Consider the following 57,671-nt stretch of genomic DNA (forward strand, 5'->3'; position numbering starts at 1 on the left):
AAGAGAATGTTACTTTCATAATAATAATAATTTAAAAAGTGAATTACAAAAATACAAATCAAAAACCAATAAAAAGAAAGTACAAACCCATTTACAATTAAATAACAGACGAATCTTTGGTATTTAAGTACAGATTATATATGTCTATTCAAAATAATAGACAAAGCCATTTCCTAGAGGGTTCCCCGCAGATATACTTTTCCATTCCTGTATATTACTCTGCGCAATCTACGGGAAGGCTATTTGATGGATTTTATAGATAAGTATACTTGTGTGTATTCTCCCGCTGATAGATTGAGTATGCTCGCATGGTTACTTTCACGCAGATAGATTGAGTATGCTTACGTGAATTATTCTCCCGCAGATGGCGCAGATCACGCAGAGGAATGCAGCAAAGCTACATTATAACGCAGAGAAAGACAGGTTGAAATGATGGTGAGATTATTGCAGTTTTGTTGTTTTGGGTTTTGTCTGCGTAAATCAGCGGGATCTGCGAGAGACATTAGGGTTTCGTTATGCGGATTGATTGAGCACTCTTACGTGAATATTCTCCCGCAGATAGCGCAGATCACGCAGAGGAATGCAGCCAAGCTGCATTATAACGCAGAGAAAGACAGTTTGTAGTTAGTATAGTTGGGGGGCTGCGTGAATCTGCGGGAAATGCTGCTGTTCATGTTGATACAATAAATCTGCGGGAGAATATAATAGTATTTTTAATTATGAAACGTCAATAATCATATTTATATCATCAAAAGATGATAATATTTTTAATTTTGCAATAAATTAAAAAAGATAAAAATAGGACATTTAATTTAAATAGATGGCACTATATGGTATAAAATTATTACTTTTACAATCCTATACATTTAGTCAAACTAAAAAAACAATAATTATGAGTATTAAAATTGTGCAATTTCTGCATTCTGGCCAAGAATATAAGCGATCAGAGTTTATAAAAACGAGAGAGAAAACAATTAAGCCTTGGAATACAGGAGACCACAAAAGAAAATTTCTTCATGCTAAAGGTGCTTATATTAAGGGTGGGAAAGAAACAAAAGAGAATGATATTTATTTCTGGGGCGAGTGGGAACCAGATTCAGAAGTCACTAAGATTCAGACTAAAGTTAAAGGTCATTGCCCACAATATATTCATAAGCCATTTCTAAGGCTTAATGAATCAGAACAGCACATCAAAGGAGACAAAAATTCAACACCTACCAATACAGACCCATTTGTTTTCGGCGATAAAGGATTTTTTTATAGCTGTTGCATGCAATCACGCTATAAAAAGTTGCAGCAATTGGAACCAGGTAGTATTATTTTATTTGGTTCAAATATTAATCATAATAAAGATAACGCATACTTTGCTTTAGATACAGTTTTTGTTGTGGGAGACGATAAGAATAAGAAGAATCAATATAAGTTAAAGTATAAAATAAATTCTGATTTAAAGGATTTGCACGACTTTGCACCAGATTATTACTGTGACATTATGAACTTTAAAGGATGGAAGGACAGTTTAAATTCTCCTTGCAATAGTAATGAAAAGAACGACCGTAAAGGATCAGATTGCACTAGCATTAAAAGTAAATCAGAAGGTTGTGAAAATGGATCTGATTTTACTTGTTATCGCGGTGCTAGTTATGACAACCCCATAACTTGTGAAAATGATTCTACAAAAAAAATGTATAGTTTTGTGCCATGTAAGATTGGATCAAAAGGTGAAAATGGATTCGAGAGAGTAAAACTAACAATGGATTCCTTTCAGAAAATCCGTGGGAAAGAAATTATCAGTAATAATCTAAATCAAGGAGTAAAATACACAGAAGTTACTCTTAAAGAGAGTTTTGCCATCTGGAATAAATTGCGTGAGATTATTCATGAGGATAAAGAACAAGGATTTAAAGAAGCTGTAAGACTTGATTATAAATAAAAAAATAATGTAGATATGTAGGTACTTCTTGTATGAGAAGTATCTGCATATTAACTTCAATATATGGCTGATATTGAATACCCCCTAAAGGTATTTAGGTTATAGAAAAGACCATTCATTGAGAACCTTTGTTTTATGACACTAAAGATTCAGGTAGCAAATCAGTTACCTGTTTTCAAGCTACTCTTTTTATCTTTGCCACTTTAAGCCCAATCAGAGATAGATATATTGATAGTTCTCGCAGATAGATTGACTAAGCTTACATGATTATTCTCTCGCAGATAACGCAGAGGAATGCAGCAGGCTGCATTACATCGCAGAGAAAGACAGATTGGTATGGTTCATGTTGTTTTGGGTTTCGTCTGCGTAAATCAGCGAGATCTGCGGGATACATTGGGGTTTCGTCTGTGCGGATTGATTGAGTACGCTTGCGTGAAAATTCTCACGCAGACGAATGCAGCAAGCTGTTATTCGCTCTTGTAAGTTGTTGGCGATGAACCATACTGACGGGTGAAACAGCGAGTGAAATATTTAGGGTCATTAAAACCTACCTTGTAAGCTATTTCTGTGATGTTTCTGTTGCCAGGATTCTTTATTAATATATCTTTGGCTATTCCTAGACGATAATTACGAATAAACTGACTCGTAGGAAGTCCGGTATCAGCACACAGCTTGCGACTAAGCACAGCCCTACTCATGCCTATTTCATCAGCGAGTTCACCTACACCAAATTCAGAATTCATATAGTTCTTTTCCAAAATAGCAATCACATCATCAATGAACGGTTTATTGTTCTGTTTCAACTCTTCTTTATCAGCTTCAAAACTCTTAATCTTGCTTTCACTAAATTTGCGCTGATTGTTAAGGATGTCCTCTATGCGCGACTGCAACTTATTAGGTTCGTCACTCTCCCGTATGGCTTCCTCTATCGGGCGCATAAGCTTTTCTGCCTCACGTCTACGCAACTCAGTGATGCGCCATTCATAAAGATACTTGCCAAGCACAGTCAATACCAAAAGTAATATAGAAACAAACCACCAGCTCTTCCAAAAATAAGGAGCCACATTCACATCTATTGAGATAATGTCTCCCGTTCCATTAGTAACAGCTGAAGAATATTTCACTTCAAACTGATAACTTCCTGAATGAAGACTTGTGTATCTGACGCTATGTTCTCCAGGTTTCAAAGGAATCCAATCATCCTCAAATCCCTTCATGCGGTAATAGTAACCTCCACGATTCTCATTACCATAGTTGAGCGAAGAAAAATCAATTGACAATGACTTATCACCCTCTCTAATATTTATTTCATGAGCAATGGATATATCTTCATCCAAGAACCGACTTCCTGCATATATCTCCTCATTGTCAACCATGAGTCTGGTAAACCTTAAATGCCCCTTATAAAGAGCATCAGAATTGTCACCCTTCAATATCGTTAGTCCTTTGTCACTTCCAAGATAAATTATTCCATCAGCCGATTTCACAGCAGAATTCCAATAAAACTGTGAAGACAATAATCCGTCATTGGCAGAATAGTTTGTAAACGTTTCTGTTTTAGGATTAAACTGCGAAAGACCGTTTTCTGTTGTTATCCATAACATGCCATTATTATCTTCAACAATGCCCTTAACAGAATTGTTTGCCAATCCATCCCTTAGCGTATATGCCTTGAAAGTTTCATGTTTATTCTTGCCGATGATGCGCTTGTATAGTCCGTATCCATTACTGCCTAACCATAACGTGCCGTTTCGAGTCTGACAAAAAGCACATAGCTTATCTATTATTCCACTCTTTGGATTATCAAGTTTATTCGTGATATGAACATAGTTAAATCTATGGCTACGCCTTCCAGGTGAGTTCAAATTGATTTTAACAACACCAGTAACACATCCTATCCAAAGATAGCCATATCTGTCAACAATAGAGCCTATAGCACCTCGTATATCACGGTTACCATTAAAAGGATCAAACACAGTATTCGTGTTAAGGTCATAAGCGAATATACCATCATTACTGCCTATCCACATGATGTTATTGTACTTATCGTAAGCCAAAGCCCCGATAAAGTTAAGCAGTGATTTATATTTCTGCGGCACGTTAAGACGTGAAACAGTACGATGAGTTTTTAGATCAATGAGATTAAGACCACCAGCCCAAGTACCAACCCACAGTCTAGACTTTCCGTCAACAGCAAGAGTTGACACACTGTTGTGGGATAATGCAGAATTAGAAGTTGTGAAATGCGTAAAAGAGCTTTTTCCTCTTTCCATTCTGTTCAAACCGCCTTCAACAGTTCCAGCCCAGAGTGTACCATTTGGCTCAACATACATTGCGTTTAAAGCATTTGGAGAAATACTCGTTGGATCATCAGAATGCATAAAGTTTTCTAGTCTCAACTGTCTTGGAGCAAGTTGCGCTATGCCACCAGTCTCCGTTCCAATCCATAAGAATCCATTTAGAGAATAAACACAATTAATAAAATTGCTGCTCAATGGATTAATCTTGCTTGACATGTTCCAATGAGAGAAATCATCAGTATCTGGATTATACATATCAACACCACAAAGCGTTCCAATAACTAAACGGTTATCTGGTGACAGAGCTAATGCGGATATGTAAGAATGAGAAAGGGAATTCTTGGCTATCGTGTTTTTATAGATCTTAACTTGTCTGTTGAGCATGTTATATCTCATCAGTCCAACATTTGTACCTATCCATGTGCAGCCTTGATAATTCAAAATAGAGGTAACAAAAACTCCAGGAAGATCTTTGAATGTCTGCGAAATATCCATGCGCACAATCTCATGATTAGAAACAAGGAGTCGGTATACCCCTCCGTCAACAGCAGCCCATACAGAACCATCATTATTTATATCGACAATGGCTATATCAGGAGTATTGTTAGTATATCCAAATTTTAAAATATCTTTTACATCTCCTGATTCATCAAATTCTACCCTGCATATATCATTTCTATCTACAATCCAAATATATCCTTTGCTGTCACAATACACCCTGACTGACATTTGGCTCATAATACGCTTGAGTTCATCATTTTTACTCTTAGGCATAACAGAATGCATTGTTTTAAGGTCTAGCACTTCTGTGCATTCTTCGAAACTTATCCAAAGACGATGGAACCTGTCTTCAACAACATTATGACAAGTGTTGCTCTTCAATGCCATTCCATCACTGCCAACTCCAAAATAACGATATGAGAATCCATCATATCTAACGAGTCCACCACCATGAGTGGAAATCCATATAAAGCCGAAACTATCACTGTATATATCGTCAACAAAATTACTTGGAAGTCCGCTCAACATATTTAGATAAGACATATTGCATTTATCAACGAAAGCAGGCTGTGCAAACGTAGATATAAAAGCAGACATTGAAATAAGAAAGATAAATAAGCGTTTCATTGGTATAATAATCTTTACCTATGCAAAGATAATATTTTATTTTGAAATAAAACAATAAGCGTTTTATATTTCTTATCTCATCTATGCCAAATGTTCTCCCGGCTTTGTTCCGAATTGCTTTTGAAAACACTTCGTGAAATAGCTAGGACTATTGAATCCCACCATGTAACACACTTCGTTTATACGATACTTGTTTTGCTGCAAAAGCACAGCTGCACGGCGGAGTCTTATCACCTGTATCATTTCATTCGGCGTAACATCAGCCAAAGCCTTTATCTTTGCAAACAGTCCGCTTCGGCTTATTCCGAGTTCAGAAGCAAGAAAAGCCACGTTGAGTTCTGTATTAGAAATATTCTCCTCAATAATGGTATTCATATGCGTAAGAAATTCATCGTCAACCGTTGTATTTGCTATTCTCGAAATTGGTTCAGATGGCAGACTTGAGAACTTCTGCATAAGCAAATGTCGCATTTCTATCATGTTGCGTATGCACGCTTCAAGATATTTCATTGAGAAAGGCTTTTCAATATATGCATCAGCACCACAATCCATACTTTCTGCTTTAGAATCGTTATCCGTCTTTGCAGTAAGCATGATAAAAGGAATATGACTTATTGTATAATCTTTACGTATTCTGCGGCACAATTCAGCACCATCCATTTCTGGCATCATCCAGTCACTGACAATAAGCGAAACTGTTTTATTATGTAATATTTCCAAAGCCTCAACGCCGTTCTGTGCGGTAAACAATGTATATGACTTGGCAAAATTAGATGATATGAATGTCAACATATCAGGATCATCATCAACGATAAGCATCGTTGGAACAGATTCACTTATACTCGACTGCGTATTATTGTCTAGCTCATCACTTTGATGGCTATCTGCATGAATATTTTCTTGTGAGATACTTTCACTAGCTACTGCTTGTTTATCAGTTTTTTCGTTTATTACATCAGACAAAGTAATGATAAACTTAGCTCCTTTTCCTTTTTCAGATACAACATTCACCGTACCATGATGCTGTTCTACTATCTGCTTAACAATACTCAATCCAATACCTGTTCCTGGCTTATTGTCGCTAGCCTGAAAGAAAGGATTAAAGATGCGTTTCAAGTCAGTCTTACTTATTCCGTCGCCATTATCTTCTACCACAATAGTAAACGTATTGTCGATAGGATTTACACTGCAATCAAGTTTTACAAGTGAACGAGAATATTTAAGAGCGTTTGACATCAAATTGCTTACAACCTTAGTTATTCCCTCACGGTCTATTACAGCTACAAAATCTTTAGGTGGATATGTTGCAGAAAAAGAAATGCCCTTTTGATGAAAAGACGGAGCAAACCTCTCTGCGACAGAGCTCAACAGTTCGGCTATATTACACGAATCATAATTAACAAGCAGACCTTGTTGTTGAACCTTACTGAAATCCAACAATTGATTTACAAGTTCGAGCAGACGGTGTGCATTACGATCAATAATAGATAATTGTGAACTAAAAGCAGAGTGTTTTTCGCATAATTCATTTTTTATACTCTCAAGCGGACCGATAATAAGAGTCACAGGAGTACGAATCTCATGTGCTATCATCGTAAAGAAGTTAAGCCTTGCCTTACGTGTATCCTCTTCTTGTTTAATATTTAACTTGCGTATTTCCTCCTTATGCTTGTTTTCTGCACCTTTCAGTTTATACTGCATGCTGAAATATATTGCCGCTAATATCAATATAATGTATATAAGCTTTGCAGGCAGAGTCCACCAGAATGGTGGATGAATAACAATAAGAAGCGTTGCCTCTTTTGAACTCCACAATCCGTCATTATTGGTAGCCTTAACCCTGAAAGTGTATGTTCCAGCAGGTATATTTGTATATGTTGCTTTATGCTGATTGCCAACATAATTCCATTCCTTGTCAAATCCATCAAGCATATAGGCATATTGATTTTTTTCAGGACTGCAATAACTTAAACTTGCAAACGATAAACTGAACATGTGGTCCTTATACGACAAATTTAATTTCTTTATACTGTTGAGCGATTCAGGCAATCTTTCATCGCCCACAGCAACAGGTTTATTAAAGAGTTCTAATCCTGTAATATATACAGCTGGCGAAATATTGTTTGCCTTTATCTGGTATGGATAGAAACCAACAAAGCCACTTGTTGTTCCAAAATATATACATCCATCTGATGTCTTAATACCGGCATTAGGTTGAAAAATTTCTGAATAAAGACCATCATAGCGATTAAACAACTGCTGTGCCTCTCCCCCTACGTATCTTATTATTCCATGTGTGGTTGATATCCACAGTACGCCCTGATCTTCTATGATGCTTCCGATATCGGTTCTATCAGTATTAATAGGTATGAGCTTGAATTTATCAGTCTTAGGTTCATAGCTGCACATGCCGTTAGAAGTACCTATAATCATCTGAGAGTTTTCTCCTATATGGATGCAGTTCACCTGATCTGAAGGTATTGAACCTTGCATTTTACTATAGCGATATGTCTTATATTTTTTTGTTACAACATTGTATTTTATGAGTCCCCCACCTTCAGTGGCAAACCATATAAATCCGTTTTTGTCCTCTTTAATATCGATGGTAAGTCCTGCTGTGAGACATATCTTATGAAACGAATCAGTTGCGGAATCATACAGATTTATACCTTCCATTGTAGCAGCCCATATCTTTCCTCTATGGTCTTTGTATATTGCATAACTACTGCTGCCGTAAAGTCCCTGTTGCTGTGTATACTTCTTCATTGCGCCAGTAGACTTATCCAAACGAATTATTCCGTTTGTATATGTTCCTATCCATAAATATCTACCATCATTGCACAATGCATGAACATTATATTTAGAAAGTGTGGCACTCCCCGGATAAGAAACAAATTTATGACTAGAAACAGACATACGATTAAGTCCTCCGTCATCACTGGCTATCCAAAGGTTACCATTATTATCTTCACAAAAGCGCGATATAACGTTTCCGCAGAAGCCGTTTACTTTGTCGTGACATGTATAGTTTGAAAAACGCTCTCCCACTGGCGAAAGATAATTTGCGCCACCATAAAAGGTACCAAACCATAATCCTCCTTCATTGTCACGCATAATAGAGTAAATGAACTTATCACTTAGCGAGGCTCTTGCTTCAGCATGTTCATTCACTACATGCCACTCACTAGTTTGCGGATTAAAAGAAATCAACCCGTCGTCACAACCTATAAGTACCGTTTGTGATGACTGCGCTAAAAGAGTATGTATATGGTGTGCTGTTCCTGATATTGAAGGACTCAATAATGTTTCGATACTTCCGTCATCATTTATTCTGCATAAGCCATTTTCCCATGTTCCTAACAGAATACTGCCATCATAAGCTTTAGTTATTGCCAAAGATCCATAATTGCCACCGTGGGTGTTTAAAGGAACAAAATAGTTTGTAGCTTTGTTTAGTTTATAAATAGAATATTTACCCCAATTTGTTATGGCAAAAATTTGATTGCGACTATCTACAAACACCTCTGATACATTACCTTTATTAGCTGTGAAGTGATATAAACGAGAAGACTTTGTCTTAGGATTGTATCTAACTACCCCCTGTCCCATTGTAGCCATCCATATATTACCATCTGCATCAGTAGAGAAATGATTTATCTGTTTTCTTATTACTTTTGCAAACGGTATAAATGTTTCCGACTTATAATCAAATAAATATGCTCCATGAGCCGTACCGACTAGCAGTCCGTTATCGGTGTTCTGCAATGCAGATATAAATTGGTCTGCACCCTGCTGTAAAATTGTATAGTAATGAACGTTTATTCCGTCATATCGACACAGTCCATTATCAGTTCCAAGCCAGATGAAACCAAATTTATCCTGAACGATATTTCGTACTGCATTTGAACGCAGACCATCCTGCATGGATATATTATGGTATCGAATGTCTTGTTGCTGAATACTTCCAAAAGAAAGCAATGATATGAGTAAAGCAAAAATAAACGACATTATTCTTTTCATTGGCATCTTTGTATGTGTATTAGTATATACTGCAAAGATACTTTTTTTTTATTTTATTTCAAAATATTAGTACACTTAACTGTTATTTGATATTCAATAACAGCTGGTTTTGCATTTAAATTATTATCATATTCATCGGGACGCTGCAACATCACGTGTTTGCGTGGTGCATTCATCACAAGCAGATAATAACATTCTGGCTCTTCCACCAGTGAATATTTCAAGTCGCATCCATTATCCTTTGACAATCTTTTCACCTTTATTTTAATATTGTTTGTCTTTAGTGGTTTTGCCAGTTTTATTGCATTGAATCCATATTCCTCTGGAGCTATGTTATTAGGAATACGATAAGTGTTTATGCTGACAGAATCCATCGGCGTGGAAAAGGTGCATGCATAAGGACGAGTCTCTTTATATGCATGTCGGAAATCGAAGTTCAACAAGCGTGTATAACAATCAAACATTTCGTTATTAAACTGTTTTTGATTTAACTTGCAGAGGTGCATATATGTCAAGACAGGGTCTTCTCCTGTTTTTCCATCACGATATAGTTTGGCAATGAAATTCAATCCATGTTTTTCTGTCCAGTATTGCAACACATAAGGAGAATGATAGATATTGTCTATTGAGAGGAAAGCCTTGTGAGTGAGTTTGCGGAAAGCTTGGAAATGATAATTCTCATCAGATACCCAATTAGGATTTACCTGCCACAGCATCCACTGGCTGGTCATCTCCAGAAATCCGTTTCCTCCCCATATATCACTGATGCTGTCTGCGGGTATCTGAAGTTGGAAAGAATGCCCCAGTTCATGTGCCAGACAATTCAACTTTTTATCTTGTATTCTATTTGGAGCCACCCATAGCGCACCTATGAAATTATCATAAGTGCCGCCATAGGCAGTTCCGTCTAGCGAATAGTTTATCATGACCATCATCTTGTATTTGTCGGCCTTACTTCCAGGTGAAGAAAAGCGCAATGAATCACGAAAGAATTGATAGAAACATTCTACTCGATTCTTAAGGTTCTCCATATCCACTTTCATTGGATGTCCATCAAGGTCTGGCGGATAAAGAGGATTGTCTCCGAATCCTTTCTCCCAGAAAAACACTAGATTGTCTGTCTGCACAGAATGCTTCCAGCACCATCTTTCATTTGGATTATCCAGATTGTATGCTTTCAGAGAATCTGGTATATATACAAGTTTTTGTGCTTGTATGCCAATACATGACATGAACAAGACAACAATACAGATGATGATTTTTCTCATTATCAGAAGTTCATTTGCAAGTCTATTACAGCCTTATACAGTTTACCATCTTTCATATACACCATGGTAGGACGTATTGTATAAGACTTACCCTTTATTGATGCTCCAGGCTTGTGACCATAAGCAAGACTATATCCTGTGAAATTGTATTCAAAATATACAGGACTCTCACCCCATTTACCAGCTGTTCCGTCTGCCATTATCCAGAAGCCAGTTCCATTAGCAGAATAAGCATAACTTATTGATCCATCAGGATTGGTATTGGCAATGGCTATCTTGCCCTCAGTAGGTCCGTCTGCCGTAACCTTTCCAGCAGCTAGAGTTGCAGCAGCTATTTCAGCAGGCTGAAGTTTGAATGCTTTTGCAATCTTACCCATATCACCATTGTTCAAAAGATTCATTGTGCCCAATACATAATCGGGTGATGAAGAATCAAGACTTGCAGAATGAGACAATGTGATGCTTTCAGGTGAACCAGTTGGTATGGTAACGTTGCCCAACAAATCAGTATTGCTGAAGCTAACTTGATAAGGCCATTGTTCATCATTCGTCTCATCATCGTCCCAACCCTCTCTGTTGTAAGTAGAAGGAGCACCAAGTACAACAAGATAGAGTTTCTTTGTTCCTGTAGGTATACTGAAAGTAGCATCACCAGAAGTAGCACTAAACATTTTTCCGTAATGGCTATTGTCGCTACCGTCTATTGCCACAAAACCATAACGATATCCAGCATTTGTGTTAGACTGCTTATTATAGGTAGTTACATTTCCTTTAGACTTTCCGTCAGCATCAACAATCTCTCCAGCATCGCCAGAAGCAAGTGTAGAACCAATAGCAAGAGCATTGAAATGAGCCGTTACTTCCGTTCCTGCATCAGGAATGTTCAAAGGAATTAGATTGAAACCTGTTGTACCAGGGCAATTATCATAAGAAACCTGATAATATCCATTGCTGTTCTTAAATAATTTTGTACCATAATTAAGAGCTGCGTCAGTGACATATTTATGTACTGCATCGAAATCATAGTTTGCACAATGAGCAGCATAGTCATACATATCACTATAAAGAGTGTTCAGATTTCCACCACAATACAATCTGGTATATGTCTCAACAGGATCTTCTGGATATTTACTTTCTTTCCATATACGTGAGTATGCCTGTATGCCATATTTCTGAGTGTAATAATACTGGAACCAGTAGCTTGCATAGCGTTGCCACTCGTGATTGAAACGACGATTATGATTCTTCAGCCAAACCTGTACGTTTGCATCCTGAGTGAAAGCTTCCTGCGGATAATCCTGGAAAGACTGCCATTGGGCGCATTGCTCCCAGAAAGCACATCCACCAGAACCGTCTTGCCCGAATCCATAACGGAATCCAACAGGAACAATTCCATTACTCATGGCTTGAGCCTCACCAGTGAAGAGCTTGTCGGCTGAAACTTGGAATTGGAAACTGTGTCCAATCTCGTGACCGATTGTAGAACCTACCGGTTTACATGTAGATGGATTTACCCACAATGCACCTATAGTATTATCATATCCAGATCCAGTAGCAAGCCATTCTGTCTGATAAAGCAAGTAGATTTCCATTTTATATTTATCAAGCACAGATTTACCTTGACCTGTTGTTGTCATACCAAGCTTCTCTACATTTGTTTTATAGAAGTTCTCTGCCTTAGCCAACAAGTCGTCTACGTCTACACGCAGAGCTTCTGGTACAGTTTCGGCATTAGGATTGTCACCAAATTCAGGAGCCCAGAATACAAAGAAGTGTTCACTTGACTTGTGTCGCCACCATGACCATTTTGCATCAGAACGCAACATGCCTTCAGGTCCTTTTTCAAAGCCCTCGTTCCATGTTCCCGGACAATAGTATTTTGCATAATCAGGGATCTTTGATATATCCATTATATGTACTGCATCAGGATTGGCATTCTGATGAATTGTGATCTGTGAAAGTTTATCACCACATTTTATGGTTATTGTTGCTTCACGATATGTATCATTATCATTCTTCGTTAAGAGTATAGGCATTTTATTGTCTCCTGCACTACCAGAAGGACAAGTCAGTTTTATCCAACTTATCTGAGTGTTTGCAGCCCTGCTTGTAACATCATCAACAGTTGCAGTCCAACTGCTGTTGGCATTGAAAGAAACAGAAGACTCCACTTCATCCCAATCAACGGTCTTTGGCATTTCGTTTTCGCTTATTGCTATATTACCTATAACAACATCGTTACTATCAGTACATGCCGATATGAATCCCGTAATCAAGAGCAGGAGAACCCTTAGGGCACTCCTGCTTATTATTGAATAATTATTATTATCCATTGTAGATAGGGTTATTCAGCTGTAACATTACAAACGAATTCTATAAATTTGCTATTATCTGTCTTACTTACATAGACAAAATGTAGCTTAATCTTTGTTCCTGCTGCAACACCTGGTGCTCTACCTATTCCTACAGTACCATCATGAGTCTCTACGAAATAACTAAATCCGGTTTTACCCCATGATGTAACCTTTCCTGATCCATCAAGCCAATAGCCAATTCCATTTGCAGTATAGGTAGATGTAGTATCCCATTTGCCTTCATCGTCGGCCATATACATTGCTATGTCACCTTTTGAATCTTGCACAACAGAATTAAAGTCAGATGCAGTCATACCAAGACATTTTTGAATCGCATCTGAATAATCGGCAAACTTAACTTCATAAGAACTATAATCACCAGTAGGAATCGTTATTGTAGGCATAATAAGTCCAGGGTCTGTAACAGATATCAGAACGCTCAGCCTCACATATTGGTCATAGTCTTTGCCATTGTTTATAGCAAAACCTACATTGTCAGAAAAAGACACACCTGCTGAAGAGTTTTCAGGCACTCCAACTATTATAGACTTTGATGCTTTATCAAGTTCTATATATCCGGCTGCGTCAGATTCTTTACTCACAATCTGTCCCGACTTGTTATAGTACCAACCAGTTGTACCTTTAGTGGTAGCGGTCTTATCCCATATTCCACGAGAAGTATTGATATTGTAGAATACAACTTTGCCAGTTTCAAGTCCTGCAATCATATCGTCTACAGTCATACCTAACTTTGTCTGGATAGTTTCGGCATAATCTTTAAGATTTATTGTTTTAAGAGCTACATGCCCCTTGCGAAATTCAGCAGTAGTGCTGATATTGGCACTTGCGTCAGTTCGCAGATAAGGAGCCTCATTCTCTGTATATACATGCTTTTCTACAGCATCTTCAGGGTCTGTGCTACAAGCGCTTAATCCTAACGCCATGCAAACCGCCGCTATATATAATATATTCTTTTTCATAAGAAATTATAAGTTTAAAGGTTTTATTATTCTACCTATTTATTTACCTGTAGTAGATCCATAGCCAGGATTCTGCTTTAGTTTTGGATTGCCGTCCATAGCACTCTTTGGTATTGGGAACAGGTCACCATTTCTATCTGTTACAGCATCCTTACAGAACCATGATTTGCCATTGTAGACATTCATGTTAGTACCCTTGATATTAAAGCGAATAAGTTCATCGCGGCGATGTGCCTCACAAACAAACTCCTTAGCATATTCATCAAGTAGTCCACCAAATTCTATATCAGCACCACCTTCATTTGTTATAATCCATTTATCTTCACCCCCAAGAGTTCCTTGGTTCTCTCTGTGACCGTAGTTGTAGTTACTGCCACCTTTGAGTTGTGCCACTGTTATTGTAGCTTTGCTCGGATCAGATTTAAAGTTACGTGCACGAACCTTTGTTACAAGGTCAGCAGCAGTTTGTTCATCTTGTCCTAGACGCAACAAGCATTCAGCTTTCATCATGTAAGCATCTGCCAAACGGAAATATGGCACGTCATCATAACTCGTTCCGAAATCACCACTCTTAATTTCATACTTAATAAGTCTGTAGCTTTCAAAAGGATAACAACCAGGATTGTCAATACTGTGAAGTTCCTTTGTATATATCAATGGTTCGCCATCTGCAGTTATAGCAGTTCCGTCCATTGCATATTGCTGACCACCAGTCCAAGTATTGTCCATACGGGTATCTCCCGTCTCATAAGTATCAAGGAACTGAGGGAATACGATACCACCACCAGTAGCCCAACCAGAGAAGTTCCAACGTGCTCTACCAGCATTATGTATCCATAAGTTTGCCATGTAGTTACCACCTGCATATTTGTTTTCCAATGGAATACCAAATATTATTTCAGGAGAAGTAGAAATATCTTCTTTGAAATTATCGCTATAGTTTGGTGCCAATGAGAAAGGACCAGCAATCACCTTATTTACTTCATCAAGAGATTTGCTATACCATGTTTTATCTGTATCATCCTTAAACCATGCATTATGGTTAAGATAGAGTTTGGCTAGCAACATGTGAGCTGCATACTTGTTGATTTTACCCATTTCTATCTTACTTGGGCATTTCTCTGCAACAGCATTCAATTCACTTGCTATCCAATTATATACAACTTTTGGATCAGCCTGTTCTGGAGTCCATCCAGCTTCGTGAACATAGGTTGTATCAAGCGGAATGTTTCTATAAAGATCTAACAGGTTGTAATAGTATAACGCACGATATGCGCGAACTTGTGCTACAATATCTTCATTTGATGCGATAGCTTTGTTTGCTAGAATTTTATTACATGCATTCACTCCAGCATAGTTATTCTCCCAGTTTACCTGGAAAAAGCCTATCTTAGAATTAAGCTGATGCTTATGCATTGAAACATAAAGGTCGCCCCATCCTATACCAATACGTGAAGGAACTCCCCAAACGTCAGAACTCATGTCCATGATATCCGACATACCAAACCATCCCCAATAAACATCTCTAAGACTGCTATAAACAGGGGCAATAGTATGTTCAAGTTCTGTTTCTGAAAATTCATGCTGTTCAGACGAAATAGTATCATATAATGTTTCGTCTAGATCTGTACATCCAACCATTGATAGCCCACAAGCTGCAATCATGGCAGACATAAATATCTTATTTATTTGTTTATTCATGACTTTATGCTTTAAATATTAGAATGTGAATTTTGCGCCCAAAGTGAACGTACGTATTGATGGATATTTATCACGCCAGTCAATACCTGAACTCAAAGGATCGGTATTAGACAATTCTGGGTCGAGTCCCTTATAACCTGTTATTGTAAACAAATTGCTACCTGACAAATATACATAGATATTCTTTGCATACTTATCTGACTTCAAAGGAACAGTATATCCGAGCGTAAGATTAGAAAGTTTTACATAGTTTCCGTTTTCAAGATAATAGCTCACAAAAGTCTGCTTCTGTGCTCTTGACAAAACATAATCTCCATATTGCTTATCAGCTGCTGATTTAAGGTGATTGTAGACAACGGCATTGTTCTCATAATAAGCACGTGCCTCATTCAATATTTTAGCTCCAAACTGACCAGTAAACTGCATATTCAAGTCAAATCCTTTATAGCTGAACGAGTTGTTCCATCCCAGATTAACCTTAGGAATCGCATTACCTAGGTATTGATGATACTTGTCATCCGTAAGCATATTATCATTAAACTCTTCGGCTTTTCCTGTTTCTTTGTTTTCAATCATCCAGAGTCCATTTTCAGAAACTCCTACGCTCTTCATACCATACCACTGTCCTAATGGTTTACCAACTTCAAGACGTTGTGTTGTCAAAGATATAGGCTCGCCAAGACCAGCCATATCATGCTGATTTGCAGTCTGATAAAGATCGTTTGAGAGACTTATTAGTTTTATTTCATTATATGCAGCCGTTACAGTTGTTCTCCATTCAAAGTCTTTCGTGCGAACAGGTACAGCATTTACTGCAATTTCAATACCCATATTACGCATCTTTCCTACATTTGCTAAAGTAGTATTATAGAGGTTTGGAGGGCATGGAACATCATACGACCACAACATACCAGAAGTATTCTTGTGATACATATCAATAGTTCCAGACAAACGATCATTCAATACACTCCAGTCAATACCGACATTAAACTCAGTACTCTTTTCCCATTTCAAATTAGGATTAGGATTAGAAACAACATTTAGTCCCTGATACCATGTACCATTATCATAGTAGTAAGGATCGCCTAGTTTCCATTGTGTCAATGATTGATAAGAGTCACTAGGAATAACACCCGTCACACCAAATCCAGCACGTATCTTAAGGTTGTTAATCCATGTAAGTGATTTCATGAAACTCTCGTTACTGATTGTCCAACCAAGTGATGCAGAAGGGAATGTACCCCATTTGTTATTGGCTCCGAATTTTGAAGAACCCTCACGGCGAACACTTACAAGAACATTGTATTTATCTGCATATCCATAGCTTATACGTCCAAAGAAACCAACAAGGGTATTATCACTCTTATAACTTCCCATTCCAGCCTTACCATCTTTTAGGAATCCACCTACTCCAATATTATTATCCTGGTAGAAGTCGCTCATAAAGTTAGTATTATTGGCATTGAATCCTTCGTATTCGTTATATTGATAGCTGTATCCAGCAAGAGCCTCTATGCGGTGATTGCCAAACTGATGCTTGTATGTAGAGGTCAATTCCAGATTGTCACTCTTTCCATACGAGTAACTCTGATAGGCATAACCTGTGTGATAGTTTACAACCTGATCATAATACTTTGAAGTGTAATATCCCTTATCATGACCATTGTCACGATCTGTCGAAAGCATTAGGTTGGTTTGCCATCCCTTTATTGGTTCAAAGGTAAGGTTACCTACCATTCGTGTGTTTTCAGTTTTATACTCACCCTTATGCTCATTTAGCAATTCAACAGGATTCATATAGTAGTTTATTGCCATATTCTCATAATAGCTTCCATCCTGATTATAGATTGGCTCGGTAGGATTACGCATGATAGCTTGACGGTATATCTGTGTTGCAGCAGCATCAACTGGTCCATTCTCATGCCAACGTTTCATGATATTGAAAGAAATTTTCATCATATCATTCATGAACCAGTGAGATAAACCTCCATTGAAGCGCATCTCATTAGAATATGTCTTTATAATCACACCCTGCTGATCACGATAAGTGAAGTCTGCATTATACGTTGTACTCTTGTCGCCACCGCTAATCATGATATTATGATTATGTGTAAATGCAGTACGTGTCACAGCATCAAGCCAGTCTGTATCATATCCCTTATCATTAAATTGTGTAAGACCGTTACGGACATCAGTTCCGTCCATCATATCAAGCTTTTTGCCGAACGAAGACAAAGACATATAACCACTGTAATTAACAGTAGTGGCTACGTCACGTTTACCACTCTTTGTTGTGATGATAATCACACCAGCAGCACCACGTGTTCCGTATATAGCAGCCGCTGATGCGTCTTTCAATACATCAACACTCGCAATATCTTCAGGTGCAACAGTACTAAGACTGCCCTCTATTCCATCAACGAGAACCAATGGAGTGCTGCCTCCACTAAGAGAGATGATACCACGAAGGCGAATGCTTGATGCTACGCTTGGGTCACCACTACCATTGGCTATGGTAAGACCAGCAACTTTACCTTTAATCAAATCGCCAGCATCTTTTATATTTCCCTTTGAGAAATCTTCTGATTTAATGCTTGTTATTGCTGATGTTATGTCACCTTTCTTTTGAGTACCATAACCGATGACAACAACTTCGCTAATAGATTTAAGATCTTCTTTAAGAGTTATCTTGCCACCTTTTGTCGTTTCCTGAGTTATATAACCCACATAAGAGATAATAACAACACTACCTCTCTTTATATTGAGAGTATAGTCTCCGTTAATGTCGGTAACAGTACCGTTGGAACTGCTGCCTTTTTCAACAACGCTAGCGCCGATGATAGGTTCACCATTAGCGTCCAATACTGAACCTTTGATAACTGTCGTGTTTTGTTGGACAATAGTCGGAGAAGGATTTCCTGATGACTCTTGTGATGCCATTACAGGAATTGCTGTTCCCGTAGACAAAAGTAAACACGCAGAGGCTTTTATAAATGCATTACTATGCATGAAGCCATTTGAGAATAGTGTTTTCTTCATGATTGACTCTTTTTGTTTTGAGGTTTGATATTATTAGTTATTAACTTTCCATTCTATAATTCCACCGCTTGCGCCCTTTTGCAAGTTAGCTATTATCTTCAATCCAGTAGTGGTTATTGGAGCAAAATCCACGCTGTTATATTTGTCTTTATCAACACCATAACTGCTGTGATTTTCTACTTCCTTCCAATTGCCATCACTGTCCTTATAATATAGTTTCCAACTTTCCGGAGTTCTGAAGTTTCCGTCATAATGATCGAAGTCCAACCAATATACTTCTACATTACTTACTGTATATGGTTTGTCAAATTCATAAGCGATGCTTTCCGGCGTTCCATTCTTTAGCCACCAATAATGATAAGGCTTGCTTATATCGCTACTTCGTTTTGGTTCCCATTGGTCGTTTACGCCCCAAGCCTCTCCCATTACAGCAGCTGTTTCGGGTGCATCTTTCTGTATTGCACTCTGATAAAACAAGGTCCTTGCCTTACTTGCTATTGTTGGTTGTGGTTTTACATGTGCATAGATTGGAGAATATGGTATCCATACTTCCATCTGGTCGGCTCCACGATTATTCCAAGTACTGTATGGTATTGCTTTAAAAGTAGTTTCCTTCACGGTTCCATCAGCTTCCACTTCACTTGCTTTACCTGTAAGTTCTACAATTCCGTTTAATTTATTCGCTTTAAGTTCTGCATCTATCTGTGTTTTGCTAGTTATTACTTTGTTGAACACCATAGAGTCTGGCTGATCTTTCCCTTCCAAACAATATACAATAGGTCCACGCTCAAGGGCATATTTACCACGATCATCTTCTACATTGTCGTTTGCACTTATTCGTCTCACATCCATTGGAAGTGACAGTTCTATCACGTCACCTTTCTTCCATTTTCTGTTTACTACGGCATATCCGTCTGCCATATAAGCCTTCACTTCCCTACCGTTTACCTTTAAAGTATATTGTTCTGCTGAATCTGCAAAACTATAAAGATTTGTAGCGACAGGTCTACTCTTTACCCATGAAGGAATGCGCAAGCGAATATTGAATTTAGCGTTGTTTTTAGGATTTACAATTATCTTTACGTTTCCATTCCATGGATAATCTGTATGTTGCAGTAACTCTGTACCATTCACGTTTCCTTTTCCTTGAATATATAGATTCACAAAGATGTCACTGCCTTGGGATGCATATTGATATTGCGGAACACTTGCCATGAAACGTGTCACATTGCCAGGACAGCAAGCGCAACCAAACCATTTCTGACGTTCATGCTGTCCCATGCTCTCCAATGGATTATCATAGAAGAATTTGTCTCCACTCAAACTTACTCCACTCAACACACCATTATATAGCGCACGTTCATATATATCAACATACTTACTGTCACCTGTGGCTAAAAACATGCGATAGTTCCAATATACATTGGCAATAGACGCACATGTCTCACAATATGCAGTCATATTATTAAGTTCATAATTAGGACCGAATCCTTCTCCTTCGGCACGACTACCCATACCACCTGTAATATATAGTTTCTTGCCTGCCATATTTTCCCATATACGTTCAAGCGCATGGAAATAGGCTGTATCGTTAGTCAGTGAAGCTACATCAGCAACACCACTGAACAGATATCCTGCTCTTACGGCATGTCCCACGATTTCGTCTTGTTGTAATATAGGCTTATGATCTTGACTATATTCACTTAGGGCATGTCCGTCTGTTCCACGTCCAGTTTCCTCAACGAAGTATTTAGCCATATCAAGATATTGTCTTGTTCCTGTCACCTTATATAGTTTACAGAGTGCCATTTCAACGATAGGATGTCCTGATGGTCTATGAATCTGTCCCTCATTAGGTCCGAAAGTCTTACAGATGAGATTAGCATTTTTTATTGCCACATTAAGAAAAGTTCTTTTTCCTGTAGCTTTATAATGTGCTATTGCCGACTCAATCATGTGTCCGCTGTTATAAAGTTCGTGACTATTAATCTTTTCCCATTTGTGAGTTCCCCACCATCCAGAAAGTCGATAACATTTATTTGTTACGCATGTTGTCAGGTAACCATCTGGTTCTTGTGCGGCAGCGATTATTGCTATTACGCTGTCTAGATAATGATCTAGTTGCTTGTCGTAATGTACAGCAAGGCTATAGCTTGCACCTTCTATTACTTTATAAGGATCGGTATCATCAAAAGAAAAATCTCCTCGATGCTCACCTTGCTTTATACCTGCAGCAATGGCAAAATTATCGAAGCGACCATTCTTTTCACATTCATGAAATGCTGAAGGTATTGATACGGTGCGGTTGATTTCTATTCGTGGGCTCCAAAACGTATCATTGAAATGCACTTTAGTAAATGGCACTTCAGTGATTGGGGCTTTGGCGCGAAGCAAATACTTCGGAAGTTGATTCGAAGCATTTGCCCCAAAACCAAATAAAATACAACCTATAATTAATTTTGATTTCTTGTTCATGGTCTTTTTTTTGTTGCGGTTTTATAATCGCAAAGTAACCTTAAATTTATTAAACTTGATAAAAAAATCGTCTAGCAAAGTAGCAAAATCGTCCAAAAGGCTTAACAAAGTTTATTTTTGGACTATATTCTCATCCAGATTGGACTCTTTTGTCATCGCTTGTTTTATAAAATTCATATCTTTGCACATGTATTTTAAAACATATTTCACCATGAAAAGAATTCAGCTTATACTTATCGCCTTATTATTACTAGGTGGAAAAGCTATCGCTAATACATATAATGTGGAGTCACCCGACAGCCGCATTAAACTTTATGTAAATACAGACGAGAGCATTTCTTTCTATGTAAATCTAGGTAATCATGAGATTATACATAAATCTGGTATCGGCCTTGTTCTTGATAAAGGTTACAGAATAGGTAACCAAGTGAAGGTTGTTGATGTAAAAACTTCGAATATAAACGAAATAATACATGCTCCTTTTTATCGTCAAGATCATTTTCAAAATCAGTATCATGAATTGAAGTTGACGTTTAAAAATGGGTTTGGCATAACTTTTAGGGTTTTCAATGAGGGCATCGCTTATCGCTTTTTTAATACGAAGAAAAAACAGATTATTATAGATAATGAGATTGCCAATTATAATTTTGGCAAGGATAAAGAAACATGGCTACCCTACACCACCAACGAAAAGGCACCATTTGCTATGGCTTTCCAGAATATTTATGATCATACTGCTATTGATAAGGCTGAAAAGAAAATTGCCTTTCTACCAGCAACGGTTAACTGCGGAAATGCAAAAGTAACTATTCTTGAGAGTGATTTGGTTTCATATCCAGGAATGTTTATTATTGCAGATGGTGATTATCTAAAAGGTGTGTTTGCAAAATATCCAAAGAAGATGGAGTACTATCCTTGGAGACACATGAATCATGTTGCAGAAACGAATAACTATATAGCTGCTTCAACTAGTGCATCGAATTATCCATGGAGAGTTTTCGCCATTACAGAAGCTGATACACAGATGCCTGTAAATAATATGGTATATGCGTTAGCACGTCCAAACAAGATTGGCAATACTGATTGGATACACCCCGGAAAGGTATCATGGGACTGGTGGAATGACTGGAATCTTAAAGGCGTTGACTTCAAGGCTGGGATAAACCAACAGACTTATAAGTATTATATTGACTTCGCATCGAAAAACCATATCGAATATATTGTTCTTGACGAAGGTTGGTATGATTCAAAAAGTGGTGATATCATGCATCCAATTAAGGACTTGAACCTAGAGGAACTTATCGAATATGGCAAAAAGCGTAATGTTGGAATTGTATTGTGGTCGGTGTTTAACTTAATGGATGAAAATCTTGAAAATATATGCCGACATTATGCTGATATGGGAATAAAGGGATTTAAGGTTGACTTTATGGACCGAGATGACCAAACTGCTGTTGAAATGGTTGAACGCTTGGCTGCTTGCACTGCGAAGCATCATCTAATCCTTGACCTGCATGGAATATATAAACCTGTAGGACTGAACAGAACATATCCCAACATCATTAACTATGAAAGTGTTTTTGGTATGGAAGAATCAAGGTGGACAACCATCGACCACGATATGCCTTTATATGATGTTACCTTCCCGTATATACGCATGATGGCAGGTCAAGTTGACTTCACTCCAGGAGCGATGCGCAATGGTACTAAGAACGATTGGAAGGCAAACTATATAAAGCCCATGTCTATGGGTACACGATGTCATCAGGCTGCATGCTATGTAGTTCAAGACAGTCCTTTTACAATGCTTGCCGACTCTCCAACAAGCTATGAGGCTGACAGTACCTACACTAAATATATTGCTGATATTCCGGTAGTATATAACGAGACGATAATTCCACAAGGAGAAATAGGTAAATATATTGTTACAGCCAGACGGAATGGAAACAAATGGTATATAGCAGGACAGACAAACTGGGATTCTCGTGATATCACGCTGCAATTTTCTTTCCTGAAATCAGGAGTTGAATACAATGCCAGAATATTGAAAGACGGCATTAACGCAGATCATGACGCAGAAGACTATCGCATAGATAAATTCACTGTTAATACAAAGTCTTCTATCAAAGTGCATCTTGCTTCAGGTGGAGGCTTTGTAATCGCAATCACGCCGAAAGCTGTTTCTGAATAAAATAAAACATATAAATAATAACGATGAAAAAACGATTCTTCATTATCGCAATGGCTATATCGGTGTTAATGCCGGCTGTTGCACAGAGAGAAAAGCATGTAGGAGGATATCCTATAACTCCAGTACCGTTTACGTCGGTTAAAGTATGGAACAATACTTTCTGGGGACAAAGACTTGAGACCTCACGTAAAGTAACGATTCCTTTGGCATTCAGCAAATGTGAAACTGAGGGCCGCTACAAGAATTTTGAAAGGGCTGCGCATCCATCACCAAACTATAATGTTGCCGAACTGATGCCTTATAGCTTTGATGATACCGATCCATACAAGACGATTGAGGGTGCAAGCTATATCTTGCAGACTTATCCAGATAATAAGTTGAAAGCCTATATTGATAGTGTTCTCAATATTATTGGGGCTGCTCAGGAACCTGACGGATATCTTTATACAGCACGTACACAGAATCCACAGAATCCTCATCCTTGGTCTGGCAGCACGAGATGGAGCAAGGAAGAAGATTTAAGTCACGAGCTATATAATCTTGGACACATGATTGAGGGTGCTGTTGCTCATTGGCAGGCAACTGGAAGCAGAAAGTTCCTAGACATCGCAATTAGATATGCCGACTGCGTTGTCAAAGAAGTTGGACCTAACCCTGGTCAGGCTTGTGTTGTTCCTGGACATCAGATTGCCGAGATGGCTCTTTGCAAACTATATCTTGCTACAGGAAACAAGAAGTATCTTGACGAAGCTAAATTCTTTCTTGACTATCGTGGAAAGACTGAAATAAGACAGGAATACTCACAAAGTCACAAACCTGTTATCGAACAGGACGAGGCTGTTGGACATGCTGTGCGTGCAGCATATATGTATTCTGGTATGGCTGATGTGGCTGCTCTTACAGGAGACAGTGCCTATATCAAGGCTATTGACAGAATCTGGGATAACATTGTGGATAAAAAGCTTTATATCACTGGTGGTATTGGAGCCACAAACAACGGTGAAGCTTTCGGTCCAAACTATTACTTGCCTAACATGAGTGCATACTGCGAGACATGTGCAGCAATAGGAAATGTATATGTAAACTATCGCCTCTTTCTTTTGCACGGAGATAGTAAATACTATGATGTTCTAGAGCGCACTCTTTACAACGGACTTATAAGTGGTGTAAGCATGGATGGCGGTGGCTTCTTCTACCCTAACCCACTTGAAAGCATGGGACAGCATCAACGTCAGGCTTGGTTTGGCTGTGCTTGTTGCCCAAGTAACATTTGCAGATTCCTACCATCATTGCCAGGTTATATCTATGCTGTGAAGGATAGAAGCGTTTACGTGAATTTGTTCCTCAGTAATAGTTCTAAGGTAAGTATAGGCGGAAAGGCTGTTTCACTAAGTCAAGAAACTAACTATCCTTGGAATGGAGATGTTAAGATTAAAGTAGACAACAACAAAGCAGGTAAGTTTGGTATGAAGATTCGTATTCCGGGTTGGGTTAAGGGACAGCCAGTACCTTCTGATCTTTATTCATACACAGACGCATCACGTCCTACTTATAAGATTACAGTAAACGGTCGTTCTGTTCCTGCATCGCTTACAGAAGATGGATATTATACAATTTATCGCAATTGGAAAAAGAATGATGTTGTAAACGTACACTTCGATTTGGACGTACGTACTGTTCGTGCAGACAACAAGGTAGAGGCTGATCGTGGAATGGTGAGCGTAGAACGTGGTCCATTGGTCTATTGTGCAGAATGGCGTGACAATGCTTTTGATATCATGAGCGTATTATTGAATCGTGAACCAAAGTTCAGCGAAGGAAAACTTTCATATTCGTCATTCATTGCAGATAGTCTGAAAACAAAACTGCAACTATATCGCGACCAGAATATCACCACTCTTGCTACTGATGCACAGACTTTAGCATACGACAACAGCGGAAAACTAACAACAAATAATGTGAAGCTCGAACTGATTCCTTATTTTGCATGGTGTCATCGTGGAAGTGGTAACATGAAAGTTTGGTTACCACAGGATGTAAAAGCAACACGTCCATCTGTTCCTGCAACACTGGCTTCACAAGCAAAAATAGCTTCTTCTACTCCAAGCAGTTCAATGCGCAGTATTGCTGACGGACTTGTTCCAGCAGATGAAAACGATCGTTCTGTTCCTTATTTCCATTGGTGGCCAAAACAGAATACCACTGAATGGATAACATACACCTTCCCTGAAGCAAAACAAATTCAAAGCACTACCGTTTATTGGTTTGATGATCAGCCTTGGGGCGGATGCAAGATTCCTGACTCATGGGCTATACAATATAAGGATGCAAACGGTAATTGGCAGAATGTAGAGAATGTAGATTTTTATCCGATTAAGAAAGGAACAGCATGTACAGCAAACTTCAAACCTGTTAAGACATCAGAAGTAAAGATCTCAGTAAAGCAGCCTGCTAAATACTCTTGCGGACTCTTTGAATGGAGTGTTAAATAACTCCGTATTTTATTAATGCATTCATAATGCCGTCTTCGTCAACACTTGTTGTTGTGAAGTCGGCATTTTTCGAACCATGATAATTTCGTAATAATGTGAGAATATCTGATTAATAAGAATAATCAGAGTTCTATAGAAAAAGTTTTTCAGGAGGCAAGAGAAGAAATTCCTCAACGGGCACATTGTCAGAGCCAACTACAAAGGCCGAATTCGGATGGAAGTTATCTCGAAAAATAGGCAGTCCCTTGTTTGTCGTTCTCTTTCCACTCTTTACTTCTATTGCTATCAATTTGTCTTCTTTCTGAAGAATAAAATCTACCTCCATAGATTTCTCACGCCAATAATATACCTTATAGTTATATTCCTCTGCATGGCAGAGCAAGTGTGCACCAATGGCTGTCTCCACCCAGCGTCCCCACCTTTGTGGTGACATCAACTCATTATTGAAGCCTTTGCCCGACTGTATGGTGAACAGCGCTGGATTATAGGTCATCAGCTTCGGGATGGAGTTGTATTTGCGTGCTTGGTCATTTGCATATTTTTGCATACCACACAGCAGTTCTGCCTCAGAGAGTGTTCCTAGATAGCTGGCAAGTGTCGTTATATTTCCTGCATCCTGCAACTGTCCTATCATCTTGTTGAGCGATAGTTCTTCACCTGAATAGCTGCAACCCAGTTCGAAGAGCTGTTTGATTAGGGCAGGCTTATAAATGATTTTTGTAAGCAATACATCTTTTTCAATGGAAGGGCTCACGATAGAATCCTTGACATATCTGCACCATCTTGTCTCATTTTGAATGAGCGGGGCACTACCGGGATAACCACCAAAATAGATGTATTGTTCCATTGACCAGCCAAAGGCATCACGCATCTCTTGATAGTCCCAATGGGTCATTCGGATGAGCTCAAATCTACCAGCAAGCGACTCGTTGAGACCTGACTTGAGAAGAAGCCTAGAGGAACCAAGCACAACTACTTTCAGGTTAATATCATGAAAACTATCTGCATCCCATTCCCTCTTCACTTGATTGCTCCAGTCATCAATTTTGTGTATCTCATCTATGACCAACAGATACTCCTTTAGCCCCCCAAAGCGCATTCTCGTTCTAGCCGACTCCCATAAGTTGGCTATCCACCCCGCATTATTAGGTGCAACAGCATCTGCTGATTCAAAGGTATGGGGAATATCAAGGTCTTCTAGAACCTGTTTGACCATAGTAGATTTACCAATTTGTCGAGGCCCTATAATAGCCTGAATAAACCTTCTTGGTTCTTGCAAACGCTCTTTGAGCAAGTTGAATTGATGCCTTTTATACATTTCTTTGTATTTTGTAGCAAAGCTATATAAAATTTCTCAAAGCTCCAAATAAATTCTCAAATCTATGCAATAAAATTCTCAAATCTACCTTTCAAAATTCTCAAATCTATGCCACAAAGTTCTCAAATCTATGCCACAAAGTTCTCAAATCTTCATTTCAATATTCTCAAATCTATGCTACAAAATTCTCAAATCTATTAATTAAAATAGCCTATAACAGGAAGATAGACACATCAAGTCTTCATACAATTGGCTCTATTATTTTCTAATCAGCAGTGCGTAAGATGTGGCATAACAAACTTTCTATCTAGTAATAAAATCAATAACTGAGATATTGAAAAAGTTAATTATACACTAATTGGATATTGTCAACTGATAACTCCGTATTTTATTAATGCATTCATAATGCCGTCTTCGTCAACACTCGTTGTTGTGAAGTCGGCATTTTTCTTTACTTCATCACCAGCATTCCCCATGGCAACACCTATTCCTGCTTGTTTGATGATAGAGATGTCATTGCCCCCATCACCAAAAGCCATAGTATCGGCTATGTTGAAACCTTCATGTTCAGCCATGGCAAGCAATCCTTTGCCCTTATCAGCTGCTTTGCATGTAATGTCGGTAAAGTCAAGACACCAACGACCTGACGTACAATCTTTTAGATTCGCCATAATCAAAGCCTCTTGTTCCTCTGATATGAAAGGAGTCATCTGCAATATCGGCTGAACCAATACGTCCTCAATAGGTTTATCATAGTCAAGATTGGTCACTCCTAATCCCTTATGAAAAACATCGTCAACAATTTCCTTATAATTATAGATTGCAATATCCTGTTGCCCTACAAATATAACAGGTCTGTCCCATTGTGAAGCAGCGTTCAGCATCATCTGAATATCCTCTGTTGAAATATCATTGCAGCAGATAGTATGTCGACCAGATTCATCATCAACAAAACAGTAAGCACCATTTGTTGTGATATATCCATCTATGAGATGTTCTATCTGTCCAAGGTTTGTTATGAGTGAGATTGGTCTTCCAGTAGATATGTATATTTTCACTCCATTTTTCTTTGCTTGAGCAATTGCGTCAACAGTAGTTTGTGGAATTTTGTGTGTAGTAAAAGACACCAAAGTTCCGTCTATATCAAAAAATAAAGCTTTTACCATATCCTGAATTATTTAATTTGATGCGAAGGTATGGAAAAAAAATGATACTGCCAAACAATGCTCTTCATTAGTTTTTCAACCAATATCAGGTTCAAGTTTTCAACAATTGTCAACACGAAAAGTTATAGAGCCTACCTAATATTAGGCATATTTAAGGAATCTTCTCAAGTACAGATAAACACAAAATAGACACTAACATACTTATAATCAACGCATTAAAGCCAAAACAATCTCTTCTAAAAATACATAATTTTTAGGTATTGATAATAATCATTAAAACCTTTACCTTTGCCGCCTGAATGATTCAGGACATTATGATTAAATTATATTAATAATAATGAAATCAAAAATCACTTATATATGGTGATTGCCACATTAGCTATAACAGTATACAATGACGTTGATCCCAGCACAGAACTTAACAGGGATCTACACTGGTTATGATTTTTTCGCTATAGGATGATAAACTTAAATGTATAAACCCAAATTAATTATAAACAAAGTAATAAAAATGTTGAGAAAGATTGTTTTATTTATGCCTCTTATGTTCATTTCTTTTTTAAGTATATATGGACAACAAGAGAGACCTAACAGAAATTTGGTAGTTGGGCAAGTAGTAGAAGAAGAAAACGAAGATCCAATCCCTTATGCAACGATTTTCATTAAGGGTGCTAACAAACAAGTTCTAACGGATGACAAAGGTCAGTTTGCAATACAAGCAAATAAGAATAATGTTTTAATTGTTTCCTATATTGGTTTTGAATCCAAAGAGGTTCAGGTAACATCTCACAATGTTAAGATCTATCTGAAAAAAGCAGCGTATGAGCTTGATGAAGTTCAGGTTGTAGGTACGGCTCTCGGCTTAAAGCGTCCAGCTAAAGAATTAGGATATTCAGCCACTATAATTAATAATGCTAAGTTGACGGAAGGAGCTCCAACAAATACGCTTACCGGTCTGAGTTCTAAAGTAGCAGGACTGAGAATTAACATGTATGACAGCAAGGTTGATCCTGATTTTAAAGTTGTATTGCGAGGATACAGATCTCTAACCGGAAACAACGAACCAATATACGTAGTAGATGGTATGCCGATACCGGACATTAATAGATTGAATCCTAACGATATCGAAAGTATTACTGTATTAAAAGGTGCAAATGCTGCGGCGTTATATGGTTCAGAAGGCGTTAACGGAGCCTTAATTATTACGACCAAAAGTGGCGAGAAGGGAAAAGGAAAGGTTGAATACCGAAACTCGACCATGTTTTCGAGCGTTTTCTTGTTACCTAAAGCGCAAACGTCATTTGGACAAGGCATAGATGGTGTTTACAGTCCTACAACATCTCAATCTTGGGGACCAGCTTTTGACGGAACAATGAAGGACTTTGGAACAACGTTGCCTAATGGAGAACAACCACAAGTATTGTATGCCGCTCCTAGTCATGACGTACGTAAGGACCTTTTCCAAACAGGTGTAAACGTTCAACATGATATATCTTTTTCAAAGGCAACAAATCGTGCTTCGTATTTTACCTCTTTGCAAGCAATGCAGATTGATGGAATCATACCTCAGGATAAAAGCACGAGATATAGCGGTAGATTTAATACAACTCAGAATTTAGGAAATTTGACCTTGTCGACAAGTATTAATTTCTCTACGACAAACAGTAATACTGCGCCCGATGGTCCTTGGCCTTCACTGTATGTGTTGCCGGCTAACTACCCGCTAGCAGAGATGAAGAACTGGAAAGATGAAAACTCTTTGGGTAATCCAAATAACTATTTTGTGAGTGGCGTTTCTGGTCTTCAATTAAACAGTCCTTATTATTACATAGATACACATCGCGACAAAAGCCGTCAACAGGTACTAAATGGAAAGATTGAAGCTGAATATACTTTCTTTCCTTGGTTAAAAGCCATGGCTCGTATTGGATTATATAATTCAGATACACAAACGCACAGCTCTATAACAAAATACGATACTTATGTGTCTGGGCGAAACCAAAGCGGTAGTGTTAGCGATGGTTCTACATTTGTAAGGCGCGTCAATGGCGATTTTATTATCAAAGCAAATCAGAAATGGGGAAGATTCGCTGTGAATGGAATCGTGGGAGAAAACATCAGAGATGATTATGCAAAATCGGTGAATATATCAGCATCTAATTTATTATTTTCGAATATCGAAAACCCGGATAGCCGTAGTGGAGATTTGACAGGATCGACAAATATCAGCCGTCAGCGTCAAGTTGCTCTGTATGGTGAAGTTACCGGTGGCTATAATGATTATCTATTCTTGACTGTTACAGGACGAAATGACTGGGTATCTGTGCTCAGTAAGGAAAACAGGTCATTCTTTTATCCTGGAATAAGTAGTTCTTTTGTATTTTCAAATGCTTTTGATTTTCTAAAAGAATCTAAAGTGTTTTCTTTTGGTAAAATTTATGCTGCTTACAATAAAACAGGTAATGTTTCAGGAATCAGCCCATACGCACTGAACTTATCTTATAGTCAGGCAACCAACTTCCCTTATAATAATTTAGTTGGATATGTACCAGCATCTCAGAAGCCTAATAAAAATATAAAGCCTGAGTTTGTGCGCTCTTTCGAAATAGGAACACAACTAAGCTTTTTCGATCGCCGATTAAATGCAGAGATTACTTATTCATACTCTAATTCAAAAGGACAGATATTCCAAGCATCTACATCTGCCGCAACTGGATATACTTCTACCCTTATCAACATGGGAGAGTTATCTAATAATGTATTAGAGGTGTCTTTGAGCGGAGATATTCTCCGTAACAAAAATTGGAGATGGAACTTAGCTCTCAATTACAGTTATATCAAGAATAAAGTTATTGACCTGTACGGAACTGATGACACCGAAGAATACAGTATCTTTAAAGTTTTGTATGCCGTCAAAGGAGAGTCCTTCCCTAGTGTGAAAGTTACAGACTACAATCGCGATCCTCAAGGGCGTATTATTGTGGATGCAAAAACAGGTCTTCCGTCAAAAGCCGTGAATCTTACTACAAAGGGTTCGTCTGTTCCTCCCCATTTATTTGGACTTCAATCAAGCATCAGCTATAAGAGTTTCTCATTATACTTTGATTTCGACTGTCGTCTTGGTGGATGGAACAATTCTGAATTTATTAATTCGATGATAAAAGCCGGCACACACCCTATGACTACTCAATACAACAGAAAGGAATACATTATTCCTAATTCTGTTATACAACAAACCAATGCTGACGGAACAAAGACTTATGTAGAAAACACATCAGTCTATGCTAAGGGTAGTGACAAAGCAAGTTATTGGTCAAGTTATATGGCTGGCTATACAATCAATTATACAGCAAAATCAGATTATCTGAAATTAAAAACATTAAGTCTATCCTATAATGTTCCTCATTCTATATTGAAAAGACTAGCCATAATCAGTGATGCTACTATCAGTGTACAAGCTACAAACTTATTCATAATCAGACATAAAGGATACGATGCTGGAGATCCGGAAAATCTTTATTATAATGAAGGCTTCAACGGCTGGAGACAACAACCTCCTTATCGCACATACGGTTTCACTTTAGATGTTACTTTTTAAAAACAGACTATTATAAAATAAAAAATTGATGAGATGAAAAAATATAATATAGCATTATACATATTCTTTATATCCTTTGTAGGTAGTTGCTTTCAATCTTGCGACTCTTACCTCGATGTAAACGAAAATCCAAATAAGCCAATCGATAAAGATATAACTTTGGCTTATAGATTGCCATCAGCATTATACAATACTGCTTATCAAGAATCGGTACAACTCAATCAGTTAGGCTGTTTCTGGGGTGGATATTGGGGATTAAATACAGAAAGCAAAACCCAATATGCCAATATCCAACAGTATAACGGAGCCGATATAATGTCTGAACGTAATGGTATTCCTATCTGGGAGAATGGATATACATACGCCAACAACTATTATCTTATCCTCAATCAGGCAACAGAAGAAGGTTCAAAAGTATATGGAGGTATTGCCCGTATTATGCTTGCTTGGCATTTTATGCGTTTAGCAGATATATATGGCGACATTCCGCTAGATCAAGCCTTCAACATGGAGACATATCCACATCCTGAATACGAAGATGGTATTGAAGTGTATAAAAAAACGATTGATTTATTGACTGAAGCTGTAGACATGCTGAAAGCTAAAAGAAGTGTGGCTGAAGCTAAACCATCTTCTGATGATATTGTCTTTAACGGAGATGTGACCAAATGGATTCAATTTGCAAATACCATAAAGCTTAGGGCTTTGATTCGTCAGAGTGAAGTCGCTGGGCAAGAATCGTACATCGCATCCGAAATTGATAAAATCAAAGTTGAAGGCAGTGGTTTTCTCACCGAATCAGCTTTAGCCAATCCTGGATTTACAACTAGTAAACCCAATCCATATTGGAGTAATTATTATCGCTCAACAGATGATAAGGAAACCTCTGCTCATACCTATATTCGTCCTACAGAATATGTAATAGCGCAATATGAGGCTTTGAATGATCCTCGTTTGGCACACTTGTATACTAAAACATCAGCAGGCAAGTATCAAGGAGTAATTTTTGGATATACAGGCAACGATGATCAATATAAAATGGCAAACACCTCTGCATTGAAGGGACCGAAAGAAAATAAATCTGAAACTGGAGCAATATTCAAATCGGCAACTCAGTCGTTGGTCTTGCTAAGTGATTTCGAGAGTTACTTCCTTCAAGCAGAAGCAGCTCAGAGAGGCTGGATCAGCGACAATGCTGCAAGCTTGTATCAAAAAGGTATTGAGGCTTCTTGCGCCTATATGGGAGTATCACCATCTGAAATATCATCTTACTTAGCTCAGCCTTCAATTGCGTACGACGGCACTATCAAACAAATTATTCTACAAAAATGGCTAGCTCTCAATTCTATCAATGGAATTGAAGCATGGAATGATTTTCGCAGATTAGGTTTGCCTCAATTCCCTAATTCGGCTACTGAGACTGATTCATCGGTTCGCCCTAAACGATTGCTCTATCCCGAAACTGAAACACAGACAAATGTATCTCAGGTAAAGAAACGTAATATCACTGATATAACAAAAAACCGTGTTTGGTGGGATGTGCATTAAATAAAAATAAGCTATTCTTTTATAACTATATTATAAGGGTATCGCTATTCATCAGTACTACATGTAACTAAGTGATTTCTTAGGTTAAATCAGAGATTATCACTCCACAAGAAAGGTTCTTTATGAATATATTCATGAAGAACTTTTTTTTGTTTATTAAGATGGTCTGAGGCTAATCACTTAATAGCATAACGAGAAAGCGAGTTGCATTCATTTCGGCTTCCCTCCCTGCGTTTTTTCGTGTTTTTAGCTACGTGAGCTACGGATTCTCTCGTAAAGCCTATAAACAGAGGAATTTTACGATACGTAGCTAGGTCAATTTAGCTACGATGGCTACGTTCTAGCTACGTTTTATATATATATATGTACGTGCACGCGCGCACTTAGGACTTTTTGAAAATACTAGTGTCGAAGTGGCAACATAATGAATATCAATATTTTATCTATCATTTTTAATAATATATGGTGACGATGATATGACAAAGAAACCTCAAATTTCATCATGCGTTTTACGAAGAAACGCATTGCGATATGCATTGTTTTGGGGAGTGATATGGGCCTTATCACTCGGTAAAGTATCATGAAACGCAACCTAGTTTGCTTGCAAAATTGTATTAGAATATTATGAAAAACTCTCAATTAGATTTCTACTTGACACATTTCCGTCACTTGATTCTACTCGAAAAGAAAGTCTAACAAGTTGATATTCAATGGATAGACATTTCGACACTGGTATTTCTGAAAAGTTTAAAGTGTGCGTACGCATGTGTATTATTATGTGTAGCACCTATAATTAAAACTTTGGCTAACAGCTCACACTTGATTTCATTGCATAGATATAAATCTTGCAGTATCTTTGCCGAGAATTCAGCGGAGTTCGGCAGAAAATTTAAACAAGCTTGAAAATTCTGTTCTCGTTTACTGAATCTATGTCCCCCATTCTCAGTTCCTCAGATGCAGTCAACATTTCTTTGAAAAATTTATTTATAAGACACATGTTATACTCAAAATAATACAAGTTGCCGTAGCTAAAACTTAGCTCACCGCAGTTAAATTGTCTTAGCTACGTATCGCAATTCCCTCTGTTTATAGGCATTACAAGAGAATCCGTAGCTCACGTAGCTAAAAACACGAAATGTAGAGAGAGAGCATACAAGAAATCGTATTATTCTTTTGCAGCTGTGATGATTTTTTCCATAACTTTGCATAAGTTACCGACTAAAATTTGTTAAATAAGAAGATTAAATGCGATACTATTTCTATCACAATTTTCTCATTATAGCCACTAGTTTTCATCTTTTGTAAAATTATTGGTTATATTGTTGATAAGAACAATAGTTTTATCGGACAGCAATAAAAAAATGAAGTCCCGACTGGAACTTCATTATTCTTTTTGAATAGCATAGCCACTCTTACTTAGCAACATTTTAAACAAGGTTTCACACCATATTTATGTTAAACTTAAGAACGATTGCAATTCTTTATATACTGTTAAAAACTACTTAATCGTATAACAGTAAACTGTCATATTCTTCTCTGTTAAACTATTTGGGTTACTAACAATTACACCATATTCACCAGGAGTAGATGGTATGTTTAGTATATAAGCGGTATCACCATACTTCTTTGCCTGAAAAGGAACTAAATCATCAGCACCTGACTGAGCCCCGCCGAATGTATTTGTTTTGGCAATTACACAACGTCTTTTATCTCCTTTAGATTCAAACTTCATTATCTGAATGAACGAATTAGGATCTTGTTTGTTGTCTGCAGCTTTTACAATCAAACGATAAGCCTTAGCATCCGAGCCAACACAGCTAGATGTAGCACCTTCAACTTGAATACGAGACTTAACAGAACCAATACCCGTAAGGAAGACCGAAGCTCCAGCTTTAGCTTTTACAACGCCTATTTGCTTTTCAGCAGCAAAACTTGTTGTATCCTTGTCATTAATACAAAGAAGATTAGTCTCTCCAATAAACTCTGGCTCATAATTACCTTTAGTTTGAGCCGTTGCTGTTGTCATGGTTAGAATAGCCAACAGCGTAAACAATGTTTTTCTCATAAATCACCTTATTTAGTTATTATTTTTTCTGATATAGAACAAGCCTTCGAAGTTTTATACATGCATAAAGCTCACTTATTATTATAATATGAAACTTTTACAATAAACAATTTTAATATTTTGACAAAAGTAGTAATTAAAATTTAATATATATATATCAAAACTACATAATCAATATTATTAAAATATTTTAACCTTTCAAGAATTAAACAATTGACGAATATTTGTCTTTGCCATCCATTCTTTTTGCACTAAGCCTATAACTATTTAAACCAGCTTGACTTTTAATTATGTCAAATTCGGCACAATTAAAAGTTGGATGATTTAATTTCGCCTAAATACTCGACTGTATTTTTAAGTAGAATGGCAACATCTTTCAAAGCCAATTGATCTATTTTTCTACAAAGTACTTATATCCATAAAGTTTATATACCTGCAATAATCTTTCAAGTCGCTTCCTGAAATCAGGATAATTCTTCTTATCATATTGCATCCACTGCACTTCTGACAATGCTGCCATTCGTGGCAACACCTGATATTCTGCAAGGGATGGACACACGATGTATTCAGTCCAGAGGTTTCCCTGTACACCAATAATATGCTTTTTCTCGGTAGCTGTCAAAGAATCAGGCACAGGTTGATAACTATACGTCTTCTCAATATTCAGATTTCCACCAATAAGCAAAGGATCATTCCATGTTTTATCAGTCTGATAATAATCAAAGTAACAATATGAAACAGGAGTCATAATGGCATCATGACCAAGACGCGAAGCCTTTATTCCACCCTCTACTCCACGCCATGACATAATCGTGGCACTCTTCTGAACATCACCCTCAAGGATTTCATCCCAACCAATAATTTTACGACCTTTCTGATTTAAATATTTCTCTATTCTTGACACAAGATATCCTTGCAATCTGTTTTCGGCAGTACACTCCTTATCACCTTTAATTTCTAAGCTCTTAATCTTTCCTTGACATTTTTCACAAGTAGTCCATCTCGTTTTAGGAGCCTCATCACCACCAAGATGTATGTATTTAGATGGAAATATATCCATGAGTTCATCCATTACATCCTGTATAAATTGGTAGGTTTTCTCGTTTCCTGCACAAAGGATATCATCAAAAACGCCCCAGTTGCCACTCACTTGATAAGGACCACCAGTACAACCTAGTTCCGGATAGGCAGAAAGTGCACCTAGCATGTGTCCCGGCATATCAATCTCTGGTATAACAGTGATGTATCGTTCCTTTGCATATTCAACGATTTCACGAGCTTGCTGCTGGGTGTAGAAACCACCATATTGAGTATCATCATATAGCGATGAATTGCGGCCCAAAGTAGTATGCTTACGAATCGAACCGATTTTTGTAAGCAAAGGATATTTCTTTATCTCTATTCTCCATCCCTGATCATCCGTAAGGTGCCAGTGGAAAGTATTCATATTGTGCAATGCTAGCAAATCAATGTATTCCTTAACGAAATCAACAGGGAAAAAATGCCTTGCCACATCAAGCATCATACCACGATAAGCAAAACGAGGCGCATCGCTAATCATTGCAGCCGGCAAAACTACATTTTCAGTATGCTGAATAATCGGCAACGACTTACGTAAAGTCTGTATTCCATAAAAAACACCGTTGGCGGTCTTTCCTGAAATAATGATATTATGTTGATTAACCGCTATCTTATAAGCTTCATCACCTATTATCTTTTTGTCAATGCGTAAGAATATATTTCCATCAGAGTTTGAAGGACGAGACTTAACCATCAGCGAAAGTCCCACAGACTTATTGATATATTCGGCAAGAAAAGCAGCGTTTCTTTTTAAAAGGCTGTCGCTATGGACATAAACAATATCAGAAGAAGCGTTCAGGATAAAGGGTTTACCTTCTGCCATCTTAATACTTTGAGGTAACGGCACTACACGATAGTCAGCCTCAGCATTACCAGCATAGACAGAAGAAACACACATTGAGACTATCATAAAACAAAAGAATGATATAATTCGTTTCATTACGTTCTTACATTAAATTATAAGTTATTGTTTTTAACAACACCAACGGCTTGAAACAGAAGTCGAAGCGATTAATTCACAAATGTAGTCAAAATAGGAATAATGGCAAAAAAAAATAACAAGTTTTTAATTTTAATAAATTACATGGAAAAAAAACGAATTTGATATATTACTCAAATATTATAAAAAACTACTAAACTCAAAATGAATAATTAGCGAATTATTTGTATCTTTGCATTCGTTATCACAAAGAAAGATTATGATTAAAGAATCTTCACGCAAATCCACTATAGTGAGAACCAGTTATGTTGGTATCGGAACCAACATATTATTGGCCCTGTTTAAAGCTATCGTCGGACTTTTTGCGAATTCGATAGCCATAGTCCTTGACGCTATAAACAACTTGAGTGATGCGCTATCTAGCTTGATAACCATAATCGGAACAAAACTTGCTAACAAGCCTGCTGACAAGATACACCCTTACGGACACGGACGAATAGAATATTTCAGTACAGTACTTATTGCCTTTATCGTGCTTGGTGCGGGAGTTACCTCTCTTGTAGAATCTGTGAAGAAAATCATAGATCCAGAACCACCAAACTATACGATTATATCAATATCAGTTATTGTTGTTGCTGTATTTGTGAAACTGGTTCTTGGAAAATACGTGATGAAGGTTGGTAAATCTGTGAACAGCGGTTCATTAGTAGCTTCGGGTGCAGATGCTTTATTTGACGCGGTTATTTCCACAGCCACATTAATATCTGCAGTCATCATGATGGTTTGGGGAATATCTGTTGACGCATGGTTGGCTGCTCTTATATCAATCGTTATCATTAAAGCTGGTATCGAAATGGCACTGAAACCAACAAACGAACTTTTGGGCAGACGTATTGATGCGAAACTTACGAAAAGCATTAAATCTGATGTTGCTACAATAGAAGGTGTACACGGTGCATACGATTTACTGTTGCACAACTATGGACCAGAAGAAATGGTAGGTTCGGTACACATTGAAGTGATAGACACATTAAGCGCAAGTGATATTTACACCATAACAAAAAATATACAACACAAAATAAGAGAGAAATACAACATTTTTCTGACGGTTGGAATATATGCAATAAATTCTAAAGATCAAGCAGCGCTTGAAATGCAGAAGCAAATTCGCACTGTTATAGCAAAATATCAAAACATCATGCAGATACATGGACTGTATATTGACAGGAAACTAAAGATTATACAGTTTGATATTTTAGTGAGCTTTATGGAAAAAGACGCCTTAAAACTTAGAGACAAAGTTATCACAGGCATCAACGAAATATTTCCTGACTATGATATAGAGATTAATATAGATAGGGACATCACAGACTGAGAATACACAACATTACTATACAAGAAATAAATGAAAACGGAACTCGAAATTGCACGTGAATGCAAATTGGAACGCATTGAAAAAATTGCGGAAAAGATTGGATTACCAAGTGAGGATTTAGAAAACTATGGCAAGTATATTGCCAAAGTTCCACTGAAACTTATTGACGCTGACAAAGTTGCCAAAAGTAATCTTATTCTTGTTACTGCTATAAGCCCTACTAAGGCCGGCATAGGAAAAACCACTGTAAGCATTGGCTTATCAATGGCTATGAACAGACTGGGAAAAAAATCTGTATTGGCTCTTCGCGAGCCGAGTCTTGGTCCTTGCTTCGGCATGAAGGGCGGTGCTACCGGTGGAGGTTATTCACAGGTATTGCCAATGGATAGAATTAATCTGCATTTCACAGGTGATTTCCATGCAATTACTTCTGCTCACAACATGATTGCAGCATTGCTTGATAATTATATTTATCAACACCGAGAGGAAGGTTTTGCCCTGAAAGAAGTTCTGTGGAAACGAGTTTTGGATGTCAATGACCGTAATTTGAGATGCATCACAACAGGTATTGGCCCAAAGACTAACGGCATTATTGCTGAAAGCGGATTTGACATTACTCCTGCAAGTGAAATCATGGCTATACTCTGCTTGGCAAAAGACGAAGAAGACCTGAGACTTAGAATTGAGAATATTCTACTTGGAGTGACACTCGACAACAAGCCTTTCAAAGTGAAAGATCTTGGTGTTGGTGGAGCTATCACTGTTTTACTGAGAGACGCTTTATCACCAAACCTTGTACAGACAATAGAAGGAACAGCAGCATTCATTCACGGTGGTCCTTTTGCTAACATCGCTCATGGATGCAACAGTATCCTAGCAACAAAAATGGCAATGACATTTGGTGACTATGTTGTAACAGAAGCTGGATTCGGTGCAGATCTTGGTGCAGAGAAGTTCCTTGATATTAAATGCAGAAAAGCAGGAATACAGCCTAAGCTTACCATTATTGTGGCTACGATTATGGGACTGAAGATGCACGGAGGTATGCAGGTTGGAGATCCTAACAACGGAAATATCGACAACATAATAGCTGGACTTGAAAATCTGGATAAGCACATCAGTAACATGCGCAATATGGGACAAAGCGTAGTTGTTACCTTAAACAGATTCAGCAACGATAAGGAAGAAGAAATAGAACTCGTCAGCCAGCACTGCCAAGAATGTGGAGTAGGATTTGCTATGAATGAGGCTTACATGAAAGGCGGTGAAGGTTGTCTTGAACTTGCACAGCTAGCAATAGACACTATATCTAACAATCCTTCTGGAGACATTAAATTCACTTACAGCGAAACAGACAGCATAAAGGACAAGATTACAAGTGTTGCTAAAAATGTGTATGGTGCAAGCAACGTAGTATTCAAAAAGTCTGCTGTTAAAGCTCTCGAACGCATTGACGAATGGGGACTGGGGAATTATCCCGTATGTATCGCAAAGACACAATATTCACTGAGCGATGATGCTAAGAGACATGGTGTGCCAAAGGACTTCACATTCACTATTCGTGACCTAGTGATAAACACAGGTGCCGAAATGATTGTGGCTGTAGCTGGAGACATCATGCGCATGCCTGGATTGCCAAAGCATCCACAGGCAGAAAGAATTGATATTGAAAACGGTCTACTTGTTGGACTAGAATAACATAAACGAAATAAGGCAGAAAATGATTATTATTTTCTGCCTTATTTTTTTATATTAAATGCTTTACAATTTACCTTGTTCACCAAGATAACTATCCTTAAAACCAAGGAAATAAAGCACACCGTCAAGTCCTATATTACTTATGGATTGCTGCGCTGTAGCCTTAACACGTGGCTTTGCATGGAAAGCAATGCCAAGTCCTGCTTCTGAAATCATCGGTAAGTCATTGGCTCCATCACCTACAGCTATTGTCTGGGCGAGATTCACTTGCTCTACCTGTGCTATTAGTTTAAGAAGTTCAGCCTTACGCTTACCATCAACAACATCTCCAATGTATTTACCAGTAAGCTTTCCGTCTTCGCCAATTTCCAACTCATTTGCATATACATAATCAATACCATAACGTCTGCGCAGATATTCTCCAAAATAGGTGAAACCACCACTTAGTATAGCAATCTTATAACCGCATCGTTTCAATACTGACATAAGACGATCGGCACCCTCGGTGATAGGCATGTTTTCGGCAATCTCATGCATAACTTCAGCATCAAGTCCCTTGAGAAGTGCAACACGTTCGGTGAAACTTTCCTTAAAATCTATTTCTCCACGCATAGCCCTCTCAGTAATAGCCTTCACCTGAGCCCCTACTCCAGCACGAGCAGCTAACTCATCAATACATTCTGTCTGTATAAGCGTGGAATCCATATCAAAGCAAATAAGACGTCGCATGCGGCGATACATATCATCACGTTGGAAAGAGAAGTCTATTTCCTGTTCTGAAGCCATCTGCATCAGTGATGCCTGAATTTGTTCCCTATCAGCAGGTGTACCTCTTAGAGAAAACTCAATGCATGCACGTACGTTACGTTCTGGTTTCTTGATACTCATTCTACCTGTAAGTCTCAATATAGAGTCGATATTCAACCCCTGATCAGCAATAATTTTTGTAGCTGCAGCAATTTGTTTGGCAGAAAGCGTACGACCGATAACAGTAAGAATAAATCTATTCTTGCCCTGACGGTTAACCCATGATTCATATTCATCATCAGAAATAGGTGTGAAACCAATGTTTACATTAAGTTCATCAGCCTTGAAAAGTAATTCTTTCATTACCTGACCAGAATGCGTATAATCTATGCGGATAAGAATACCTAGCGAAAGAGTGCTATGAATATCAGCCTGACCGATATCAAGAATATGTGCATCGTAGAGCGCAAGTATTTCCATTATCGAAGCAGTAAGACCTGGACGGTCCTGACCTGTTATACGAATTAAAATCTGTTCTTCTTTCATAATGAAATAATATATATTACCCCGCTTCATAATAACAAGCGGTTGAATTTATTACTATAAAGTTATCTCTCCTGAACCGAAACAACGATGATGTTGATTATCATATATTACACAGAATTGCCCTGGAGCAACACCATGAACCTTTTTAGCGGCATGAATGGTATATGTGCCGTCAACATTATTCTCTAATGTTGCAGGTAAATATTCTGGAGTGTGTCTTATCTTGAACGTGATGTTATCAGGTAACTGTATTTCAGTACTTCCTTCAGGACAATATGTTGTGAAATGAAAATCATGAATCTTAAAATCTTGCTTATAGGCAGTCTCTGGATCATAACCATGACTGACATAAAGAATATTACGTTCAACATCTTTCTTGACAACAAACCAAGGTCCGCCGCCAAATCCAAGTCCCTTACGCTGACCGATAGTATGAAACCACAATCCCTTATGCTGACCTATTACATTACCTGTTTCAAATTCAACGACATCGCCTGTCTTTTCACCAAGATAACGCTTTAGGTATTCATTATAATCAATATTACCAAGGAAACATATTCCCTGACTGTCACGACGTTTTGCATTGACAAGATGTTCACGTTCGGCAATTTCCCTAACTTCATTCTTTTCAAAATGACCTATCGGAAATATAGCCTTATGCAACTGCCAATCATAAATCTGGGCAAGAAAATCAGTCTGATCCTTAACAGGATCAGGACTTGTTGTGAGCCATTTGTATCCGTCATGCCATTCAGTCTGTGCATAATGTCCCGTTGCTATCAAATCGTAATCGTGACCCATTTTCTCATCAAATGCGCCAAACTTAATCAGACGATTACACATAACATCAGGATTAGGCGTGAAACCAGCCTTGACTTTGTCCATTGTATATTTTGTTACCTGACTCCAATATTCCTTATGACAGTCGATAACATTTAGCTTGCAATCATACCTTGCAGCAACGGCAGTAGCCATTTCTAAGTCTTCCTCGCTACTACAATCCCATTCCTCTTTTTCTTCTGGACCAATCTTTATATAGAAACAGTCTGGTTTTGCGCCATGACTAACCATTTCATAAAGAACGACACTACTGTCAACACCACCCGAAAGAAGGAGTGCTATCTTTTTACCCTTTATATCCTCGTAATCAATCATATTTTGCAAAAGTAACAAAATTATTTGTTATTCACTCGTTTAGTTCCAACTTTCATTCTATCAAAGCCCAAACCATAGACTCCAGTAACGGCACTTTGACTAACAAAAGCACTTGGATCAACATCATCAATAATGCTGAATATGTTGTGACTTTCGTTTTGCTTTGCTATCACAAACAGCATACCCATCTTCTTACCACTGTAAAAGCCATGGGCATCTATCACTGTGCAGCCACGTGCAGCCTCATCATTTATAAGTCTACCTATTTCCTGATACTTCTCAGAAATGACAAAGAACTGTACCGAACGACGAAAACCATTTATCACATGATCTATGGTATATGACATGACGAAAAGCACGATATATCCATATATAACTTTTTCCCAACTGTTCAGTACAAGGTAGCTGGATGTTATCACACAAAGGTCACATACCAGAATAATGTGTCCAAGTGACACATCATGATATTTATGCACAATAGAGGCTATGACATCAGAGCCACCAGTGCTGCCATTGCGCAAAAGACTGAAACCAGTTCCTATACCTAAAAGCAAACCACCGACAACACATGCTAGAAAAGGCTGGTCGTGAAACATAACAGTGTTTCCTACGATATGTTGCCAAAAAGTAGTAAATGTTGTAAAAAACATGACTGCATATATTGTCTTTACACAGAACTTGAATCCAAGTACTCTCAGTGCCGCTGCTAAAAGCAATACATTTATTGCCAGATATGTGTACTGAACCGGAATGCCCATTCCCCAATAAACGATTGAGGAAACACCAGGAAGACCACCTATCGTAATTTTGTTTGGCAACAGAAAAGCCACCCATCCGAGACTTCCAATTACCATTCCTATGGCTATTATAAGGTAATCATATATACCTCTTATAACTTTTCTTTCTTCTCTTCTCATTACATAATATCTAATAATGGATGCAAAATTACAAAATAAAAACAAAAAAACTCCGCAATTGCGGAGTTTTTAATTATTTGATAATGTTGCACTTACATGCAAATTATTACCAACCTAGGTTTTGTCCTGTTTCAGGACTTAGCGAAATTTGTCCGGTAGGTATAGGATAAAGATAATACTTGCTATCGTATGTGCGAGTTTTTGTATTACCAATCATATATTTATCTGGTGTTACATTAACACCTACATTACTGACATTGCTTAAATTTGCTCCAAGCATAATATCAGGATTCTTGCTTGTATCAAGTTTATCTAACTGATGCCAACGCACCAAGTCCCAATATCTATACCAATTGTCTGTCATAAGTTCACAACGTCTGCATCGTCTAATCTCCCACAATAGATTACTTACTCCCATATTGTTTGCTGGGTCGGCATCAGGTTGCAATGTCATCGGCTTTAATCCTACGCGACTTTGCAAAAGATTAATAGTCTTGTCAAGATCTGATTGCGTAATAGTTCCCAACTCATCCTTAGCTTCTGCCTCATTCAATAATATCACGGCATACCAATAAAGCGGAGCATCTGTATATCCAGTACCAATATTAATGCGATAATATGAATCAAGGCTCATGTTATCATACTTTCTTACTGTATATCCAGTAGAAGATGTCATCTGAGGAGAAGCAGAAACGCCCATATTGTTGACACGCGCCCATCCATGACCAGCAAAACTTATAATAGAGTCTACAAGTACACTTAAACGCTTATCTCTTTGAGAAAGCATTCTGCTAACAGAATAGTTACCACCAGAATTGATTACAGCCTTATCGTCTGTATTAAGACTTGTATTGGCTTTAGGTTTGCCATCAAGGAACAGGAACGCATCAATGGCATCCTTAGAGATTCCAAACTGCTCTGTAGAATTACAGGTATAGTCCACTAACGAATGCATAACCATATCCTTTTCGTAATTACGATAGAATATGATTTCCTTATTATTACCCAGTGAAAGTGAATTATATATGTCTCCGTAATTAGGACTTAGCGCAAACTTGCCGGAATTCATGATTGCCTCGGAAGCTGTAACAGACTCGTTAAGGTATTTCTGCGCACGTGACAAATCAGGTGCCTTTCCATTTTCATTAGCCGTACGATACTTGCAGAATGTACCCTCATAAAGGCATACATCACTCTTCATCGCCAATGCCATCTGTTTGCTCCATGCCGTCTTATCACTTACATCATCAAGATTAGCTACGGCATAATTTAAATCACTAAGCACTGAATCTATGACAACATCACGGTCTGTACGTGAGCCATAAATTCTATTGTCATCAGGATCTGTGATTACATCTTGCATCCACTGCATATTACCAAACTTTCTTACCATTTGATAATATTCCCATGCACGATTTAAACGTCCTATAGCCATAAAGCGTGCTTTCTCTCCATTTGTAAGTGTTGAAGAAGACAATCCCTGAATGAGATAGTTTACACGACGTATCTCTTTGGAACCGTCAGTCCAGTCGCTAGAGGTACTAGGAATTGTTTTATAAGTCCAGTCATCAAACGTTGGGTTTACCTGATCATCAGAAAAGCTTTTGAAATAGAACCATCCCAAATCACCCTTTGAATTATACCCAATATAGTTATCATAAAATTTGTTGCTGTAGCTCTCTACCGCATTGGCATTACTCCAAAAAGTGGTATTATTCGTAAATGTGTCACGAGGAGACTTATCCAGCATATCATTACAGCCAGAGAGCATCAATGTGAATGCTGCAATGGCATATATTATATTCTTTTTCATATATTGAAATTATTATATAAGTTATATAAATCAGAAAGTAACCTCAAGGCCTACAGACCAAGAACGCGTGATAGGATATGTACGTCCCCATGTGCCATAAGTAAGAGTACCTTGTCCATCGTTCATTTCTGGGTCAACAGGAAGATTTCCACATCCATTATGAAGAAGACAGAGATTGTTAACGCTGCCGTATACACGTATTTTCTGAATATAGATGTGTCTCAGGATTGACTGAGGAACAGTATAGCCAATTGTTATATTTTTCAATCTAAGATATGACATGTCAACAAGATATCTTGTCTGAGGGTAGTAATTATGTTCACCACCTATTGGGGCGAGTGCGGCAACATTACCAGGGGCTTCATTTCCAGCATATAGACAAGGAAAATCATTACTCTGATTGATATTTACTATGTTGTTTGCTGGGTCATAAACATTATATCTTGTCTGATTTGAATATATTGCAAGATCTGGAGCACGCATTTCTGGAAACGCCAAAGAAGACAATGTCCACATGTCACGTTTACCAACTCCTTGGAAAAATAAATCAATATCAAATCCACAATATGTTCCACCCAAATGGAAGCTATATTCATAGCGAGGAAGTGTGTTTCCTATAACTTTAAGATCTCCATGATCCTCGGCTGTACCCTTGCCACCATCAATTTTTCCGTCACCATTTAAATCTTTGAACTTTATATCACCAGGACCATATACGAAATTATCAGTCTGTATGCCAGTCTGATTTGCTACAGCCGACTTATATTTCCAAGAACCATCAGCATTCTTTCCATTAAAATCTTCCTCCGTGAAATAACGGTCTGTTTCAAATCCCCATATATCGCCCCAATTTTCACCTTGGTAAGCATACATCTTGGCATTTGCATCAGTAACGATACCACCTGTATATCCGATAAGTTTAGAAGTGTTGTTCCATTTAGTAACCTTAACCTTAGAATCTCCAATGCTGAAATTAGCATAAAGACCCAAATTCTTATTAATCTGCTTACGCCAATTAAGAGTTACTTCCCAACCTCGTGAACGAAGTTGACCAGCATTTGAATATGGTGCAGTTGCTCCAACGCTTGCAGGCAGAGCTGTTCCTGGAGCTAACATATCTTTCGTGACACGTTGAAACCAATCTGCAGTAACAGTGAGTTCATCATTAAGGAAACCCAAATCAAGACCTAAATTGAAAGACTGTATTCGTTCCCATGTAAGAGTTGGTGACACCCAATCCGGCATATCAAATTGATTAACTTTTGTATTACTTCCATTGAGCCATGTTATGTCTGATGGAGAAATAGCCGATACTCTTGAAATAAACATCCAATCGCCTACTGCCTCATTTCCGATCTCACCATAGGACATACGTAACTTACCGCTAGAGACATACTTATTTAGATTTTTCCAATAAGGTTCTTCAGTAAAGCGATATCCTAAAGACCCAGAAGGGAAAAACGCCCACTTGTCACCTTCTGGAAATCTTGAAGAACCATCATATCTACCGTTAAGTTCCAATAGATATATACCTTTATAATCATAGTTTATACGTCCAAAATAGCCAGCTGAAGCACGATCACCTGTAGAAGACTTAATGGTAGCCTTTGTCATATCTCCATAAGCAAGAGATAGTTCTGGGTATTCTTCATCATAAAGTTGAGTGCGATTGGCGTAGAAATAATCAGAAGAATAATTTTCTCCATTAACACCAACCATTACATTTAGATTATGCACATCGTTCCATGAATGATTGTAGTTCATATATGCATTCGCTGTCCAACGATTTGCCTTGGTATTATCACGTGTGGCATTTGTTGTTGATGTTCCTACAATATATGCTGGAGCAACACCCGACCAGTTCATTCCATACACACTATGGTTGCTTGATTTTAAATTACTATTGTCAATCTCGTAAGTGTAATCAGCATTAAGCGTGAGGTCTTTTGTTATATTAGCCTTTGCAAATGTATTCATACGGAATACATCATGAACATTATATAATCGCGATGCCTGCTTCTGCATAGCTATCATGCGATAATCATATTGTGAGCCGTCTGATGCCTGCATTATACCAGAAGGAATAAAGAATGAGCCCCATCTCCAAAGATACTGATATATGTTGTTATAAGAGTTTGCCTTACCTATATGTCGACGGGTGAAATTTACTCTCGCTCCTACAGAAAGCCAATCGGTAACATCAGTCTTTAAATTCAAAGTGGCATTATATCTTTCACGCTGTGCTGGATTAAATTTCATCAGGTCTTGCTTCTTGTCATATCCAACAGACATATAAAACACGGTTTTACCGCTTGAGCCACTAATTGAAAGATCATGACTCAACGAAGGTGCGGCATTATCATACCATATTTTCTTTATGTCATAATCTGCATAATACATGGGCTGACCATTCATGAAATAATAATCACCAACATCGCTGTCACTCTGATAAGGACGCATCAAACTATATCCCTTTTTCCCACTATTCTGTTGCTGCCATTTCTCTGCATAAGGTAATAATTTGTCGAAATACATACCAAAGAGTTCAACTGAACCACCATCGGTACGCGCCTTAGCCATCATAGCAGATTTAAGCTGGGTTGGAACATCAGGATAATCAGGAAGATAAGTAGCATTATCCCAAGCCAGATGTCCATCATATTTTATTGAAATCTTATCACCTTTATTAGCCTGTTTGGTCGTGATAAGTATAACTCCAAACGCGGCACGACTACCATATATTGAGGAAGATGAAGCATCTTTCAAAACTGAGATTGAAGCTATATCATTGCCATTTATCATAGAAAGGTCATCAACAGGAACTCCGTCAACAATAATCAAAGGAGAAGAAGACTGACCATTTGATAATGTACCTAATCCACGAATAGAAATAGTTGGATTACTATCAATGTTTCCACTGCTGTTTATAATTGAAAGACCAGGAACGGCTCCTTGCAAAGCCCTTGCTACATCCTGCTCTGGTCTACCTGTAAGAGTCTTTGCAAGATCAACATTTGAGACAGCACCAGTTAGATTCACTTTTTTCTGCTGACCATAACCTACCACAACCACTTCGTCTAGCAAGGCATTGTCACTTTCTAGCTGTACCCTCATACCATCTTTAGCATTTTTGGTAACAGTTTTATAGCCTAAAAAAGAAATACGGATCTTACTTCCGTTTCCAACATTAATCGAAAAATTTCCATTAACGTCTGTCACCGAGCCTCGCGTAGTTCCAGGTTCTGTTACACTGGCACCAATTACAGGTTCACCATTTTCGTCGACAATAATTCCTTTAATCGTAACTGTAGCTTTCGCTCCTACCACCAACTGATTAATAAGAGGTGAAGCCTTTAGGATATTCGATGTTGAATTGCAACAAAGAAATAAAGCTCCCAATAGCACGGATAGTTTTTTCATAGAAAATATGTTTATGTCATTATGTTGCAAATATAAATAAACATTTAACCATTTGCAAATATTTGCAAATATTTATTTTAAATTGTTACAGATAAGTTTGTAACTGACAATATTTTCTATAAAAACATCACAACTTTATTTCGTCTAAATCATCCGGGACAAATATATTACCAGTGAATTTAGTCTGAGCCTCTAATGTATAATCTCTCTTGCGAGTGGCTATAGTCTTTTCTTCTGTATGATAAAGCACTAAATTCTTGACATTTAATTGTTGCGCTATCATCGCAGCATCCATTGCTGTACTGTGGTGTTTTTCATAAGGATGAAAAGCATCTCTATCGGCATATTTGCAAAAAGCCTCACACATCATCCAATCTGCGTTTTCAACAAGTTCCTTGTTTTGTGGATTATAAGGCTCGTCTCCAAGACACACTAATTTTTCATCATTGGGCATTCTGCATACAAAGCCAAATTGTTTTTCTTTAGTTGAAAGTATATCAAAAGCTGTTAAATGAAATTCTCCTACATTAAATTCCTCACGATTTTCAAGAGTATGAAACACGATGCACTTTACCATTTGCTTGAGGTGTTTTGGGGCAAGAGTGTTTTCACTTATATACTTTAGCATTTCTATCACCTTTTCATGACCCCAAACATTTAAAACACCATTGCAATCACCGCTTATAGACCTTTGAATAAACATCCGTATTACCCAGACAACACCAAGCATGTGATCTGTATGAGCATGCGTAACAAACACATCATGTATTCTAGACAAAGATATTCCAGCCTTATCCATCTGGGACAAGATGCCATTACCACCACCCGCATCAACAAGTAATGAAGTATTTTCTGTACTCACAACAAAGCACGTATTATAAATATGACTCACAACAGCATTACCTGTGCCCAACATTGTCAGTTTTGCATTTTCCATATCCTGAATACAATTCTTTTACTATTCCTCTATTAATCCTTTGGTTAGCATGTCATAATATAAAGCCTCCAATTCTCCCTGAGTAAGTTTCTGCACAGCGTGCTCTATATTACGTATAAGGTCGTCACGGCGATATTCGCTGGTCGAATTAAAATGTGCAAAGTCTACCATATTTTTTTAATTTTATGCAAAGATACTGTTTTTTTTGTTACCTTTGCAATAATGTTTAAAAGAACATATCATGGAACAAATCAAAAATGACAAACTCACTGTAACAGTGTCTAAACACGGTGCTGAACTTCAAAGCATCAAGGATGCCAATGGTAAGGAATATCTTTGGCAGGCTGATCCTAAATTTTGGGATCGCCATTCACCTATTCTATTCCCTATTGTTTGCGGACTTTGGGAAGACAAATATCGTGTAAACGGAAAAGAATACAAACTAGGACGCCACGGTTTCGCACGTGACACAGACTTCAAGCTCATTGCGCAAGGAGATAATCAACTTGTATATGGTCTAAACGACAGTACAGAGACATTGAAGGACTATCCATATCATTTTAATCTAGCTGTAAGCTACAAGATTACAGAAAATAAGATTAAAGTAATATGGCATGTTGAAAATACCGATAACAAGGAAATATATTTCCAGATTGGTGGTCACCCAGCATTCAACGTTCCAGACTTGAAACAAGGAGAACCATTAGCGGGTACTCTCAAGTTTGACGATGAAGAACCTAGCAGACTGTATGGTAATGTTGGTGGATGCATCACTCCTGGATATCATAAAGTTAAAACAGAAGGCGGACTTTATAAGTTCACACAAGATGACTTCAAGGATGACGCAGTTATCTTCGATCACAGTCAACTTAAGAAGATTAGTATTATCAACAAGGAAGGTAAGCCTGAAGTTACTCTTGACATAAAGACTCCTGCCGTTGGTATATGGAGTCCGTATGGTAAAGACGCACATTTCGTATGTATCGAACCTTGGTATGGTATTCATGACTGGGCTGAATACGACGGAGAATTCAAGGATAAGTATCTTATGAACAAACTTCTCCCAGGATGTAGCTTCATGAGCGAATATACTATAACAATAGGAGAATAATATATAACACATAAAAGTGGCTGAAAGAACAATCTTTCAGCCACTTTTTTATTTGTTTATAAGATATTCGTTAAATATCAGAAAGCCTCACGATATTTGTTTTCATCCTGATCACTCAACATACTCAAATAACTTTGGTATCTGCTTGCTGCAATATAATGATCTTCCAAAGCCTTCAAGACTGCACAACCAGGTTCATGAGTATGCTTACAGTTGCTGAATTTGCAATTTTTCGAATAGTGGAAAATATCACGAAAATAACTTGTAAGTTCTTCAGGAGCCATATCAAAAGTACCAAATCCCTTTATTCCAGGAGTATCAATAATATATCCACCCTCAGGCAATTCCAACATTTCACTAAATGTAGTGGTATGCATACCTGTATTATGGGCATCACTTATTTCAGATGTACGCAAATTAGCTTCAGGTAAAATTCTGTTTATCAACGTACTCTTTCCTACTCCACTATTTCCGCTCAACAGTGTTATCTTACCTTTCAGCATTGAACGCAACACATCCATCCCATCACCATTTACGGCAGAAGTTTCGACACATTCATATCCAATTGTAGAATATAGCTTTATCATCATCTGCTGATAATGCTTTTCTTCCTCTGAAAGAATGTCCATTTTGTTGAACACCAATATCACAGGCACCCTATAAGCTTCAGCCGAAGCTAGAAAACGATCTATAAAAGTAGTACTTGTCTGCGGATAATTCACAGTGACAATAAGGAAAGCCTGATCTACGTTGGCAGCAATAATATGACTTTGCTTACTAAGATTCTGAGACTTACGTATAATGTAGTTACGACGGTCTTCAATCTTGGTAATAAAAGCTGTACCTTCCTGATTAGTGACAATCTCAACAAGATCACCAACAGCTACAGGATTTGTACTACGGATTCCTTTCAATCGGAAATTACCCTTTATCTTGCTTTCGATAACCTTTCCTTCATCAGTTTTAACTGAATACCAGCTACCGGTGTTCTTTATAACTAGTCCTTTCATTCAGGCTAATTATACGGTCATGATTTCCTTCTGCTTATCAGTCAGCAGGTCATCAATTCTCTTAATGTACTTATCGTGAACTTTCTGCAGATCAGCCTCAGCATCTTTCTCAATATCTTCAGACAATCCGTCTTTAATGGCTTTCTTAAGTTTTTCCTTAACTTCACCACGGACATTACGTACTTCAATCTTGGTCTTCTCACCTAATTTATTACACTGCTTAACAAGGTCCTTACGGCGTTCCTCAGTTGGCTGTGGTATACCAAGACGGATAACCTCACCATTATTTTCTGGAGTAATACCAACATCACTGTCCATAATAGCCTTTTCAATATCTTTAATTGCCTTTTTATCCCATGGACGTATGGCAATAGATCTTGCATCTGGTGTAGTTACGGTTGCGATTTGATTAAGAGGGACCTTACTTCCATAAGATTCAACTTTCACGCCATCAAGAATGGCTGTATTAGCACGACCGGCACGAATATGTGTCAATTCGTCGGCAAGATACATTGCTGCCATCTCCATGCGCTCTTCGGCGTCGCTTAATGTTGCTTTAACGTCTAACATAATTATATGATTATTTAATTTTCTATTCTACAAAATTAGATATTAATTTTCAAAACTGCAACTCTTTAGATAAAATATTTGCAATCTTTTCAATATACTGTCTGTCTGTCGCATCAAATGCAGAAAGTTCAGTGCTATCGATATCAATAACTCCATACGCATCACCATTTGAACGGTGAATAGGAACCACAATTTCAGAACGAGACAATGAAGAACACGCTATATGATCAGGAAAAGCCTCAACATCATCTACTATCAATGTTGAGTTTTCTTCCCAAGCCTTGCCACAGACTCCTCGACCTCTCTTTATGCGATAGCATGCTACGCTTCCCTGAAAAGGTCCTAGTATCAATTCTTCTCCACTAACAAGATAAAATCCTACCCAGAAATAGCTTTCTGGGAATGTTTCGTGCATAATGGAGGAGACATTAGACAATACGCCTATAATATTTTTTTCTCCTTCCACTAGACTTTTTATCTGTGCACAAAGTGTTTCATATTTATCTTTCTTATCCATCATTGCCATATATTTATTGCAATACTTTTTCTACGACATTTGTTAAATCTACAAACTGCTTAACAGACAACTGTTCCGGGCGTTTAGTCATTATGTCCATTGTAAAGAAATCAGGACTTGGCATGTGATCCTTTGAAAACATCTGCTTTATGCTCCCTCTCAACATTTTTCTACGCTGATTGAATACAGTTTTTACAAGACGCTTGAAAAGTTTTTCATCACAACCAAGTTCGGTTACGCTGTTACGAGTCATTCTTATTACTGCACTTTTAACCTTTGGTGGTGGGTTAAAGACATTCTCGTCTACAGTAAAGAGATATTCCACATCATACCATGCTTGTATCAATACAGACAAAATTCCATAGGCTTTACATCCTGGTGCTGATGCAATTCGAAGCGCAACTTCGCGCTGAATCATACCAGTACAGCATGGGATAAGTTCCTTGTAATCAAGCATCTTAAAAAATATCTGGGAAGAAATATCATAAGGATAATTTCCTGTAAGCACAAACTGCTTACCTGCAAAGATCTCATTAAGATCCATACGAAGAAAATCATCGCCTATTATATTATCGCACAACTTAGGATAGTTCTCATACAAGAATGCCACTGATTCAGAATCAATCTCTACAGCTTTAACATCTCTGTTTTTTGTAACCAGATATTGAGTTAAGACTCCCATTCCTGGTCCTATTTCAAGTACAGGAATGTCTGGATAGGCATCAACAGTATCGGCTATTCTGCGAGCTATTCCTAAATCAGTGAGAAAATGCTGACCTAAATTTTTCTTTGGTTTTACTAACTTCATTATATATGTTTATATGTGAAAGGCATTGATTGGAAAAACTTATTTATATTACAACAATCAATATCACGCTACAAATTTAATTAATCTTATAGGAACAACAAAATAAAAACATAAAAAAATGGCATGTCAGACTTTTTGCCTTGACATGCCATTCAGTATATTTAATTTAATAATTTGTCTTTCTTAAATAAGCGGACTCAGCTTTTTAGCTAAGTTTGCCGTTTAAGTTAATTGCCTGTGCAATCATTACTGCAACTACTGCAAATACCATTAATGTTACCATAATCATTTTACCTTTCTTAATTTTGTTATCCTTATATCTTTTTACTACTGCAAAGGTACTACTTTCTGGTGCGTTGCCCTAATAAATATGCTATAAAACATATTTTTGGGCACTTTTATTGATTTGCATCAAACATTCGCTACAATATAGTGTTCTTTTGAAATAGAATGGATTTACTATACCTAAAGCTGTAAAACAAAATGGGCACACAATCCAAATTACAACGACCAACATAGAAACTTAAATGATCGTAAGATAAACCATCTTGAATACTTATTATAAATCCAGGAATAAAAGTCATAAAGGAATAAGAAATTGTTATTTTTTATTTACCAGTGTAATGATATATATAAAAAAGTCCAAAAAAGCCACTAATACATTCATTATTAGCAATTATTCCTTTACATTTGCACAAAACTTAGATTATTATGTATTTTAAACTATTCGCATATTTGGTTGCAGTAATAGAATTTGTCTATAAACACAGCAATAAAGAATGCGATAAAACTATTGATAGGCTTGCATTAGAAAGTTGGAATACCCGAACCATAAAACAGCTTACTAATGATAAAAATAACCATGTAAATATATCACAAGCACATAGCCGAAGAGATCGTTAACATTGATGAATAAAATGTATATTGCGCGACATTATAATGCTAAATATACGTTACTACGAAAAGATAGTTATAAATAACACTTATCTTTTTCCGTTCTATTAATAGTATAACATGAACATAGAAACCTTATTTAAAAAATTATATAAACCATTATGTCTTTATGCTTTACACTACTTAGGTGATGACCTGAATAGCGCAGAAGACATCGTGGAAGACTGTTTCGTAAAATTATGGGAACACGAACCCAGAAACCAAGAAGCGTATCTATATGCTACCGTGCGCAATGCATGTATTGACTTTTTACGTAAATCTACTTTTGTTACAGACATAGAGCCATCTGATTTAGAAAACATAATCAGTGATGATGAAGCTAAATTACGATCAGAAAAAGAAGCAAAGTTGTGGACAGCAATAGATAACTTGCCAGATAAATGCAGAAAAATTTTTCTTATGAGCAAACGTGACGGCATGAAATACTGTGAAATTTCCGAAGAATTATGTATTTCAGAAAAGACTGTAGAGCACCAGATAAGTAAGGCACTTAAACGTCTTCATGGCAGTCGTGATGAAATATTATTTGTTATGTTTACTATATTCTAAAAAACCTTTTGTTTTACAATGGGGGATAATCCATGTTTTTGCGTCATACCAATAGATAAATTAAAACAAAAGATTAACAAAAAATGAAATTACGTAAATGCGTGTTGCTATTCTTCTTGCTTTTTGTGTCTTTGGTAATAACAGCTAAGGCTAAGACCATGAGGCAACAGATTGAATGGTTGAGAAATGAGAAAAAAATAAATTTTGTATATGACTCATCCCTTCCTTTGGATAGACCGTATAAAGGAAAATCATTAAAAAAAATGACTATTCCACAAGCTCTTCAATCACTTTTTGCAAACAGCGATATAGACTTTTCTATTAATGGGGATTACATAATGTTAAAGCTAAAGACTGAAGTAAAGTTTTCTATTCACACTCCACATCGCAAAGAACAACACGACATAAAACACAATTATACTCTTAGCGGATTTGCAGAAGACGTGAATGGCGAGAGACTCATCAATGCTACGATTCAGGATATGGCTACCGGACTAGCGACTATGACAAATTCATCTGGATTTTTCTCCATAACTCTGTCAGAAGGCACACACAATATAAGATGCGGATACATTGGATTTGATGACAAGCAGGAAAAGGTGAATTTAAAATCAAACGTACATCTGAATTTCATACTTAAAGAGAATGCAAACATTAAGGAGATTGTAATAACTGCTGATTTAAACTCTCCACTAATGACTACACAAACTGGCAAACATTCTTTCGGCAAGCAGGATGTCAAAACAGAATTTGCTCTACTTAGCAGCCCAGACGTAATAAAGACATTACAGCGTTCAAGTGGAGTAGCTTCTGGAGTGGAACTTACCACTGGACTATATGTTCATGGGGGCAACAATGATGAGAATTTATTTCTTATAGACGGTTCTCCACTCTATCAAGTAAATCATGCACTGGGATTATTTTCGGCATTTAATTCCGATGTAGTAAAGAATATAGATTTTTACAAAGGTGGATTTCCTGCCAGATATGGAGGTAGGCTATCTTCTGTTGTTGACGTAAGAACTGATGATGGTGATTTAAACCACTATCACGGTAGTTACAGACTGGGGCTTCTTGACGGAAGTTTACAGTTTGAAGGTCCTATACGCAAAGGTAAGACTTCTTTTAACTTTGGATTGCGACGCAGTTGGATAGATATTCTATCACGTCCAGCTTTTGCTTTATACAATAAGTCGAGCAGTTCTGATGACAAGCTCAATCTATGTTATTTTTTTCATGACCTAAATGCCAAAATAACAAACATCTTCAACAATCGTAATCGCATGTCATTGAGTGTTTATTCAGGAGAAGATAAGCTGAACACAAAAGATGACTGCAATGATAGTTACGGTACATCATACAATGACAAAGACATAACGAAAAATGATTTCAATTGGGGAAACTTCAATATGGCTCTTCTTTTTGAGCATCAGTTTTCACCGAAACTATTTGCCAATTTTAATGCTATATATACTTATAATATATCCAAATTTAAATCACAAGAAGATGATCTGGGTAAACATGGGAAGGATGTAACAGAACAAACTCATTATGAACATGAATACAAGTCATCGATACGTGACTACGGATATCGTATGTCGTTTGACTATCGACCATCTCCACATCATCACATACGTTTTGGCAACGACTTTACTTGGCATTTCTTCCACCCACAAACAAGATATTTAATGAGCAGTTGCGATAATTCTACTAGTAAAGATACAACATCCATGTCTAGCAAAAATAATTATCCAGCCCGCGAATGTAGTATATATGGAGAAGATGAAATGATTATCAATAGTCATTGGAGTATAAACGCTGGCATAAACGCATCGCTATTTTCCATTCATGGTAAAACATTCACCAATATTAATCCTCGTTTTGCGATGAAGTATCAACCTTTTGACAATTTATCATTCAAGGCTTCTTACACTTCTATGACGCAGTA

Annotated in this window: 33 protein-coding genes (1 of these 33 running past the window's edge); 10 read left to right on the forward strand and 23 right to left on the reverse strand. The window is 37.5% G+C overall.

What is annotated here, in order from left to right; all coding sequences use genetic code 11:
* The first annotated feature begins 892 nt into the window (after positions 1-892).
* Complete coding sequence (locus tag B045_RS0103940) at positions 893-1,933, forward strand: hypothetical protein (RefSeq protein ID WP_018462969.1); 1,041 nt, start codon at positions 893-895, stop codon at positions 1,931-1,933.
* Positions 1,934-2,400: 467 nt separating this feature from the next.
* Here B045_RS0103940 and B045_RS0103945 read toward each other — a convergent pair whose 3' ends face one another.
* The 8 genes from B045_RS0103945 to B045_RS0103980 form a co-directional block, all read right to left on the reverse strand.
* Positions 2,401-5,361 (reverse strand): two-component regulator propeller domain-containing protein, encoded by a 2,961-nt coding sequence (locus B045_RS0103945; protein WP_018462970.1) that lies wholly within the window; start codon positions 5,359-5,361, stop codon positions 2,401-2,403.
* An 81-nt stretch (positions 5,362-5,442) separates the two neighbouring features.
* Positions 5,443-9,381, reverse strand: coding sequence for a hybrid sensor histidine kinase/response regulator transcription factor (locus B045_RS0103950; RefSeq protein ID WP_025883900.1), 3,939 nt, complete (start codon positions 9,379-9,381; stop codon positions 5,443-5,445).
* Between the two features lie 53 nt (positions 9,382-9,434).
* Positions 9,435-10,649 (reverse strand): DUF6055 domain-containing protein, encoded by a 1,215-nt coding sequence (locus B045_RS0103955; protein ID WP_018462972.1) that lies wholly within the window; start codon positions 10,647-10,649, stop codon positions 9,435-9,437.
* A gap of 2 nt (positions 10,650-10,651) precedes the next feature.
* Positions 10,652-12,982, reverse strand: a complete 2,331-nt coding sequence (locus B045_RS0103960) for a DUF6055 domain-containing protein (protein WP_018462973.1) — start codon at positions 12,980-12,982, stop codon at positions 10,652-10,654.
* An 11-nt stretch (positions 12,983-12,993) separates the two neighbouring features.
* Complete coding sequence (locus B045_RS0103965) at positions 12,994-13,983, reverse strand: DUF4859 domain-containing protein (RefSeq protein WP_025883897.1); 990 nt, start codon at positions 13,981-13,983, stop codon at positions 12,994-12,996.
* 39 nt (positions 13,984-14,022) lie between these two features.
* A complete protein-coding gene (locus B045_RS0103970; protein WP_018462975.1) occupies positions 14,023-15,684 on the reverse strand; it encodes a RagB/SusD family nutrient uptake outer membrane protein in 1,662 nt (553 codons plus the stop codon).
* Positions 15,685-15,702: 18 nt separating this feature from the next.
* Complete coding sequence (locus B045_RS0103975) at positions 15,703-18,723, reverse strand: SusC/RagA family TonB-linked outer membrane protein (RefSeq protein WP_025883895.1); 3,021 nt, start codon at positions 18,721-18,723, stop codon at positions 15,703-15,705.
* A 33-nt stretch (positions 18,724-18,756) separates the two neighbouring features.
* A complete protein-coding gene (locus B045_RS0103980; protein ID WP_018462977.1) occupies positions 18,757-21,198 on the reverse strand; it encodes a glycoside hydrolase family 127 protein in 2,442 nt (813 codons plus the stop codon).
* A gap of 211 nt (positions 21,199-21,409) precedes the next feature.
* On the opposite strand from B045_RS0103980, the gene B045_RS0103985 reads away from it, so the two are divergent.
* Together B045_RS0103985 and B045_RS0103990 are read left to right on the forward strand one after the other, a co-directional pair.
* Positions 21,410-23,389 (forward strand): glycoside hydrolase family 97 protein, encoded by a 1,980-nt coding sequence (locus B045_RS0103985; RefSeq protein ID WP_018462978.1) that lies wholly within the window; start codon positions 21,410-21,412, stop codon positions 23,387-23,389.
* 68 nt (positions 23,390-23,457) lie between these two features.
* On the forward strand, positions 23,458-25,881 hold the full coding sequence (locus B045_RS0103990) for a glycoside hydrolase family 127 protein (protein ID WP_018462979.1): 2,424 nt from the start codon (positions 23,458-23,460) through the stop codon (positions 25,879-25,881).
* Between the two features lie 130 nt (positions 25,882-26,011).
* On the opposite strand, the gene B045_RS0103995 is transcribed toward B045_RS0103990, so the two are convergent.
* Positions 26,012-27,199 carry an ATP-binding protein gene (locus B045_RS0103995; RefSeq protein WP_018462980.1) on the reverse strand — a complete coding sequence of 396 codons (1,188 nt, stop codon included), beginning with the start codon at positions 27,197-27,199 and terminating at the stop codon, positions 26,012-26,014.
* A 368-nt stretch (positions 27,200-27,567) separates the two neighbouring features.
* Positions 27,568-28,365, reverse strand: coding sequence for a Cof-type HAD-IIB family hydrolase (locus B045_RS0104000; RefSeq protein WP_018462981.1), 798 nt, complete (start codon positions 28,363-28,365; stop codon positions 27,568-27,570).
* 598 nt (positions 28,366-28,963) lie between these two features.
* On the opposite strand from B045_RS0104000, the gene B045_RS0104005 reads away from it, so the two are divergent.
* Together B045_RS0104005 and B045_RS0104010 are read left to right on the forward strand one after the other, a co-directional pair.
* Positions 28,964-31,963, forward strand: a complete 3,000-nt coding sequence (locus tag B045_RS0104005; protein ID WP_162163162.1) for a SusC/RagA family TonB-linked outer membrane protein — start codon at positions 28,964-28,966, stop codon at positions 31,961-31,963.
* 33 nt (positions 31,964-31,996) lie between these two features.
* Positions 31,997-33,511, forward strand: coding sequence for a SusD/RagB family nutrient-binding outer membrane lipoprotein (locus B045_RS0104010; RefSeq protein ID WP_018462983.1), 1,515 nt, complete (start codon positions 31,997-31,999; stop codon positions 33,509-33,511).
* Between the two features lie 1,498 nt (positions 33,512-35,009).
* On the opposite strand, the gene B045_RS0104015 is transcribed toward B045_RS0104010, so the two are convergent.
* Positions 35,010-35,576, reverse strand: coding sequence for a hypothetical protein (locus tag B045_RS0104015; RefSeq protein WP_025883887.1), 567 nt, complete (start codon positions 35,574-35,576; stop codon positions 35,010-35,012).
* Positions 35,577-35,967: 391 nt separating this feature from the next.
* Positions 35,968-37,554, reverse strand: coding sequence for a beta-N-acetylhexosaminidase (locus B045_RS0104020; RefSeq protein ID WP_018462985.1), 1,587 nt, complete (start codon positions 37,552-37,554; stop codon positions 35,968-35,970).
* A 301-nt stretch (positions 37,555-37,855) separates the two neighbouring features.
* On the opposite strand from B045_RS0104020, the gene B045_RS0104025 reads away from it, so the two are divergent.
* The gene (locus B045_RS0104025) at positions 37,856-38,971 is read left to right on the forward strand and encodes a cation diffusion facilitator family transporter (RefSeq protein ID WP_018462986.1); all 1,116 of its coding nucleotides are present in this window, start codon (positions 37,856-37,858) and stop codon (positions 38,969-38,971) included.
* Positions 38,972-39,001: 30 nt separating this feature from the next.
* Positions 39,002-40,669 carry a formate--tetrahydrofolate ligase gene (locus tag B045_RS0104030; RefSeq protein ID WP_018462987.1) on the forward strand — a complete coding sequence of 556 codons (1,668 nt, stop codon included), beginning with the start codon at positions 39,002-39,004 and terminating at the stop codon, positions 40,667-40,669.
* A 63-nt stretch (positions 40,670-40,732) separates the two neighbouring features.
* Here B045_RS0104030 and serB read toward each other — a convergent pair whose 3' ends face one another.
* The 7 genes from serB to B045_RS15415 form a co-directional block, all read right to left on the reverse strand.
* The gene (serB, locus tag B045_RS0104035; RefSeq protein ID WP_154650095.1) at positions 40,733-41,962 is read right to left on the reverse strand and encodes a phosphoserine phosphatase SerB; all 1,230 of its coding nucleotides are present in this window, start codon (positions 41,960-41,962) and stop codon (positions 40,733-40,735) included.
* 54 nt (positions 41,963-42,016) lie between these two features.
* Positions 42,017-43,117 (reverse strand): tRNA 2-thiouridine(34) synthase MnmA, encoded by a 1,101-nt coding sequence (mnmA, locus tag B045_RS0104040; RefSeq protein ID WP_018462989.1) that lies wholly within the window; start codon positions 43,115-43,117, stop codon positions 42,017-42,019.
* A 20-nt stretch (positions 43,118-43,137) separates the two neighbouring features.
* Positions 43,138-44,034 carry a YitT family protein gene (locus B045_RS0104045; RefSeq protein ID WP_018462990.1) on the reverse strand — a complete coding sequence of 299 codons (897 nt, stop codon included), beginning with the start codon at positions 44,032-44,034 and terminating at the stop codon, positions 43,138-43,140.
* A 106-nt stretch (positions 44,035-44,140) separates the two neighbouring features.
* On the reverse strand, positions 44,141-45,847 hold the full coding sequence (locus tag B045_RS0104050; RefSeq protein WP_018462991.1) for a RagB/SusD family nutrient uptake outer membrane protein: 1,707 nt from the start codon (positions 45,845-45,847) through the stop codon (positions 44,141-44,143).
* A gap of 30 nt (positions 45,848-45,877) precedes the next feature.
* Entirely contained in the window at positions 45,878-49,267 is a 3,390-nt protein-coding gene (locus B045_RS0104055; protein WP_018462992.1) for a SusC/RagA family TonB-linked outer membrane protein, read from the reverse strand.
* Positions 49,268-49,394: 127 nt separating this feature from the next.
* Positions 49,395-50,204, reverse strand: coding sequence for an MBL fold metallo-hydrolase (locus B045_RS0104060; protein ID WP_018462993.1), 810 nt, complete (start codon positions 50,202-50,204; stop codon positions 49,395-49,397).
* Between the two features lie 21 nt (positions 50,205-50,225).
* Positions 50,226-50,375, reverse strand: coding sequence for a hypothetical protein (locus tag B045_RS15415; protein WP_018462994.1), 150 nt, complete (start codon positions 50,373-50,375; stop codon positions 50,226-50,228).
* 70 nt (positions 50,376-50,445) lie between these two features.
* Here B045_RS15415 and B045_RS0104070 point away from each other — a divergent pair, with 70 nt between their 5' ends.
* Positions 50,446-51,315, forward strand: a complete 870-nt coding sequence (locus tag B045_RS0104070) for an aldose 1-epimerase family protein (RefSeq protein ID WP_018462995.1) — start codon at positions 50,446-50,448, stop codon at positions 51,313-51,315.
* Positions 51,316-51,392: 77 nt separating this feature from the next.
* On the opposite strand, the gene rsgA is transcribed toward B045_RS0104070, so the two are convergent.
* Genes rsgA through rsmA form a run of 4 tightly spaced genes read right to left on the reverse strand, consistent with a single transcriptional unit; the run spans position 51,393 to position 54,220 of the window.
* Complete coding sequence (gene rsgA, locus B045_RS0104075; protein WP_018462996.1) at positions 51,393-52,325, reverse strand: ribosome small subunit-dependent GTPase A; 933 nt, start codon at positions 52,323-52,325, stop codon at positions 51,393-51,395.
* 9 nt (positions 52,326-52,334) lie between these two features.
* Positions 52,335-52,895, reverse strand: a complete 561-nt coding sequence (gene frr, locus B045_RS0104080; protein ID WP_018462997.1) for a ribosome recycling factor — start codon at positions 52,893-52,895, stop codon at positions 52,335-52,337.
* Between the two features lie 49 nt (positions 52,896-52,944).
* Positions 52,945-53,421, reverse strand: coding sequence for a GAF domain-containing protein (locus tag B045_RS0104085; RefSeq protein WP_018462998.1), 477 nt, complete (start codon positions 53,419-53,421; stop codon positions 52,945-52,947).
* Positions 53,422-53,425: 4 nt separating this feature from the next.
* Positions 53,426-54,220, reverse strand: a complete 795-nt coding sequence (rsmA, locus tag B045_RS0104090; protein WP_018462999.1) for a 16S rRNA (adenine(1518)-N(6)/adenine(1519)-N(6))-dimethyltransferase RsmA — start codon at positions 54,218-54,220, stop codon at positions 53,426-53,428.
* 1,014 nt (positions 54,221-55,234) lie between these two features.
* Here rsmA and B045_RS0104100 point away from each other — a divergent pair.
* Positions 55,235-55,723, forward strand: coding sequence for an RNA polymerase sigma-70 factor (locus B045_RS0104100; protein WP_018463001.1), 489 nt, complete (start codon positions 55,235-55,237; stop codon positions 55,721-55,723).
* 83 nt (positions 55,724-55,806) lie between these two features.
* On the forward strand, positions 55,807-57,671 hold the 5' portion of the coding sequence (locus B045_RS0104105) for a TonB-dependent receptor (protein ID WP_018463002.1). 790 nt of this gene lie beyond the right edge of the window; the window shows 1,865 of its 2,655 coding nt (coding positions 1-1,865); the start codon lies at positions 55,807-55,809; its stop codon lies beyond the right edge, outside the window.

The organism is Segatella paludivivens DSM 17968 = JCM 13650 (assembly GCF_000373185.1).
Lineage (GTDB): Bacteria > Bacteroidota > Bacteroidia > Bacteroidales > Bacteroidaceae > Prevotella > Prevotella paludivivens.

Excerpts from the sequence above, each read along its gene's own strand:
- B045_RS0104045 (WP_018462990.1), bottom strand. The coding sequence starts at position 44,034 with ATGAGAAGAGAAGAAAGAAAAGTTATAAGAGGTATATATGATTACCTT.
- B045_RS0104000 (WP_018462981.1), bottom strand. The coding sequence starts at position 28,365 with ATGGTAAAAGCTTTATTTTTTGATATAGACGGAACTTTGGTGTCTTTT.
- B045_RS0104050 (WP_018462991.1), bottom strand. The coding sequence starts at position 45,847 with ATGAAAAAGAATATAATATATGCCATTGCAGCATTCACATTGATGCTC.
- B045_RS0104015 (WP_025883887.1), bottom strand. The coding sequence starts at position 35,576 with ATGAGAAAAACATTGTTTACGCTGTTGGCTATTCTAACCATGACAACA.
- rsmA (WP_018462999.1), bottom strand. The coding sequence starts at position 54,220 with ATGAAGTTAGTAAAACCAAAGAAAAATTTAGGTCAGCATTTTCTCACT.
- B045_RS0103940 (WP_018462969.1), top strand. The coding sequence starts at position 893 with ATGAGTATTAAAATTGTGCAATTTCTGCATTCTGGCCAAGAATATAAG.
- B045_RS0103995 (WP_018462980.1), bottom strand. The coding sequence starts at position 27,199 with ATGTATAAAAGGCATCAATTCAACTTGCTCAAAGAGCGTTTGCAAGAA.
- B045_RS0104100 (WP_018463001.1), top strand. The coding sequence starts at position 55,235 with ATGAACATAGAAACCTTATTTAAAAAATTATATAAACCATTATGTCTT.
- serB (WP_154650095.1), bottom strand. The coding sequence starts at position 41,962 with ATGAAAGAAGAACAGATTTTAATTCGTATAACAGGTCAGGACCGTCCA.
- rsgA (WP_018462996.1), bottom strand. The coding sequence starts at position 52,325 with ATGAAAGGACTAGTTATAAAGAACACCGGTAGCTGGTATTCAGTTAAA.
- B045_RS0103980 (WP_018462977.1), bottom strand. The coding sequence starts at position 21,198 with ATGAACAAGAAATCAAAATTAATTATAGGTTGTATTTTATTTGGTTTT.
- B045_RS0103955 (WP_018462972.1), bottom strand. The coding sequence starts at position 10,649 with ATGAGAAAAATCATCATCTGTATTGTTGTCTTGTTCATGTCATGTATT.
- B045_RS0103970 (WP_018462975.1), bottom strand. The coding sequence starts at position 15,684 with ATGAATAAACAAATAAATAAGATATTTATGTCTGCCATGATTGCAGCT.
- B045_RS0103990 (WP_018462979.1), top strand. The coding sequence starts at position 23,458 with ATGCCGGCTGTTGCACAGAGAGAAAAGCATGTAGGAGGATATCCTATA.
- B045_RS0104030 (WP_018462987.1), top strand. The coding sequence starts at position 39,002 with ATGAAAACGGAACTCGAAATTGCACGTGAATGCAAATTGGAACGCATT.
- B045_RS0103960 (WP_018462973.1), bottom strand. The coding sequence starts at position 12,982 with ATGGATAATAATAATTATTCAATAATAAGCAGGAGTGCCCTAAGGGTT.
- B045_RS0104060 (WP_018462993.1), bottom strand. The coding sequence starts at position 50,204 with ATGGAAAATGCAAAACTGACAATGTTGGGCACAGGTAATGCTGTTGTG.
- B045_RS15415 (WP_018462994.1), bottom strand. The coding sequence starts at position 50,375 with ATGGTAGACTTTGCACATTTTAATTCGACCAGCGAATATCGCCGTGAC.
- B045_RS0103985 (WP_018462978.1), top strand. The coding sequence starts at position 21,410 with ATGAAAAGAATTCAGCTTATACTTATCGCCTTATTATTACTAGGTGGA.
- B045_RS0104070 (WP_018462995.1), top strand. The coding sequence starts at position 50,446 with ATGGAACAAATCAAAAATGACAAACTCACTGTAACAGTGTCTAAACAC.
- B045_RS0104085 (WP_018462998.1), bottom strand. The coding sequence starts at position 53,421 with ATGGCAATGATGGATAAGAAAGATAAATATGAAACACTTTGTGCACAG.
- B045_RS0103965 (WP_025883897.1), bottom strand. The coding sequence starts at position 13,983 with ATGAAAAAGAATATATTATATATAGCGGCGGTTTGCATGGCGTTAGGA.
- B045_RS0104020 (WP_018462985.1), bottom strand. The coding sequence starts at position 37,554 with ATGTGTGTTTCTTCTGTCTATGCTGGTAATGCTGAGGCTGACTATCGT.
- B045_RS0104055 (WP_018462992.1), bottom strand. The coding sequence starts at position 49,267 with ATGAAAAAACTATCCGTGCTATTGGGAGCTTTATTTCTTTGTTGCAAT.
- B045_RS0103950 (WP_025883900.1), bottom strand. The coding sequence starts at position 9,381 with ATGAAAAGAATAATGTCGTTTATTTTTGCTTTACTCATATCATTGCTT.
- mnmA (WP_018462989.1), bottom strand. The coding sequence starts at position 43,117 with ATGATTGATTACGAGGATATAAAGGGTAAAAAGATAGCACTCCTTCTT.
- frr (WP_018462997.1), bottom strand. The coding sequence starts at position 52,895 with ATGTTAGACGTTAAAGCAACATTAAGCGACGCCGAAGAGCGCATGGAG.
- B045_RS0104010 (WP_018462983.1), top strand. The coding sequence starts at position 31,997 with ATGAAAAAATATAATATAGCATTATACATATTCTTTATATCCTTTGTA.
- B045_RS0103945 (WP_018462970.1), bottom strand. The coding sequence starts at position 5,361 with ATGAAACGCTTATTTATCTTTCTTATTTCAATGTCTGCTTTTATATCT.
- B045_RS0104025 (WP_018462986.1), top strand. The coding sequence starts at position 37,856 with ATGATTAAAGAATCTTCACGCAAATCCACTATAGTGAGAACCAGTTAT.
- B045_RS0103975 (WP_025883895.1), bottom strand. The coding sequence starts at position 18,723 with ATGAAGAAAACACTATTCTCAAATGGCTTCATGCATAGTAATGCATTT.